The 56,553-nt window shown below is 63.6% G+C and carries 54 protein-coding genes, 1 tRNA gene and 2 pseudogenes (2 of these 57 running past the window's edge); 25 read left to right on the forward strand and 32 right to left on the reverse strand.

Annotation, left to right across the window (positions count from 1 at the left end; translation table 11 throughout):
• Nucleotides 1-568, reverse strand: partial view of a cytochrome P450 gene (locus tag X743_RS157400; protein ID WP_023765401.1) — the beginning only. 632 nt of this gene lie to the left of the window's left edge; the window shows 568 of its 1,200 coding nt (coding positions 1-568); it begins with the start codon at nucleotides 566-568; its stop codon lies off the left edge, out of view.
• 65 nt (nucleotides 569-633) lie between these two features.
• The gene (locus X743_RS157395) at nucleotides 634-2,082 is read right to left on the reverse strand and encodes an APC family permease (RefSeq protein WP_023765402.1); all 1,449 of its coding nucleotides are present in this window, start codon (nucleotides 2,080-2,082) and stop codon (nucleotides 634-636) included.
• A 191-nt stretch (nucleotides 2,083-2,273) separates the two neighbouring features.
• On the opposite strand from X743_RS157395, the gene X743_RS157390 reads away from it, so the two are divergent.
• From X743_RS157390 to X743_RS157365, 6 genes are read left to right on the forward strand one after another with little or no spacing between them, the layout of a single operon-like run.
• Nucleotides 2,274-3,044, forward strand: coding sequence for an IclR family transcriptional regulator (locus X743_RS157390; protein ID WP_023765403.1), 771 nt, complete (start codon nucleotides 2,274-2,276; stop codon nucleotides 3,042-3,044).
• Nucleotides 3,044-4,324 carry a Tm-1-like ATP-binding domain-containing protein gene (locus X743_RS157385; protein WP_023765404.1) on the forward strand — a complete coding sequence of 427 codons (1,281 nt, stop codon included), beginning with the start codon at nucleotides 3,044-3,046 and terminating at the stop codon, nucleotides 4,322-4,324. The genes X743_RS157390 and X743_RS157385 overlap by 1 nt, the downstream gene beginning before the upstream one ends.
• Nucleotides 4,321-4,989, forward strand: a complete 669-nt coding sequence (locus X743_RS157380) for an HAD-IA family hydrolase (RefSeq protein WP_023765405.1) — start codon at nucleotides 4,321-4,323, stop codon at nucleotides 4,987-4,989. The genes X743_RS157385 and X743_RS157380 overlap by 4 nt, the downstream gene beginning before the upstream one ends.
• Nucleotides 4,990-5,010: 21 nt before the next feature.
• Nucleotides 5,011-6,360, forward strand: a complete 1,350-nt coding sequence (locus X743_RS157375; protein WP_023765406.1) for an aminotransferase class III-fold pyridoxal phosphate-dependent enzyme — start codon at nucleotides 5,011-5,013, stop codon at nucleotides 6,358-6,360.
• A gap of 36 nt (nucleotides 6,361-6,396) precedes the next feature.
• The gene (locus X743_RS157370; protein ID WP_023765407.1) at nucleotides 6,397-7,704 is read left to right on the forward strand and encodes an aminotransferase class III-fold pyridoxal phosphate-dependent enzyme; all 1,308 of its coding nucleotides are present in this window, start codon (nucleotides 6,397-6,399) and stop codon (nucleotides 7,702-7,704) included.
• Entirely contained in the window at nucleotides 7,701-8,720 is a 1,020-nt protein-coding gene (locus X743_RS157365) for a phosphotransferase (RefSeq protein WP_023765408.1), read from the forward strand. Before X743_RS157370 ends, X743_RS157365 begins: the two co-directional genes overlap by 4 nt.
• Before the next feature lie 21 nt (nucleotides 8,721-8,741).
• On the opposite strand, the gene hpaH is transcribed toward X743_RS157365, so the two are convergent.
• The 5 genes from hpaH to X743_RS157340 all read right to left on the reverse strand — a co-directional run bounded on the left by hpaH (nucleotide 8,742) and on the right by X743_RS157340 (nucleotide 13,569).
• Nucleotides 8,742-9,548: a 2-oxo-hept-4-ene-1,7-dioate hydratase gene (gene hpaH / locus X743_RS157360; protein WP_023765409.1), complete on the reverse strand. Its 807-nt coding sequence runs from the start codon at nucleotides 9,546-9,548 to the stop codon at nucleotides 8,742-8,744.
• A complete protein-coding gene (locus tag X743_RS157355; RefSeq protein WP_023765410.1) occupies nucleotides 9,545-10,417 on the reverse strand; it encodes a fumarylacetoacetate hydrolase family protein in 873 nt (290 codons plus the stop codon). The genes hpaH and X743_RS157355 overlap by 4 nt, the downstream gene beginning before the upstream one ends.
• Before the next feature lie 242 nt (nucleotides 10,418-10,659).
• Entirely contained in the window at nucleotides 10,660-11,640 is a 981-nt protein-coding gene (gene hpaD, locus X743_RS157350) for a 3,4-dihydroxyphenylacetate 2,3-dioxygenase (RefSeq protein ID WP_023765411.1), read from the reverse strand.
• Nucleotides 11,641-11,653: 13 nt separating this feature from the next.
• The gene (gene hpaE / locus X743_RS157345; protein ID WP_023765412.1) at nucleotides 11,654-13,171 is read right to left on the reverse strand and encodes a 5-carboxymethyl-2-hydroxymuconate semialdehyde dehydrogenase; all 1,518 of its coding nucleotides are present in this window, start codon (nucleotides 13,169-13,171) and stop codon (nucleotides 11,654-11,656) included.
• Nucleotides 13,172-13,182: 11 nt separating this feature from the next.
• Nucleotides 13,183-13,569 carry a 5-carboxymethyl-2-hydroxymuconate Delta-isomerase gene (locus tag X743_RS157340; protein WP_023765413.1) on the reverse strand — a complete coding sequence of 129 codons (387 nt, stop codon included), beginning with the start codon at nucleotides 13,567-13,569 and terminating at the stop codon, nucleotides 13,183-13,185.
• Between the two features lie 219 nt (nucleotides 13,570-13,788).
• Between X743_RS157340 and hpaR the strand changes: the two genes are divergently transcribed.
• Nucleotides 13,789-14,184, forward strand: a complete 396-nt coding sequence (gene hpaR / locus X743_RS157335; RefSeq protein ID WP_224728766.1) for a homoprotocatechuate degradation operon regulator HpaR — start codon at nucleotides 13,789-13,791, stop codon at nucleotides 14,182-14,184.
• Between the two features lie 184 nt (nucleotides 14,185-14,368).
• Here hpaR and X743_RS157330 read toward each other — a convergent pair whose 3' ends face one another.
• Together X743_RS157330 and X743_RS157325 are read right to left on the reverse strand one after the other, a co-directional pair.
• Entirely contained in the window at nucleotides 14,369-14,878 is a 510-nt protein-coding gene (locus X743_RS157330) for a flavin reductase (RefSeq protein WP_013891926.1), read from the reverse strand.
• A gap of 6 nt (nucleotides 14,879-14,884) precedes the next feature.
• The gene (locus X743_RS157325; RefSeq protein WP_023765414.1) at nucleotides 14,885-16,429 is read right to left on the reverse strand and encodes a 4-hydroxyphenylacetate 3-hydroxylase N-terminal domain-containing protein; all 1,545 of its coding nucleotides are present in this window, start codon (nucleotides 16,427-16,429) and stop codon (nucleotides 14,885-14,887) included.
• A 92-nt stretch (nucleotides 16,430-16,521) separates the two neighbouring features.
• On the opposite strand from X743_RS157325, the gene X743_RS157320 reads away from it, so the two are divergent.
• The gene (locus X743_RS157320) at nucleotides 16,522-17,391 is read left to right on the forward strand and encodes a helix-turn-helix domain-containing protein (RefSeq protein ID WP_023765415.1); all 870 of its coding nucleotides are present in this window, start codon (nucleotides 16,522-16,524) and stop codon (nucleotides 17,389-17,391) included.
• A gap of 161 nt (nucleotides 17,392-17,552) precedes the next feature.
• Nucleotides 17,553-18,041, forward strand: coding sequence for a hypothetical protein (locus X743_RS157315; RefSeq protein WP_023765416.1), 489 nt, complete (start codon nucleotides 17,553-17,555; stop codon nucleotides 18,039-18,041).
• Between the two features lie 191 nt (nucleotides 18,042-18,232).
• On the opposite strand, the gene X743_RS157310 is transcribed toward X743_RS157315, so the two are convergent.
• Entirely contained in the window at nucleotides 18,233-18,997 is a 765-nt protein-coding gene (locus tag X743_RS157310; RefSeq protein ID WP_051508533.1) for a response regulator transcription factor, read from the reverse strand.
• A gap of 379 nt (nucleotides 18,998-19,376) precedes the next feature.
• Here X743_RS157310 and X743_RS157305 point away from each other — a divergent pair, with 379 nt between their 5' ends.
• The 6 genes from X743_RS157305 (at nucleotide 19,377) to X743_RS157280 (ending at nucleotide 25,745) form a co-directional block, all read left to right on the forward strand.
• Entirely contained in the window at nucleotides 19,377-20,585 is a 1,209-nt protein-coding gene (locus tag X743_RS157305; protein ID WP_013891914.1) for an ABC transporter substrate-binding protein, read from the forward strand.
• An 11-nt stretch (nucleotides 20,586-20,596) separates the two neighbouring features.
• Nucleotides 20,597-21,376 (forward strand): ABC transporter ATP-binding protein, encoded by a 780-nt coding sequence (locus X743_RS157300; protein ID WP_023765418.1) that lies wholly within the window; start codon nucleotides 20,597-20,599, stop codon nucleotides 21,374-21,376.
• Entirely contained in the window at nucleotides 21,369-22,079 is a 711-nt protein-coding gene (locus X743_RS157295) for an ABC transporter ATP-binding protein (protein ID WP_023765419.1), read from the forward strand. Before X743_RS157300 ends, X743_RS157295 begins: the two co-directional genes overlap by 8 nt.
• 7 nt (nucleotides 22,080-22,086) lie before the next feature.
• Nucleotides 22,087-22,974, forward strand: coding sequence for a branched-chain amino acid ABC transporter permease (locus X743_RS157290; RefSeq protein ID WP_023765420.1), 888 nt, complete (start codon nucleotides 22,087-22,089; stop codon nucleotides 22,972-22,974).
• 21 nt (nucleotides 22,975-22,995) lie between these two features.
• Entirely contained in the window at nucleotides 22,996-23,970 is a 975-nt protein-coding gene (locus tag X743_RS157285) for a branched-chain amino acid ABC transporter permease (RefSeq protein ID WP_023765421.1), read from the forward strand.
• A 203-nt stretch (nucleotides 23,971-24,173) separates the two neighbouring features.
• Entirely contained in the window at nucleotides 24,174-25,745 is a 1,572-nt protein-coding gene (locus X743_RS157280) for a pilus assembly protein (protein ID WP_023765422.1), read from the forward strand.
• A gap of 250 nt (nucleotides 25,746-25,995) precedes the next feature.
• Here X743_RS157280 and X743_RS1000000170530 read toward each other — a convergent pair whose 3' ends face one another.
• The 12 genes from X743_RS1000000170530 to X743_RS157225 form a co-directional block, all read right to left on the reverse strand.
• A complete protein-coding gene (locus X743_RS1000000170530; RefSeq protein ID WP_023765423.1) occupies nucleotides 25,996-26,388 on the reverse strand; it encodes a lysozyme inhibitor LprI family protein in 393 nt (130 codons plus the stop codon).
• A gap of 93 nt (nucleotides 26,389-26,481) precedes the next feature.
• Nucleotides 26,482-27,462 carry a 2-dehydropantoate 2-reductase gene (locus X743_RS157275; RefSeq protein WP_023765424.1) on the reverse strand — a complete coding sequence of 327 codons (981 nt, stop codon included), beginning with the start codon at nucleotides 27,460-27,462 and terminating at the stop codon, nucleotides 26,482-26,484.
• Nucleotides 27,463-27,464: 2 nt separating this feature from the next.
• Entirely contained in the window at nucleotides 27,465-28,985 is a 1,521-nt protein-coding gene (locus X743_RS157270) for an acyl--CoA ligase (protein ID WP_023765425.1), read from the reverse strand.
• A 177-nt stretch (nucleotides 28,986-29,162) separates the two neighbouring features.
• Nucleotides 29,163-30,749 (reverse strand): gamma-glutamyltransferase, encoded by a 1,587-nt coding sequence (ggt, locus tag X743_RS157265; protein ID WP_023765426.1) that lies wholly within the window; start codon nucleotides 30,747-30,749, stop codon nucleotides 29,163-29,165.
• A gap of 130 nt (nucleotides 30,750-30,879) precedes the next feature.
• On the reverse strand, nucleotides 30,880-31,572 hold the full coding sequence (locus X743_RS157260; protein WP_023765427.1) for an ABC transporter permease: 693 nt from the start codon (nucleotides 31,570-31,572) through the stop codon (nucleotides 30,880-30,882).
• Nucleotides 31,569-32,282 (reverse strand): ABC transporter permease subunit, encoded by a 714-nt coding sequence (locus X743_RS157255; protein ID WP_023765428.1) that lies wholly within the window; start codon nucleotides 32,280-32,282, stop codon nucleotides 31,569-31,571. Before X743_RS157255 ends, X743_RS157260 begins: the two co-directional genes overlap by 4 nt.
• A 72-nt stretch (nucleotides 32,283-32,354) precedes the next feature.
• Entirely contained in the window at nucleotides 32,355-33,206 is an 852-nt protein-coding gene (locus X743_RS157250; protein ID WP_023765429.1) for a transporter substrate-binding domain-containing protein, read from the reverse strand.
• 90 nt (nucleotides 33,207-33,296) lie between these two features.
• Entirely contained in the window at nucleotides 33,297-33,938 is a 642-nt protein-coding gene (locus tag X743_RS157245) for a GntR family transcriptional regulator (RefSeq protein ID WP_245264208.1), read from the reverse strand.
• Nucleotides 33,939-34,090: 152 nt separating this feature from the next.
• Entirely contained in the window at nucleotides 34,091-34,276 is a 186-nt protein-coding gene (locus X743_RS1000000172775; RefSeq protein WP_023765431.1) for a hypothetical protein, read from the reverse strand.
• 172 nt (nucleotides 34,277-34,448) lie between these two features.
• Nucleotides 34,449-35,207 (reverse strand): SDR family NAD(P)-dependent oxidoreductase, encoded by a 759-nt coding sequence (locus tag X743_RS157235; RefSeq protein ID WP_023765432.1) that lies wholly within the window; start codon nucleotides 35,205-35,207, stop codon nucleotides 34,449-34,451.
• 121 nt (nucleotides 35,208-35,328) lie between these two features.
• The gene (locus X743_RS157230; RefSeq protein WP_023765433.1) at nucleotides 35,329-35,892 is read right to left on the reverse strand and encodes a cytochrome c; all 564 of its coding nucleotides are present in this window, start codon (nucleotides 35,890-35,892) and stop codon (nucleotides 35,329-35,331) included.
• A complete protein-coding gene (locus tag X743_RS157225) occupies nucleotides 35,889-37,397 on the reverse strand; it encodes a multicopper oxidase family protein (RefSeq protein WP_023765434.1) in 1,509 nt (502 codons plus the stop codon). Before X743_RS157225 ends, X743_RS157230 begins: the two co-directional genes overlap by 4 nt.
• A gap of 200 nt (nucleotides 37,398-37,597) precedes the next feature.
• Between X743_RS157225 and X743_RS157220 the strand changes: the two genes are divergently transcribed.
• The gene (locus X743_RS157220; RefSeq protein WP_023765435.1) at nucleotides 37,598-39,454 is read left to right on the forward strand and encodes a DUF4396 domain-containing protein; all 1,857 of its coding nucleotides are present in this window, start codon (nucleotides 37,598-37,600) and stop codon (nucleotides 39,452-39,454) included.
• 174 nt (nucleotides 39,455-39,628) lie between these two features.
• Here X743_RS157220 and X743_RS157215 read toward each other — a convergent pair whose 3' ends face one another.
• The 5 genes and pseudogenes from X743_RS157215 to X743_RS157205 all read right to left on the reverse strand — a co-directional run bounded on the left by X743_RS157215 (nucleotide 39,629) and on the right by X743_RS157205 (nucleotide 44,080).
• Nucleotides 39,629-40,546, reverse strand: a complete 918-nt coding sequence (locus tag X743_RS157215; RefSeq protein WP_023765436.1) for an NADP-dependent oxidoreductase — start codon at nucleotides 40,544-40,546, stop codon at nucleotides 39,629-39,631.
• A gap of 55 nt (nucleotides 40,547-40,601) precedes the next feature.
• A pseudogene (locus tag X743_RS01000000168880) lies at nucleotides 40,602-40,945 on the reverse strand (nitroreductase family protein); the annotation flags it as partial.
• A gap of 109 nt (nucleotides 40,946-41,054) precedes the next feature.
• A pseudogene (locus tag X743_RS01000000168885) lies at nucleotides 41,055-42,021 on the reverse strand (AraC family transcriptional regulator).
• Nucleotides 42,022-42,241: 220 nt separating this feature from the next.
• Nucleotides 42,242-42,318: transfer RNA gene (locus X743_RS157210), tRNA-Arg, on the reverse strand.
• Between the two features lie 274 nt (nucleotides 42,319-42,592).
• Nucleotides 42,593-44,080 carry a HAMP domain-containing sensor histidine kinase gene (locus X743_RS157205; RefSeq protein ID WP_023765439.1) on the reverse strand — a complete coding sequence of 496 codons (1,488 nt, stop codon included), beginning with the start codon at nucleotides 44,078-44,080 and terminating at the stop codon, nucleotides 42,593-42,595.
• A 279-nt stretch (nucleotides 44,081-44,359) separates the two neighbouring features.
• Here X743_RS157205 and rpmH point away from each other — a divergent pair, with 279 nt between their 5' ends.
• The 6 genes from rpmH to yihA all read left to right on the forward strand — a co-directional run bounded on the left by rpmH (nucleotide 44,360) and on the right by yihA (nucleotide 49,187).
• Nucleotides 44,360-44,494, forward strand: coding sequence for a 50S ribosomal protein L34 (gene rpmH, locus X743_RS157200; RefSeq protein ID WP_023765440.1), 135 nt, complete (start codon nucleotides 44,360-44,362; stop codon nucleotides 44,492-44,494).
• Nucleotides 44,495-44,508: 14 nt separating this feature from the next.
• Nucleotides 44,509-44,862 (forward strand): ribonuclease P protein component, encoded by a 354-nt coding sequence (gene rnpA, locus X743_RS157195; RefSeq protein WP_013891888.1) that lies wholly within the window; start codon nucleotides 44,509-44,511, stop codon nucleotides 44,860-44,862.
• Between the two features lie 14 nt (nucleotides 44,863-44,876).
• Nucleotides 44,877-46,688, forward strand: a complete 1,812-nt coding sequence (gene yidC / locus X743_RS157190; RefSeq protein ID WP_023765441.1) for a membrane protein insertase YidC — start codon at nucleotides 44,877-44,879, stop codon at nucleotides 46,686-46,688.
• 220 nt (nucleotides 46,689-46,908) lie between these two features.
• Nucleotides 46,909-47,469 carry a fasciclin domain-containing protein gene (locus tag X743_RS157185; RefSeq protein ID WP_023765442.1) on the forward strand — a complete coding sequence of 187 codons (561 nt, stop codon included), beginning with the start codon at nucleotides 46,909-46,911 and terminating at the stop codon, nucleotides 47,467-47,469.
• 423 nt (nucleotides 47,470-47,892) lie between these two features.
• Nucleotides 47,893-48,531: a CatB-related O-acetyltransferase gene (locus X743_RS157180; protein ID WP_023765443.1), complete on the forward strand. Its 639-nt coding sequence runs from the start codon at nucleotides 47,893-47,895 to the stop codon at nucleotides 48,529-48,531.
• Nucleotides 48,528-49,187, forward strand: a complete 660-nt coding sequence (gene yihA / locus X743_RS157175) for a ribosome biogenesis GTP-binding protein YihA/YsxC (RefSeq protein WP_013891880.1) — start codon at nucleotides 48,528-48,530, stop codon at nucleotides 49,185-49,187. Before X743_RS157180 ends, yihA begins: the two co-directional genes overlap by 4 nt.
• Before the next feature lie 12 nt (nucleotides 49,188-49,199).
• Here the strand turns inward: yihA and X743_RS157170 are convergent, their stop codons facing one another.
• On the reverse strand, nucleotides 49,200-49,934 hold the full coding sequence (locus X743_RS157170) for a TetR/AcrR family transcriptional regulator (RefSeq protein WP_023765445.1): 735 nt from the start codon (nucleotides 49,932-49,934) through the stop codon (nucleotides 49,200-49,202).
• A 132-nt stretch (nucleotides 49,935-50,066) separates the two neighbouring features.
• Here X743_RS157170 and X743_RS157165 point away from each other — a divergent pair, with 132 nt between their 5' ends.
• Complete coding sequence (locus X743_RS157165; protein WP_023765446.1) at nucleotides 50,067-51,254, forward strand: HlyD family secretion protein; 1,188 nt, start codon at nucleotides 50,067-50,069, stop codon at nucleotides 51,252-51,254.
• Nucleotides 51,255-51,327: 73 nt separating this feature from the next.
• On the forward strand, nucleotides 51,328-52,920 hold the full coding sequence (locus X743_RS157160; RefSeq protein WP_023765447.1) for a DHA2 family efflux MFS transporter permease subunit: 1,593 nt from the start codon (nucleotides 51,328-51,330) through the stop codon (nucleotides 52,918-52,920).
• A gap of 123 nt (nucleotides 52,921-53,043) precedes the next feature.
• On the opposite strand, the gene msrB is transcribed toward X743_RS157160, so the two are convergent.
• The 4 genes from msrB to X743_RS157140 form a co-directional block, all read right to left on the reverse strand.
• A complete protein-coding gene (gene msrB / locus X743_RS157155) occupies nucleotides 53,044-53,547 on the reverse strand; it encodes a peptide-methionine (R)-S-oxide reductase MsrB (protein ID WP_023765448.1) in 504 nt (167 codons plus the stop codon).
• Nucleotides 53,548-53,773: 226 nt separating this feature from the next.
• Nucleotides 53,774-54,331, reverse strand: coding sequence for a fasciclin domain-containing protein (locus X743_RS157150; protein WP_023765449.1), 558 nt, complete (start codon nucleotides 54,329-54,331; stop codon nucleotides 53,774-53,776).
• Nucleotides 54,332-54,551: 220 nt separating this feature from the next.
• A complete protein-coding gene (locus X743_RS157145; protein ID WP_023765450.1) occupies nucleotides 54,552-55,274 on the reverse strand; it encodes an anti-sigma factor in 723 nt (240 codons plus the stop codon).
• A complete protein-coding gene (locus X743_RS157140) occupies nucleotides 55,271-55,810 on the reverse strand; it encodes a sigma-70 family RNA polymerase sigma factor (RefSeq protein ID WP_023765451.1) in 540 nt (179 codons plus the stop codon). Before X743_RS157140 ends, X743_RS157145 begins: the two co-directional genes overlap by 4 nt.
• A gap of 138 nt (nucleotides 55,811-55,948) precedes the next feature.
• Here X743_RS157140 and X743_RS157135 point away from each other — a divergent pair, with 138 nt between their 5' ends.
• Nucleotides 55,949-56,553, forward strand: partial view of an amidase gene (locus tag X743_RS157135; protein WP_023765452.1) — the start only. Its footprint extends 895 nt past the window's final position; the window shows 605 of its 1,500 coding nt (coding positions 1-605); its start codon is at nucleotides 55,949-55,951; its stop codon lies beyond the right edge, outside the window.

Here is a 56,553-nt window from a genome sequence, read left to right on the forward strand (position 1 = left end):
TCACCGCATCGCCGACCTCGGCGCCGATCGCGTCGGCGATTTCCTGCCGCTTAGGATCCTTCTCGAAATTGATGGCGCCTTGGGCAAGGCCATAGAACCAGCGCCGCAGGGTCGGCATGTCGATGTCGGCAAGGCCGAGCGAGCGTGCCAGGCTGAGCGTCGACACCGGCTCGAAATAATCGGCCATCAGTTCGGCCGAACCGCGTTCGGCGATCGCATCGAGACAAGGCTCGGCGATCGAGCGCACGAGATCGCCGGCATAGGAGGCGACGGTGCGTGGCCGGTATTTCGGGTCGACGCCCTGGCGAAGGTGCTTGTGGACCTCGCCGTCGCTGGTCAGGATCGTCGGCTTGCCGAAGGAACGCTCGACCGGCGATACGCCGGCCTTGACGATTGCGGAGAAGATGTCGGGCGACTTCGCCACCAGTTCGACATCCTTCCAGCGGGTGACGAACCAGAGATTGACCGACGGCACGAAGGCGACCGGCGCGCTGCGCCTGAGCTCGGCGTAGATCGGATAGGGATCGGCTTCCAGCGCCTCGACGGTGATGTTTTCGGCAAAGCTCAAGGCCGCCACTCCCTTTGTGGTGGAAGGGGCGGCATCACGCCGCCCCGCTACGTCTCTCGATCCGCTCAATCCTTCAGGGGCAGACCGAGGCTTTCGAAGGCCACCGGATCGCGGCTCTTCAAGGCGCCGGCCAGCAGCAGGCCGACCACCGCGGCGATCAGCACCAGCCCCGGCAGGAACACGCCGAGGAAGCCGCCGGCCCCCGACAGGCTGCCGAAATTGATGACGATCAGATAGATGATGACGACGAAGGCGATGAAGGTCAGCCCGGGCAGGATGGTCGTCTTCACGGCATTTTCCTGCGCCGACGGATTGGCGCGGAAATACATGACCACCGCGAGCGAGGCCACCGCCATCATGACGATGACGCCGAGCGTCGCGACATTGGTCAGCCAGGAAAACAGCGCCAGCACCGGATCGAGGCCGAGCATGGCGAACAGACCGACGACGACGGCCGCCAGAACGCTCTGGATCACCGAGGCGACATGCGGGCTCTGGTGTGCCGAATGCGTCACGCCGATCGACTGCGGCAAAAGCTTCTCACGGCCCGAGACATAGATGTAGCGGGCGACCGCATTGTGGAACGCCAGCACGCCGGCGAACAGGCTCGACACGAACAGGATGCTCATCGCCTGCGACAGCATCGTGCCGGCGTAACGGTCGGACAGGCCGAACAGGAACGTCGTCGGATCCTGCAAGCCCTGCAGTGCCGGCAGCAGCTTGTCGACGCCGGCGCCGACCGCCATCAGCCAGGCGGTCACCATGTAGAAGACGCCGATCAACACCACGGAGATATAGGTGGCGCGCGGTATCGTGACCTTGGGATCGCGTGCCTCCTCGGCATAGATCGTCGTTGCCTCGAAGCCGATGAACGCCGCGAAGCAGAACAGGATGGCGATCGCTGGCGCACCGCTGCTGATCTGGCTCCAGCTGAAGGGTGCGGCCGACAGTCCGCTGTCGCCGCCGGTCTTGAGGATGGCGACGTCGAGGATCAGCACCACGGCGTATTCGCAGAGAACCAGCACCGTCAGGATCTTGGCCGATAGGTCGACCTGGCGGTAACCGAGCACGGCGACGAGCGCGATGGCGATGAAGCTCCACACCCACCAGGGCAGGTTGATGCCCCAGCCGGCGAACAGTCCGGCGGTTGCGGCACCCAAAAGGCCCATGACGCCGATCTGCATGGCGTTGTAGGACAGGATCGCGATCAGCGCCGTGGCGCCGCCGGCGAGGCCGCCGAGCCCGCGCGCGGCGTAGGCATAAAAGGCGCCGGCATTGCCGACATGCCGCGACATGGCGACATAGCCGACCGCGAACAACAGCAGCAGCACCGTCACGATCAGGTAGGTGCCGGCAAAGCCGGCGCCATTGCCCATCAGCATACCGAGCGGCGTGCCGCCGGCCACCGCCGTGAGTGGAGCCGCCGCCGAAATCACCATGAAGGTGATGGCGCCGACGCCGAGACTGTTCTTGCGCAGCCTGTTGGCCGGCGCCTGTTCCAAAACTGCTGTCATTGGTCCCTCCTGTTTGCAAACCAGGTTATCGGTTTGCTGGCCGCATGGCCTGTCCCATAGTGCTCTGGCGGTTGGTTCATTATTTGAACCGTTATTTTGAATATAGACTTGCAAACAAACCGGCTTCCTGTCAAGTTAATTCACACGTTAAATGATTGCCTCTGAATGGATGGCAATGCCGGGAGGTAAATTTGGGTACGGTTGGAAAAGCGATCTCGCTTCTGGAGCTGTTCACCGTGGCGGAGCCCGAACTCGGCCTGTCCGACCTCGCGCGCCGGTCGGGCTTCGACAAGGCGACGACGCGGCGGCTGCTGGTTGCGCTGACCGCCCATGGCTTCGTCGAGCAGGATGGCGGTACGCGGCACTACCGCCTCGGCGCCGGTCTGTCACGGCTGGCGCGCATCCGCGAGGCCCGCTTCCCCTTCCTGCAGACGGCGGTGCCGCTGGTGCGGGATCTGGCAAGTGCCACGGCCGAGACGGTGCATCTGTCGGAATTCGGCATCGACAGGCTGGTCACCGTGCATGTCGAGCATCCCACGCGGGCAAACCGGGTCAACGTCGATATTGGCCAGCTCCTGCCGCTGCATTCGACCGCCTCCGGCATCGTCTATCTGGCCTTCGCCCGGGAGGAGACCGTCAAGGCATGCCTGGCGGGTCGCCTCGAGGCGTTCACCGCGCATACGTTGATCGAGCCGGCCGCCATCTCCCGCTCCCTGGATGAGGCGCGCGGGCGCGGCTATTCGATCTGCGACCAGGGCCTGGAAGAAGGCGTCATATCAGTCGCGGCGGCAATCCTGTCGGCGGACGGCTTCGCGCTCGGCACCATCGCGGTGGCCGCGCCGAAGGCCAGGACGACGGCAGCCGACATCGCGGCACGAGGGCTTGCGGCCGTCGCCGCGGCGCGGGAAATTTCGATGCGTCTCAATGGCGAGAATCTGCAAACCCTGAGGAGGCAGGCCTGATGCCCATGGATCCCGCGCCCCGCATCCTGGTCATCGGCACCGGCGACACCAAGGCCGATGAGCTGCTGTTCATGAAAGCCTGCATCGAGGCATCGGGCGGCTGGGCCGTCATGATGGACGTCAGCGTGCTCGGCGATCCGCCCTACAGCCCCGATCACGACAAGCATGCCGTGGCCCGCGCTGTCGATGTGACGATCGCCGAGATCGTTTCCAGCGGTGACGAAAACACCGCCATGACGCTGATGGCCGGCGGCGCGGTGCAACTGGTGCGCCAACTCCATCAGCGCGGCGAGATCGACGCCTTCATCGCCATCGGCGGTTCGATGGGCACCGACCTGGCGCTCGACGTTGCGCTTTGCCTGCCGCTCGGCGTGCCGAAATTCGTCGTCTCGACCATCGCCTATTCGCACCTCATTCCACCCGAGCGCGTCGCGCCCGACCTGATGATGATCCTCTGGGCGGGAGGGCTCTACGGCCTCAACAACATCTGCAAGCTGGTCCTGTCGCAGGCCTGCGGCGCGGTCGTCGGCGCGGCCAGGATCGTGCTTGCGTCACGCGCGTCGGCGCCTGCTCTCGGGCCGACCATCGGCATGACCTCGCTCGGCGGCAGTTGCCTGCGCTACATGAAGACGCTGAAACCGGCGCTGGAACGGCGCGGCTATGACGTCGCCGTCTTTCACACCACTGGAATGGGCGGCCGTGCCTTCGAATCGATTGCCGGCCAGGGTCATTTCTGCGCGGTGTTCGACTTCAGCCTGCAGGAAATCACCAACCATCTTGCCGGCTCCGTCGTCAGCTCCGGCGCCGACCGGCTGGAGAACGCCGGCGCCCGTGGCATCCCGCAGATCGCGGCACCAGGCGCCGTGGATATGGTCGACCTGCCGACCTGGCAGGATTTGCCGGCAAAGTTTTCGCAGCGGCCGTTTCACGCCCATAACAGGCTGATTGCCTCCGTCACCGTCGATGCCGATGATCGCCGCCAGGTCGCCAGGACCATCGCCGCCAAGCTCGGCGCGTCGAAGGGTCGCTCCGCCTTCATCCTGCCATCCGGCGGCATCCAGGAGTGGGACATGCAGGGCGAACCGCTCTACGAACCCGAGGCCCTTGCCGCCTTCGTCGACGAAATGCGCAAGGCTATACCCGCCGGGGTCGAGTTCCACGAGATCGACGCCCACATCAACAGCGACGCCTTCGTCGGCAAGGCGCTCGAGATCTTCGATCGCTGGGTCGAGGAAGGCATTGTCCCGCGCGGTGCCCCTGCCAAGGGAGAGGCCGCGTGAGCGCTGTCCCGGCCCAGGCGCTTGTCCTTGATTTCGGCGGCGTCGTCACGCGAACGCTGTTCGAAACCCATGCCTTGACCGAGCAGGCGCTCGGCCTGAAGCCCGGAACGCTGCAATGGCGCGGGCCGTTCGATCCGGCGAGTGATCCGCTGTGGCGTACGATGCAGGCCGACGAGATCAGCGAGCGCGATTATTGGCGCACCCGCACCAGCGAGGTCGGCCGGCTCGTCGGCGAGGACTGGCAGGCGATGGAAACTTTCGTCCAGCGCGCCCGCGGCGCCGAGCCGGAAAAGGTGGTGCGGCCCGAGGCCGACAGCGCCATCCGCGCCGTCCATGCGGCCGGCTTCCGCCTGGCGATCCTGTCCAACGAGCTCGATCTGTTCTATGGCGCCGGCTTCCGCCAAAAACTGCCGCTGCTCGGCTTGTTCGATGTGATCGTCGACGCCACCCATACCGGCATCCTCAAGCCCGACCCACGCGCCTATGCCTTCGTCACCGAAGCGCTCGGCCTGCCCGCCGGCGCTTGCGTATTCGTCGACGACCAGCAGCGCAATATCGATGGCGGCCGTGCCGCCGGCATGCGCACGGTTCATTTCGACGTTGCCCGGCCGGCATTTTCCTACGCCGAGGCACTCGGCCATTTCGACCTCGTCCCCGCCGTCTGAGAACCATTTCCGGAGCCTGTCATGCGCGACATCAATTTCCTCACCGAGACGAACGCCAAGCCTATCTGGCATCCGATGGCGCACCCGGCCGAGATGCGGGCCAACCCGCCAAAGGTGATCATGAAGGGCGAGGGCGTCACCGTCACCGACATCGACGGCAACAGCGTGCTCGATGCCGTCGGCGGCCTGTGGAACGTCAACCTCGGCTACAGCTGCGATCCCATCAAGAAGGCGATCGCCGACCAGCTCGGCGCGCTGCCCTACTATTCGGGATTTCGCGGCACCTCGACCGGACCGTCGATCGAGCTCGCCTACGAACTCTCTGAATGGTTCGCGCCGGAAGGCATGGTGCGGACGTTCTTCACCTCGGGCGGTTCGGATTCGGTCGAGACGGCGCTGCGGCTCGCCCGGCAATACTGGAAGATCCGCGGCCAGGGCGACCGGACGAAATTCCTTGCGCTGAAGAAGGGCTATCACGGCACGCATTTCGGTGCCGCCTCGGTCAACGGCAACGCCAATTTCCGCCGCAACTACGAGCCGCTGCTGCCCGGCGTCTTCCACATTCCCGCACCCTGGACCTTCCGCAACCCGTTCGACGAGACCGATCCGGCACGGCTGGCGAAACTATGCGCCAAGGCGCTGGAAGACGAGATCGCTTTCCAGGGTGGCGACACCATCGCCGCTTTCATCATGGAGCCGGTGCTCGGCGCCGGCGGCGTCATCGTTCCGCATGAGAGCTTCATGCCGCTGGTGCGCGAAATCTGCGACCGCCACGAAATCCTGCTGATCGCCGACGAGGTCGTCACCGGCTTCGGCCGCACCGGCGCCTGGGCGGGCTCGCGGCTCTCGGGTGTGAAGCCGGATTTCATGACCATCGCCAAGGCGATCACCTCAGGCTATTTCCCGCTCGGCGCGACGCTGATCGGTGGCAAGGTCGCAGACGTGTTCGAGGCCGACAAGACCAGCTTCGGCGCGATCGGCCACGGCTACACCTATTCCGGCCATCCTGTCGGCTGTGCGGCCGGACTGGCGGCGCTTGCCGAAACCAAACGGCTTCGCCTGAACGAGAACGCGGCAGCGCGCGGCGTCGAACTCGCGGCGGTGCTGGAAGGCCTGAAGGCGAAGCACGAGATCGTTGGCGATGTCAGGTACAAGGGCTTGATGGCAGCGGTCGAGCTGGTCTCGGATCGCGCGACGAAAAAGCCATCCGACAAGAAGACCATGGCCGTGGTCTCGGAGGCGGCCTATGAGGCCGGCGTCATGCTGCGCGTGTCCGGCAACAACATCATCCTGTCGCCGCCGCTGATCATCAGCGCCGCCGACGTCGCCAAAATCGGCGAGGCAATCGACGCAGGCCTGTCGAAGCTCTGACGGACAATTGCATACAACGAGGCTTTGGGACGACAGATGACTCAATCGCAGAAGAAGATCACCGAGGAAACCTTGGTTGGCCGGCGCGGCCGCCTGCTCGGCGCCAAGTCGCAATTGTTCTACGACGAGCCCGTGCACCTCGTGCGCGGCGAAGGCGTCTGGCTCTACGACGCCGACGGCCGCAAATATCTCGATGCCTACAACAATGTCGCCCATGTCGGCCACTGCCACCCGCATGTTGTCGAGGCGCTGTGCCGGCAGGCGAGCGTGCTCAACACCCACACGCGCTATCTGCACACCGCCATCCTCGATTATGTCGAGCGGTTGACGGCGACGTTCGATGCAAGCCTTTCCACCGCCATTCTGACCTGCACCGGCAGCGAGGCCAACGACATCGCGCTGCGCATGGCGCAGGCGGCATCGGGCCAGATGGGCATCATCGCCACCGATGCCACCTACCACGGCAACACCACGGCGGTTTCGCAGCTCTCGACCCGCATGCCGCCGGTCGGCGGCCGCGCCCGTCATGTCAGGCTGGTGCCGGCACCCGACAGCTATCGCCATCCCGATACGATGGCCGACGGCAAGGCCTTTGGCGACGCGGTGCGCGAGGCCATTGCCTCGCTGGCGAAGGACGGCATTGGCCTGTCCGGAATGATCCTGTGTCCGCTGCTCGCCAATGAAGGCTTCCCGACACTGCCCAGCGGCTTCTTCGACGACGCGGTGGCAGCGGTGCGCGACGCCGGCGGCCTGGTCATCGCCGACGAAGTGCAGCCGGGCTTCGGCCGTACCGGCAGCCATTTCTGGGGCCATCAGCGCGCCGGCTTCACCCCCGACATCGTCACCATGGGCAAGCCGATGGGCAACGGCCATCCGGTCGCCGCCGTCGTCGCCACCGGGGAGATCCTGGCGACCTTCCGCAATGCCTTCCGTTACTTCAACACCTTTGGCGGTAACCCGGTTTCCTGCGCCGTGGCGAGCGCGGTGCTCGATGTCATCGAGCAGGAGAACCTCGTCGGCAATGCGCGCGACGTCGGCGCCCATGCACTCGGGCTGCTGCGCCCGCTGGCGGACCGCCACGAATGCATTGGCGAGGTCAGGGGCGCGGGCTTGTTCTTCGGCGCCGAGCTGGTCCATGACCGCGAGACCCGCGAGCCTGCGCCTGACATTGCCGGGCGTGTCATCAACGCGATGCGCCATCGCGGCGTGTTGATGGGCAAGACCGGCATTCATGGCAACGTGCTGAAGATACGCCCGCCAATGCCGTTTTCGCGCGACAATGCCGATCTCTTGATTGGAGCCCTGGACGAAGTGCTTGAAGAAGTCGGCGGGGTTACGGCGTGAGCGCTGTTTTCGCGCAATCGGAGCCCGAGACGGAAGCGGATGTCACCGAGCTTGCCAGGCGTGCGCTCGAACATTGGGGCGTTCGCGACGGTGAACCGGAACTGCTGAAATACCGCGAGAATGCGGTCTTCCGCATTCGCTTGCCCGATGGCCAGCCGGCCGCCATGCGCATCCATAGGCCGGGCTATCACTCGGATGCCGCGCTGTCTTCGGAATTGCAGTGGATGGGCTTCCTGCAATCGGCCGGGGTCGCCACACCGTCCCCGGTGCCGGCGTTGAACGGCGATCTGTTCGTGCCGGTCGGCACCGGCACAGCGGCGCCGCGTCAGGTCGATTGTCTGAGCTGGCTGGAAGGCCGCGCTGTCGGCGCGCGCGGCGTGCCGCTCGGCTATGCGCCCGAACAGGCAAGGCGGGTATTCACGGCCATCGGGCGAACCATCGCCCGCATGCACAATGCCGCCGCCGGCTGGGCGACGCCGCCGGGCTTTGCCCGTCACAGCTGGGATTTCGACGGTTTTTTCGGTCCGACCCCCATATGGGGCCGTTTCGAAACCTGCCCGTTTCTCGACGATACCAGCCGCGAACTGGTGTTTCGTGCCCACGAGAAGGCGGTCGCGGCGCTGTCGCGGCATGAGCGCAGCGCGCGCAATTTCGGCCTGATCCATGCCGATCTGGTACGCGAGAACGTTCTGCTCGACGGCGACGCCACCCAGATCATCGACTTCGACGATTGCGGCCATGGCTGGCACGTCTACGATCTTGCCGTGGCACTCTACCAGAACCGCCAGGAAGCGATCTATCCGCTGATCGAGGCGTCGCTGCTCGACGGCTACCGCCAGGAGCGAGACCTGACGCCAGAGGACATCGCGTCCTTGCCGCTGTTTTCGGCACTGCGGGCCTTCGCTTTCCTCGGCTGGGTGCAGAGTCGCGTCGAGGGTGACGTCAACAGGAATGCCGGCATGCGCATCTCGGCCATCGCCGCCGACGTGGTGGCGGCTTACCTGCGGGGCATGTGAGGACTGCTGGCGACTGCGGCGTCAGCTCTTCGCGAAATGGATGCTGACCGTTCCCGAACTGCCGAAATCGGCAACGATCGTGTCGCCGGGCCGCGCTTCGACCGGCCGCACGAAGGATCCCGACAGCACCACATCGCCAGCCGCGATCGACATGCCGTAGCTGGCGAGCCGGTCCGCCAGCCAGGCGATGCCCATCGCCGGATGGTTGAGCACGCCGGCGCCAAGCCCGGTCTCCTCGACCTCGGCATTGCGCGAGACGATGGCGCCGATCCAGCGCATGTCGGCTTCATCGGGCCGCTGCGGCCGGCCGCCGATGACGATGCCGGCATTGGCGGCATTGTCGGAAATCGTGTCGAAGAAAGTGCGTACCTTCTTGGTCTCGGCATTGACACGCTCGATGCGCGTGTCGAGGATTTCGAGCGCCGGCGTGATGTAGTCGGTGGCGTTGAGTACGTCGAAGAGGGTTACGCCGGGCCCCTTCAGCGGCGCCTTCATGACGAAGGCGATCTCGGCCTCGACGCGCGGCTGGATGAAGCGGCCGGTCGGAACCGTCGCGCCGTCGCTGAAGAACATATCGTCGAACAGCACGCCCGAATCCGGCGTGTCGATGGCCAGCGCATATTGCATCGCCTTGGAGGTCAGGCCGATCTTCCAGCCCTTCGGCTTCAGCCCGGCGCCGATCTTGCGCGCCACGAGCGCCGCTTGGACGCGGTAGGCGTCCTCCATCGTTGCCTCGGGAAAATCGAGGCTGAGCAGCCGGATCTGCCGGCGCGACCGCTCGGCCTCGAACAGCCGCGCCGCGGCGTCTTCGACTTGCTCGGGGGTCATACGCTTGCCTCGTCGACGACACCGTTACGAAGCAGGCCGATACCGTCGGCCTCGACCTCGATCACATCGCCCGGCTTCAGCCAGATCGGCGGATCGAAACGGGCGCCGGCGCCGGTCGGCGTACCGGTGACGATGATATCGCCCGGCACCAGCGTGGTGAAGGTCGAGATGTAGTTGATGATCTTGCGGAAGGGAAAGATCATCCGGCTGGTTCGATCCTGCTGGCGGATCTCGCCATTGACGCGGGTGGAGAGCGCGATATCGGCGATCTGCGCCTCATCCGTGAACGGCACCAGCCATGGGCCGATCGAGCCCGTGCGGTCGAAATTCTTGCCTTGCGTGACGTTGAACTTGGCATGCCGCACCCAGTCGCGGATGGTGCCTTCATTGCACAGCGACAGCGCCGCAATGTGGCCGAGCGCATCGGTCTCGGCGATGCGCCGGCCGCCCTTGCCGATCACGATGACGATCTCGCCCTCATAGTCGAGTTGCGGCGATTCCGGCGGCCGTACCAGTGGCGCGTCATGGCCGACGAAGGAACGCGGAAAGCGGATGAACAGCGAGGGGTTCGAAGGCGCCGCCTGGCCGTCCTTGTACTCCTCGTTGCGGTCCGGATAATTGACGCCGACGCAGATGATCTTCTCCGGCGAGGGGATAGGAATGTCGTAGGCGACGGCATCGAGCGGGAAATCGGCGGCGAACGCTTCGGCCTCTTCCGCCAGCCGCCGCAAGGCGCCAGCCTCGATCACTTCGCGCAATGTCGGCCACTGGCTGTAGCGAGCCGCCAGGTCGACAACGCCCTGGCCGGTGACCGCGCCATAGCGCGTCTTGCCGCCGGCGGTGAAGGTGGCGAGCCGGGGCGGGGTCATGCTGCGGCTCCGGTGGTGGTGATGGATGTCTGCAGGGACAGAGCTCTACGGCGCCCCCCTCTGTCCTGCCGGACATCTCCCCCTCTTGGGGGGAGATTGGATTTTGTCTCTGCTTTCGCCAATTTCCAGCGTTGCAAGGAGGGCGTGGGCCGTGAGGCCAGCCAATCTCCCCCCTTGAGGGGGAGATGTCCGGCAGGACAGAGGGGGGCGACAAGGAATGCTGACATCAACTCAAAACCCGCCTACGGCGCGATGATCGGCGACGCCGTCAGATCCGGCTGGCGTGCCGCCGCGCCGGCGAAGGTGCTACCCTCCTCGAACCAGCTTTTCGGCGCCGGTGCGCCCCACAGCGTCTGGCGCTGCGGATCCTTGAGGTCCCACTTGATTGGCTCAAGATCCGGATCGACCGTCTGGTAGTCCGAGCAGTAGATCTCGATGCGGTGGTTGTCCGGGTCGCGGACATAGAGGAAAAACGCATTGGAAATGCCGTGCCGGCCGGGGCCGCGTTCGATGTTCGGCAGATAACCGGTCGTCGCCATGAGGTCCAGCAGGTCGATGATGTTGAGCGGCGTCGGCACCCAGAAGGCGACATGATGCAGGCGCGGGCCGATGCCATTGGTGAAGGCGATGTCGTGGACGCCGCCCTTGCGGTGCGTCCAGGCCGCCCACAGCTTCCCGGTTGCCGCATCCTCGGTGTATTCGGTGACCCGGAAGCCGAGCTCGTTGTAGAAGGCGACGGACTCGTCGACATTGGGCGAGAAGCAGTTGAAGTGGTCGATGCGCAGCGGCTTGACGCCTTTGTAGAGCGCATATTTCTGGTGGATCGGCGGCAGCCTTTCCATCTGGGCATAGAACTCCAGCGGAATGCCGTGCGGGTCGCGGGTGCGGAAGGTGCGTGACTGGTAGGGCCGCTCGACCCATTCCACCGGCAAGCCCTTGCCCTTGAAGAAATGCACCGCTCTGTCGAGATCCTCGTCCGAAAAAACCTTGAAGCCGAGATCGCGCGCTTCCGGCGTCGTCGCCTTGCGCAGCACGATGCAATGATGGCCACGTTCCTCCATGGCGCGCAGGTAGATGGCGCCCGATGTCTCGTCGGTGACCTGCAGGCCGAGCGTGTCGACATAGAACGCGCGCGATCTGGCGAGGTCGGTGACGGCCAGCTCGACATGGCTGAGGCGCACGATGTTGAAGGCGGGATAGAGGTTGGGCTTGGGCAAGGGCATCTGATTTCCTCCGTCAGCCGCCGAGTTTCTGGATCGCGTGCGCTGAAGTGGCGAAGGCGATGTTCTTCGTCTCCATGTAGAAATCGAAGGAATGGTCGCCGCCGTCGCGGCCGATGCCGGAGTTCTTGACGCCGCCGAACGGCGTCGGCAGATGCCGCACATTCTCCGAATTGACCCAGATCATGCCGGCGTCCAGCGCATCGGTGAAACGGAAGGCGCGGGTCACGTCCGAGGTCCAGAGATAGCCGGTCAGGCCGTACTGCGTGTCGTTGGCCAGCGCCAGCGCTTCCGCTTCGTCCTTGAAGGCGATGGCGGTCAGCACCGGCCCGAAAATCTCCTCCTGGGCGATGCGCATTGTGTTGGTGGCGCCCACAAACAGTGTCGGGCTGACATAGCATCCGCCGCCCGGTCCGGCGAACTTGCGGCCGCCGGCGGCGACCACCGCGCCCTCCGATTTGCCGATCTCGATATAGGACAGCACCTTTTCCTCATGCACCGGATGGATCAGCGGTCCGACAACGGTCTTGGGGTCTAGCGGATGGCCTATTGTGATGCGCTTTGCCTTTTCCGCCACCAGATCGGTGAACTTGTCGTAGACCGAGGCTTCGACCAGCAGCCGCGATGACGAGGTGCAGCGCTCGCCGTTGAGCGAGTAGATCATGAACACCGCCGCATCCGCCGCACGTTCGAGGTCGGCGTCGGCGAACACGATCACCGGGTTCTTGCCGCCAAGTTCGAAATGCACGCGCTTCAGCGTGTCGGCGCCCTGTTTCATGATCATCGAGCCGGTGCGGCTTTCGCCGACGAAGCCGATCGCCTTGATGTCGGGATGCTCGGTCAGCGCCTTGCCGGCATGCTCGCCGAGGCCATTGACCAGGTTCCACACACCCTTCGGCAAGCCTGCCTCCTCGGCGATCTCGACCAGCAGCCGTGCGGTCAGCGGCGAAAACTCAGCCGGCTTATGAACCACCGTACAGCCGGCCGCCAACGCGGGCGCGATCTTCCAGGTCGACAGCATGAACGGCGTGTTCCACGGCGTGATAACGCCGACCGGGCCGATCGGCACGCGCGTGGTGATGTTGACCTGGCCTGTCGTCCGCAGCGTCTCGCCGTCACGCGCTTCCGGCGCACGATCGGCGAAGAAGCGGAAGTTCTCCGCGCCGCGCAACGCCGCCTTGGCCATGAATTTCAGCGCCTGGCCGGTATCCATGCATTCGACGAAGGCGATTTCCTCGGCCCGTGCCTCGATGGCGTCGGCGATTTTATGCAGCAGCTTCTTGCGCGCTTCGCCGGGCATGGCGGCCCAGGCCGGGAACGCCGCCTTAGCCGCCTTGGCGGCGCGGTCGATATCGGCGGCGCCCCCGCGTGCGACCTTGGCCAGCGGCTTCAAATCGACCGGCGACATGGTTTCGAAGGTCGAGCCGTCGGCGGCCGGCACCACCTCGCCGCCGATCTGGTTCAGCACGCCGTCGCGCTTGAAGCGGGCCAGATAGGCCTCGGCCTTTTTCAGATTGCCTTCGAGATCGGACATATCAGCTTCCGTCACTTGCCGCGCAGCCGCGGGTGGATTGCGTTTTTCTTCCAGCTCAGCACTGGGTCGATTTCCCTGATCTCCAGCGACAAGGCGAAATGCGGCGTCTCGAACAGCGCTGCCAGATATTCGCTTACGGCCGCGAAGATGGCTTCTCCTGTCCGTTTCTTGTCCTCGGCGCTGCGGCCGGTGCCGATGCGAAACGACATGTCGAGGAAGGCGTTTTCCGGCTGCCTGTCGGCAATCGCATAGGCGTCGGCGCGAAAGGCCCGCACCCTCACGGCGCCGGTCTCGAACAGCCCGGTGTCCAGCACCGCGCGCAATACCAGCGCGCATAATTCGCCCATATCGACCTTGGCAGCGAGATTGGCCGAATACTCGATGGAGAAGTGAGGCACCGCGTCTCGCTCCCTGGAACATTGCTTTGTTATAATTAACGCGTTAATTACATGCGATCCCACCGAAGTCAAGTCTTGCATCGGGCTTGGCACGACGATACGGGATGACGGTGACGGGCACTGAGGGCCAGCGCTGCTGGGCAAAGCCCGCCACCAATCGCGAGCCAGCGTTGGAGAGAATTTCACTTGCTGCCGGAAAATACTCGTCGCTCCCTGCCGATGGCATTGCTTCACGCCCGTGAAGTGGTGATGGCGCGGTTTCGTCCCATGCTTGCCGCCCATGACGTCACCGAACAGCAATGGCGCGTGCTGCGCGTGCTGAGCGAAGCCGGCCCGGTCGAGGCGACGGAGCTTGCCGACCGCGCGTCGGTGCTGCCGCCCAGCCTGACACGCATCATCAAGGCGCTCGAGGGACGCAAATTCATCACCCGCAACAAGGCCGAAGGCGACGGCCGCCGCGTCGTCCTGACAATCGCCCCGGCGGGTTCCGCCCTGATCGATGCCCTGTCGCCCGAACGCCGCGTCATCTATGACGACATCGAACGCCGCTTTGGCCATGAGCGGCTGGAGCAGCTGCTCGATCTCCTGGAAACCCTGATCGACGGCGAGAGCTGATCTCTGACGGGTCGCCACAGAAGTTTTAACGGTTTGTTGGCGCCGCAACCTTGGAAATTGGCTGCAGTGCCCCTCACTTCGTCATCCTCGGGTCTTCGCGACGGAGCTTCGCTCCTGCTTCGCCCGTGGATGACGACGTTTGGAAGGCTTCGCCTCCATTCCCCGTCAGCGCCATCAATTGTCCTCACCCGCCAAAGCTCCCCAACCGCGTCGGCTGCGTATAATTCCGATCAACGTAGAGCAGCGCCGAGCCGCCGCTGCCGTGCCTGACGTCGATAACGCGGCCGATCATCACATTGTGCGTGCCGACGATATGCACGTCCTCGATCTCGCAATCGAAATTGACGATCGCGTCCGACAGCGCCGGCGTGCCCGACGTCAGCGTCTGCCAGCGCGCCGCCGAATAGCGCGCTTCCATGTCCTTGGTCGCGCCGGCAAACTTTCCCGCCAGATGCATATGGTCATGCGTCAGCACGTTCACGCAGAAGCGCCGGTTGGCGAGGAACATGGCGGCCTGCGCCGAACGTCCGTTCATGCACACCAGCAGCGTCGGCGGCTCGTCGGAGACGCTGCACATGGCGGTGGCCGTGAAGCCGCCGCGCCCCGCCGGGCCATCGGTGGTGACGATGTTGACCGGCGCGCAGACCCTTGCCATGGCGTCGCGGAAATCGGCTTTCGAAATCTGCGTGGCCATCGGCGTTCACCCGGCCGAGGCGGGAAGCGGATTGAGCCAGGTATCGCCCGTCCAGCCGTTCTCGTCATAGTCGGCCATGCAGGTGTCGACCAGTTCCTCCATCGCCTTCAGCCGGCCGCCGCGTTCGGCGCCCTTCAGCACCTGCAGCCGCACCTCTTCCGGCGCACCGGCATAGTTCAACTCATAGAGCGCGTGGCGGCCGCCGAATTCGGTGCCGGTCGCGTCCCACAGCAGCTTCATGATCTTGATGCGCTCGACATGGCCCATGTCATTGGAGCCGCGCACATATTGCGCCAGATATTTGTCGATCTCGGGATTGTTGAAGTCGCGCACCGACGACGGCAGGTAGATCAGCCCGGACGCGATCACCCGGCGCACGGTGTCGATGACGCGCGGATAAGCTTCCGACATGAAGGTACGGTAGGCCAATGCGGCTTCCAGATTGGGCAGCACCGCGCCATTCGCCCACGGGATCGGATTGTAGGCCATGGCGTTGGAAAAGCTCCAGAACATGTGCCGGAGCGCGATAACCTCGCCCAGTGCCGCCTGGTTGCCGCGGAACGCATCGCCGCCGGTGGCGCGCAGCGCCTTGGCCAGCAGGCCGGCGAGGAAGTCGAGCTTGACGGCAAAGCGCGTGCAGCCCTGGAAGCAGTAGCCGTGCATGAAGCCCGACGCCGGATGGAACGACAGGATCTTCTGCGCGTCACGCAGCACCAGAACGTCCTCCCAGGGGATGAAGACATTGTCGAGCACCAGGATCGCGTCGTTCTCGTCGAAGCGCGACGACAGCGGATAGTCGAACGGTGACGCCACCGTGTTGGCCGTCTGCTCATAGGAGACGCGGCAGAACATCTTTATCCCCGGCGCGTTCATCGGCACGATGAACATCACCGACAGCGACGGATCCTCGGTGACCGTCGCTGAGCTTTGCGCCAGGAAATTGTAATGTGTCAGCGCCGAGGACGTTGCCACCACCTTGGCGCCGGAGACGTAGATGCCGGCATCGGTCTCCTTGGTGATGTGGACGAAAACGTCCTTCACCTGCTCCGCCGGCTTGTGGCGGTCGATCGGTGGGTTGACGATGGCATGGTTCATGAACAGCACGGCTTCCTGGGCTCTGCTGTGCCAGGCGAGCGCATTGTTCTTGAACGGTCCGTACCAGTCGGCATTGGCGCCGAGCGTGTTCATCAGCGCCGCCTTGTAGTCTGGCGTGCGTCCCATCCAGCCATAGGACATGCGCGACCACTCGGCGATCGCTGTCTGTTGGGCGACGAGTTCGCCTGAGGATTTGGCGACACGGAAATATTTGTGGGTGTAGCCGCCCGATCCGGTGTCGGTGGCCGAAGTCAGAGTCTCGCGCCGCCTAGAGTCATGCAACGCGTCGTAGAGGCGTGCCAGCGACCGCGCCGAATTGCGCATCGCCGGATGCGTGGTGACGTCGGGGATGCGTTCGCCGTTGATATAGACCTCGCGGCCGTCGCGCAGGCTCTCAAGATATTCGGCGCCCGTGAACGGGCGCGCTCTGTCGGCACGGAAATCTTCTGACCGCATGATGTTCCTCCACTTGGTTCGCGATCCTAGCGTCGGGCCCGAGGATCGGCTATGGACGGAACGGCAAAACCGATTGGACTTTTTCCGGCGTCATGAGCCAGAACTCCATCCCCGATTTCTTCGTCTATGGCGAGCCCGTCCGGCCGCTCGATGTCGGTTTCCTGCATGTCGAGACAGTGCTTGCACGCAGCAACATCCACCTCGGCCAGGTCGCTGCGCACAAGCATCCGCAGATGGGCCAGATCACCTACTGGACCAGCGGCTCCGGCACCTATCACATCGAGGACCAATCCTGGGACTTTTCGGCGCCTGCCGTCAGCTTTGTGCCGAGTAATGTCGTGCATGGCTTCTCGATCGGCCCCGGCACCGACGCGACAGTCGTTTCCGTCGCCGACGATGCGCTCGCGGCGATAGAAGCGCACAGCCTGCTGCCGCTGGACAGGCCGGTCTTCGCCGATGCTCTCCCGCAGCACGCCGCCTGGAAACGGCTGACGGCGGTGCTGGACATGATTGCCGCCGAATACACTGAAGCGCAGGCCGGCAACGACAAGACCTTGCCGTCGCTGATCGCCGTCGCGCTCTCCCACATCGCGCGTCTCGGCCCCGAGGTGATGGACGCCGCAGGCTCATCCGAAGCCTCGCTGGCGCAGGGCTTGCGCCGTCTCGTCGATGCGCATTTCCGTGACGACTGGCCGGTTGGCCGCTACGTCGAAGCGCTGGCCACGACGCCGCATCTTCTCGACAAGGCCAGCCGCGCGGTGCTGGGCAGCGGCGTCAAGCGCGTCGTCGGCGAGCGGCGGCTGCTGGAGGCCAAGCGGCTGCTTTTGTTCACCGTCCGCACCGTCGAGGACATCGCCTACGAGATCGGCTTCGACGATCCGGCCTACTTCTCACGCTTCTTTCGCGAACGGGTCGGCGAAGCACCCGCCGCCTGGCGCCGCAGGCAGCTGCAGGGGCATTGATTTGGTGTGGTACCACGTCTCGTGACGCGCAAACCTTGACGTTGCAGCCTCGGCCACTTTTTCGTGAAGCTGCACGGGTTGATCCGCTCGCCTGCTTGCCTAGGTAGAGGGAGCGGCGGGCGCCACGCAAATCCGACAATAGGGCAAATCCGAAAATCGGTATGACATTTTCCTGTATTAGAAAGCTTGCCCTTGCTGTTCTTGTCGTCGGCGTCCAGTCCTCCTGCGTCATTCCCGACGATACATCGCGCATCGCCAAGGTTGACCCCACGACGGCGGCGGCTCGCAAGGAAATGGTCGGCCTCAGCGAAGCCGATGTTCGAATGTGCGCGGGCTTTCCGACCGCCACCGCGGACGCTGGCGGGTCTGGCCAGATCTGGACCTACAAGCGCGTCGTTCAGCGCGGCAATCTCAGCATTGTCGTCCCAACCCTGGCGCTAGGTGCGATCCCGACGGTCGGCGGCTCCGTCAATGTCGCTCCCGGCGGCTATTGCGACACGCAAATACGCATGGTCGACGGCCGCGTCGCCGAAGTCGCCTATGCCGGCGACAACAATTTGCCGAACAGTCGCGACGCGCTCTGTGTCAGCACGGTGGACGCCTGTGTGTCCTATGCCCGCCAACACAGTCAAAGAGCGACAGCCAGATAGCCGTCACGGCTGATTGGCGAGCCGTGGCGTTGCGTGTCGCGCCGGTAAGGGCTCGACTGACCCGCCGGACGGAATACGCTAAGGCGAAATACCGGCCCTGATCGCCGGGCGGCAACATGCCTCGTATGCCTCGCCCTTCCGGGCGCAGGCTGTGGGGCATTGTCATTTCTGGGGTCCTGTTTCGTCGCCGGTCAATTCTTGATGAGGCCCTCATAAGGCGGCGTATTCAGGATGTAGGCCACCTCGGTCCGGTTCCGGGCGCGAAGTTTTTTCATGATATTGCGAACATGCACCTTGACCGTGCTCTCGCACATGTTGAGTTCATAGGCGATGATCTTGTTCGCTTTCCCGCGACGCAGCGCTTCTATGACCGAAATCTGGCGCGACGTGAAAAGATTGTCTTCTTGCGCCTGCGATTTGGTGGCCTGGTGGCCATCCCTGGCGTTTTGCGCCGATTGGAAAAGCACACTCGGCGGGATGAAAATTCCCCCTGCCGCGACGAGATGAATCGCCTTGGCTGCGATTTGCAGGCTGACGCTCGTTGGAACATAGCCGCATGCGCCATTGTCGATCGCTTTGTGAACATCGTCGAAATTTTCGATATCGGCGAGGATGATGGTGCTCACCCAGGGTCTGGTCGCCTTGAGGTGGGCGATCCGGGCGAGATGGTGGTCTGCCTCGGAGTTTGACCACACGGCGCACATCAGCACAGTCGAGATCCTTTGGGTCTCCTCCAGGTCTGCCGCGTCGAAGGTTTCGATGCTCGAGAAATGCTGGAAACGAAATGCCGGTTCGATTTCCGCGAGGCCTCTTGCCAGGCAGTCGCACATCAGCGATCGATCATCGATAATCGCGATCTCGATATCCGCCGCAACGAAGGCGGGTGGGCTATCGGGATCGATATCAAAAGCACACAGGCTTGCCTGGGCCGCCTCAAATGTTTGAATTGCTGTCATAGCTGCTCCTCTTGCCCCTCGCTCGCATCTGGGGCGTGGCTACTGCTCCACGGTTCTCAACTCCCCTCAGTAATCCGTGGATTCGAGCCAGATGTATGTGAAGCACAGCACATGACGAGCGAAGCCGATCGGCAACGACCCCATGGCCGACCGGGGCTCCGGCAACTCGGCACGACCGGTGTCCCGCCAGGCGGTTCACACCGTTGTGTTCGATCCTGGATCGCTCACGGCTGGCATAATGCCGCCCAAGTGCCCCGCTTCGGACGTGAAATCGGCAACCGCCCCTTGCCGATCATTCCCATCTTGCTCATGTTCATTATTGCTTTGAAGATGATCGATCGTAGGGGGCGGCCGGATTCATCGAATGGGAGGAAGTACCATGAAGGCATGCTATTTCGTTTCTGCAGCGTTTCTCGCCGCATCCGCGATCCCCGCCTCGGCCGCCGAAATTTCCGATGGCAAGGTCAAGATCGGCATCCTCAACGACCAGTCCGGCGTCTATGCCGATTTCGGCGGCAAGTGGTCGGTCGAGGCCGCCAAGATGGCGGTCGAGGATTTCGGCGGCAAGGTGCAGGGCGCGCCGATCGAGATCATCAGCGCCGATCACCAGAACAAGCCGGACATCGCCTCCAACATCGCGCGGCAGTGGTACGACACCGAACAGGTCGATGCCATCATGGAGCTGACGACCTCCTCGGTCGCGCTCGCCGTCCAGGGCATTTCCAAGGAAAAGAAGAAGATCGACATCGTCACCGGCGCGGCGACCACCGAACTCACCGGCAAGCAGTGCTCGCCCTACGGTTTCCATTGGGCCTACGACACCCATTCGCAGGCGGTGGGAACCGGCGGCTCTCTGGTGCAGCAGGGCGGCGACAGCTGGTTCTTCGTCACCGTCGATTATGCCTTCGGCTATTCGCTCAAGGAGCAGACCGCCAAGTTCGTCGAAGCCCATGGCGGCAAGGTGTTGGGCGAAGTGCGTTATCCCCTGGGGGCGACCGACTATTCATCCTTCCTGCTCCAGGCGCAGTCCTCGGGCGCCAAGGTCATCGGGCTGGCGAATGCCGGCCTCGACACCTCCAATTCCATCAAGCAGGCGGCCGAATTCGGCATCGTCCAGGGTGGCCAGCGCCTTGCGGCGCTTCTGTTCACGCTGGCCGAGGTGCATGGGCTGGGCCTTCAGGCGGCGCAAGGCGTCGTGCTGACCGAGGGCTACTACTGGGATCGCGACGACAAGAGCCGCGCGTTCGGGCAGCGTTTCTTCAAGCGCACCAACCGCATGCCGAACATGATCCAGGCCGCGACCTATTCGGCGGTGACGCAGTATCTGAAGGCGATCGACAAGGCCGGCACCGACGAGACCGAGGCCGTCGCCAAGCAATTGCATTCGCTGCCGGTGGACGACGCCGTGATGACCAATGGCAAGGTGCAGGCGGACGGCAACATGGTCCATGACATGTATCTCTACCAGGTCAAGGCGCCCAGCGAGAGCAGCAAGGACTGGGACTATTACAAATACCTCGCCACCATCCCCGGCAAGGAGGCCTTCCTGAGCGAGAAGGAAAGCGGCTGTCCAACGGCGGCCCAGTGATCGGCGCGGCCATGGCGCCGCCCGCCCTCAATGGAAACGAGCCGAGGGTCGTGCTGTCCGCCCGCGGGTTGCGGCGTGATTTCGCCGGCTTCGTCGCCGTCAAGAACGTCGATTTCGATGTCCGCCATGGCAACATCCACGCCCTGATCGGACCCAACGGCGCCGGCAAGACCACCGTTTTCAACCTGCTGACCAAGTTCCTGGCGCCGACCAGCGGCAGGATCGAACTGCTCGGCCACGACATCACCCGCACCTCGCCGGCGAGAGTGGCGCGGATGGGGCTGGTGCGCTCGTTCCAGATATCGGCGATCTTTCCGCACCTCAGCGTGCTCGACAATGTGCGCGTCGCGCTGCAGCGACCGGGTGGGCTTGGCGTCCAGTTCTGGCGCTCGCTGGCGGCACTCGACCGGTTGACGCCGCGTGCGATGGAGCTGTTGCGCTCCGTCGGTCTCGACGATGCCAGGAACAGGCTGGCCGGCGATCTCTCCTATGGCAGGAAACGCGTGCTCGAGATTGCCACGACGCTGGCGCTCGATCCGAAAGTGCTGCTGCTGGACGAGCCGATGGCCGGCATGGGGCATGAAGATGTAGCCACGGTTTCCGACCTCATCCGTTCGGTGGCGCGCGACCGCGCTGTGCTGATGGTCGAGCACAATCTCACGGTCGTCGCCGATCTCTGCGACTGGATAACCGTCATGCAGCGCGGCGAGGTGCTTGCGGCCGGCGACTACGCCACCGTCAGCCGCGACGAGCGGGTGAAGGTCGCCTATATGGGCACTGCCGATGACTAGTGCAGCACCCCTGCTTGCGGTCCGCGGCCTCAACGCCTGGTACGGCGAGGGCCATGCGCTGCACGGCGTCGATCTGGAAGTGTTTGCCGGCGAGACGGTGACGCTGCTCGGCCGCAACGGCGTCGGCAAGACGACGACGCTGCGCGCCATCATGGGGCTGATCCGCAAGCGAACCGGCAAGGTCGTTTTCGACGGCGCGGACCTGATGCGGCTGCCGCTCCACAAGACCACGCATCAGGGCATCGGCTTCGTGCCGGAGGAGCGTGGCATCTTCGCCACGCTGACGGTCGACGAGAACCTGGTGCTGCCGCCGGTCGTTGCCAAGGGCGGCATGAGCGTCGAAGAGATATTCGATCTCTTCCCCAATCTGAAGGAGCGGCGCAACAGCCCCGGCACCAGGCTGTCGGGCGGTGAACAGCAGATGCTGGCGATCGCGCGCATGCTGCGAACCGGCGTGAAGATGCTGCTTCTCGACGAGCCGACCGAGGGCCTCGCCCCCGTCATCGTTCAGCGCATCGGCGAGCTGCTGGCGACGTTGAAAAAGCGCGGCATGACGATCCTGCTGGTCGAGCAGAATTTCCGCTTCGCCAGCCGTGTCGCCGATCGTTTCTACCTGATGGAGCACGGCAAGGTCGTCGCCGGGTTCCCGACCGGCGAGCTGGCGGACCGCATGAGCCTGCTCCACGACGTTCTGGGTGTATGAGGACGCCATGACGATGATCTTCGGAATCCCCGTCCAGGCATTCCTCGGCCAATTGCTGGTCGGGCTGATCAACGGCTCCTTCTACGCCATGCTGAGCCTGGGGCTGGCTGTCATTTTCGGCCTGCTGCGCGTCATCAATTTCGCCCATGGCGCCCAGTACATGCTGGGCGCCTTCGTCGGCTATCTGTTGCTCGCCTATCTCGGCATCGGCTACTGGCCGGCGCTGGTCCTTGCACCGCTGATCGTCGGCGTCTTCGGCGTCGTCGTCGAACGCCTGGCGCTGTCTCGGCTTTACGACGCCGATCCGCTCTACGGCCTGCTCTTCACCTTCGGCCTCGCGCTCGTGCTCGAAGGCATATTCCGCTACTATTACGGCGTGTCGGGAAATGCCTACGCCGTGCCGCCGCTGCTTTCGGGAGGCACCAATCTCGGCTTCATGTTCCTGCCCAACTATCGCGGCTGGGTGGTCGTCGCCTCGCTGATCGTCTGTTTCGGAACCTGGGCGCTGATCGAGAAGACCAGGCTCGGTTCCTACCTGCGCGCGGCAACCGAGAACCCCCGCCTCGTCCAGGCCTTCGGCGTCAACGTGCCGCTGCTGCTGACCCTGACCTACGGCCTCGGCTCCGCCCTTGCCGGGCTTGCCGGAATTCTGGCGGCGCCGATCTATCAGGTGAGCCCGCTGATGGGGTCGGACCTCATCATCGTCGTCTTCGCTGTGGTCGTGGTCGGCGGCATGGGATCGATCCTCGGCGCGATCGTCACCGGCTACATGCTTGGCCTTGCCGAAGGGCTGACCAAGGTCTTCTACCCCGAGGCCTCCAACCTCGTGGTCTTCGTCATCATGGCGATCGTGCTTCTGGTCCGGCCGGCCGGCCTGTTCGGAAAGGACGCCTGACATGCGGAAGGGACATCCGAGATGGCCGAACTGACGCTTCGCGAGACATCGGCCGGAAAAACCCCGGCATGGCTCGAATGGACGCTGGTCGGGCTCGGCATACTGGGGCTGCTGGTGGCGCCCTTCCTCATCTACCCGGTCTTCCTGATGAAGATGCTCTGCTTCGCGCTGTTTGCCTGCGCGTTCAATCTGCTGCTCGGCTACACCGGCCTGCTGTCGTTCGGCCACGCCACCTTCTTTGGCGGCGCCGCCTACTTCACCGCCCACGCCGTCAAGGTTTGGGGCTGGCCGCCGGAGGCGGGCATCCTGCTCGGCATGGCAGGCGCGGCGCTGCTTGGCCTCGTCATGGGGTTCTTCGCCATTCGAAGGCAAGGCATCTATTTCGCCATGATCACGCTGGCGCTGTCGCAGATGTTTTTCTTCTTCTGCGTGCAGGCGCCCTTCACCCAAGGCGAGGACGGCATTCAGGGCGTGCCGCGCGGCACGCTGCTCGGCGTCCTCGACCTGAACGTCTCGCTGAACATGTATTACTTCGTGCTGGCGGTGTTCCTGATCGGCGTCTTCGCCGTCTGGCGCATCGTCAACTCGCCCTTCGGCATGATCCTGCGCTCGATCCGCGAAAACGAGGGCCGCGCCATTTCGCTGGGCTATTCCGTCGCCAGCTACAAACTCGCCGCCTTCGTCATGTCGGCGGCGCTGGCCGGGCTGGCGGGCTCCCTCAAGGCCATCGTCTTCCAGTTCGCCACGCTCACCGACGTCACCTGGCAGATGTCGGGCGAGGTGATCCTGATGACGCTTCTGGGCGGCATCGGCACCATGGTCGGCCCGGTCATCGGCGCCAGCCTTGTGGTCGGACTGGAAAACACGCTTGCCACCTCCGGCTTCCCGGTGACCATCGCCACCGGCCTAATCTTCATGGTCTGCGTGCTGATCTTCCGCCGCGGTATTGTGGGAGAACTCTATGCGCGGGTGCTCGAGCGGACCGGGAAGGGCTGAAGGGCACCAGATCGACCGCGCGCGATCGAACGGTCCGTGCAGCCGCGCTGGCCACGGCACATCCGTCGGTTCAGCGTCGAAAAGACGCTTGGTCTCCTCAGAACTTAATTTACCAAGTTTGTCGTCACATGCGCGAGTGCTGATAAATCAACCGCCCGTAAACCAACACTCGGTCATATGCCGTATCAGTCGAGGGGCGGGTCATGGTCATCAATAAATTCTGGCGGTCGGAAGGCGGCAATTTCGCGCTACTGTTTGCGTTGGCTGCGCCAGCAATCCTGGCGGCCGTCGGCTTTGCAGCAGACGTATCCAGCGTCATGCGAGCCAAGGTCAACCTGCAGAACGCTTTGGACGCCGCGACCCTATCCTCGTCGCACCTGTCGGACGACGAAGCGGCCCGCAGACTTGCATTTGATGGCTATTTCCAGGCCAACGTCGCAAATCACCCGGAACTCACCAACGCGAAATTGATCCTGTCGGTCGACAAGGGCTTCAACTACGTCAAGACCAAGGCCATCGCTTCCGCGGACGTGAACCTCTATTTTGCTTTCCTGTTCGGCGACAACCAGCACATCGAAGTGGATGCCGGGGGTGTAGAAGCGACGAACAACCTCGAAGTCGTGCTCGTGCTGGACAACACGGGCTCGATGGCCGGTGCCAAAATCAAGGCTCTCAGGGACGCTACCAAGGTACTTCTTGATAATCTGGATGGAGCAAAGTCACCCGATCGGAAGGTGACCGCCGCGATTGTGCCCTTCGTCACCGCTGTCAACGTAAATGGCGATAAATTTGACCCTTCATGGATAGACATGGCAGGCAAATCGCCGAACAACGGCGCGAACTTTCCCCTGCTGCCCGATGGCAAGCGCGTAAACCACATGGACCTGTTCAGGGACCTGGCACAGGGAACCGGTTGGCAAGGGACGGGATGGAAGGGCTGCGTCGAGGCGCGTCCCGGAAGCGCTGCCATTTCCGACGTAGCGCCGGACCAAGCTGACGCCAACACCTTGTTCGTGCCCTATTTCGCTCCAGATGACCCCGGTGATGCAACCAGTCCATCCGCGAGCTATGGCAACGACGCCAAGGTCTATAACAACTCCTATCTTTCCGATGACGTTCAGGACGGCACGGACACGAAGGGAACAGATAAAAAGATCGCCAAGTATGAAAACCCCAAGGCGAAAAAGATCAACGACAGATATGCGCCTCTGACAGTCGGCCCCAACCGAGCCTGCCCGACTCCGGTCGTGCCGTTGACCACTGACTTGGACAAGTTGCGGACGGCTGCTGCCCAGATGCAAGAGTGGAACGGATCCGGCACCAATGTCTCCGAGGGGCTCTCTTGGGGCATGCGGGTGCTTTCACCGGCCCCGCCGTACACCGACGGCGCGCCCTGGAAGACTCCGAATACGAGCAAAATCGTCGTTCTGCTTACCGACGGCGAGAATGTCGTTTACGGCGCGAGCGCCGAACCGGAAAAGTCGGACTACACTTCCTATGGCTACCTTTCGTCTGGCCGGTTCGGGACGAGTAACCAGACAGACGCCGCACGCTCCGTGGATCGATGGACGCTCGACGTTTGCGATAAATTGAAGGCGCAGCAGGTTCAGATCTACACCATTACCCTGCAATCCGACACGGCCGCGAACCGGACACTTTACGGCAAATGCGCGACAAATCCGGCTGACTACTACGCTGTCAACGATCCCAGCAAATTGCCGAATGTATTCCAAACCATCGCTGGAAAGTTCACGACACTCCAGCTGGTTAATTAGAGCAGTTCACCGTTTCACAGAAACGGCAAGCCGCTCTGCCCGCTCCCCCATGACGCCCGCGCTCCACAGCCAGCGATGCCTTCTGATGAGGCCGGCGCGCCGGCATCGGCGGTTGCGAAGAGCCGCATCGGTCATGCCGCTGGTGAAATAAAGAACCGCGCTGACAATCAAGGCACCCACGACGGCGGCAGGTCCGTGGATCAAACCGCCATGATCGGGACCCCATGGAGGAGCAATCCTGGTTGGATGGCTATGGGTTTTTCTGGACTCGTTTTTCGAGTTCGACTGTTCGTGCGCTCAAATCGTCCAGTTCAAACCCTTGAGATGTGAGGAAAGCAGCCGATCCATTGTCCGGATCGGTGGCAAGACGGTGTGTTTCTTGCAGATGATGTTTTAGCCAGGCGCGCTGTTCGCGCTGCAATCGTGCACGTTCAGGACCATGTTCCCGACGCATCAGAGTATTGTAAGCTGCGTTCAACCTGGCATCGAACTTGTCGATCTCGACTTTCCCGCAATCCAGCATTTCCGACGTGACGCCGCCGGACCGACCAACGCACGCTTTCATGTCGGCATCGCTCTGCGCCATCGCAGGATGAGCCATTGTGATGGCTAAAATTCCGAGAAGGCAGGCATGTCGGAGCATGCAGGCGGTTCCTTGATCGCAAAGGCTGAATGTTGGGAACGATACATTGGGCAGCCTGCGGGCGCGTCAAGACTTGCCCCGTCATGCCTCGCCTCACCCATAACACCCGCGCGCCACCGCCAGCCGCCGCACCAACGCCAGCACCGCGTCGATGGTCGGTGTCGGCTTGTTCGTTAGCCGGCCAAGCTCCTGCACCGCGCTCACCAGCGCGTCGATCTCCATCGGGCGGCCACGCTCCAGATCCTGCAGCATCGAGGTTTTGTGCTCGCCGACATCGCCCGCACCCTTGATGCGCCTGTCGACCCCGATCGGAAAGCGCACGCCGAGGCTTTCGCCGATCGCCTGCGCCTCCAGCATCATGGTGCGGGCAAGCGTGCGGGTGCCCTCGTCGGCGACGATCGCGGCCAGCGTGCTGCCGGTCAGCGCCGAGATCGGGTTGAAGGAAAGATTGCCCCACAGCTTCACCCAGATTTCGCTGCGGATGTCCTCGCGCACCGGCGCCTGCAGCCCGGCCTTGACCATCTCCTCCGCCAGCCGGGTGACGCGTTCGCTGCGCTCGCCGGAGGGCTCGCCGAGCGAGAAGCGCTTGCCCTCGACATGGCGGATGAGACCGGGCGCGTCGACCTCGACGGCAGGATAGACGACCGCGCCGATGACGCGCTGCGGCCCGATCCGCTGCCAGATCGCACCGCCGGGATCGACCGCGTTCAGCCTGATGCCCTCGAGCGGCCCCCTCACCCCATGGAAGTACCACCACGGCACGCCGTTCTGCATGGTGACGACTGATGTTTCCGGCCCAAGCAGCGGCGCGATCTGGTCCAGGGCAGGGGTCAGCGAATGGGCTTTCAAGGCCAGCACCACAGTATCCTGCACGCCGAGCTCCTCGGCCTTGGCGGCGGCCCGGACAGGCGCTACCGTTTCTTGGCCATCCTCGATCAGGCGCAGGCCATCTGCCTTGATCGCTTCGAGATGGGCGCCGCGCGCGACGATCGACAGCTCGGTGCGGCCGGCGATCGCCAGCTTGGCGGCGAGATAGCCGCCGATCGCGCCGGCGCCAAAGATGGTGATCTTCATCGTCAAAGCCCGAGCTTGGCGGCGAGGCCGATGCGCTGCAGCTTGCCGGTCGCGCCCTTGGGGATCTCGTCCAGGATCACGACCTTGCGCGGCACCTTGAAGTCGGCGAGCCGTGTCGCGGCATAGGTGCGGATCTCGTTTTCGGTGGCGCTCGAGCCTTCGCGCAGCACGACCGCGGCCGCCACTTCCTCGCCCAGTCTGTCATGTGGCATGGCGAAGGTGACCACTTGCGCCACCGCCGGATGATCCATCAGCACGTCATCGACCTCGAGCGGCGAGATTTTCTCGCCGCCGCGGTTGATGATCTCTTTGAGCCGGCCGGTGACCCTGAGATAACCGTCTCCATCGAGCACGCCCTGGTCGCCGGTGTGAAACCAGCCATGCGCGAAGGCCGTGGCATTGGCGTCTGGGTTCTTCTCATAGCCCGCCGTCACATTGGGTCCGCGAATGACGATCTCGCCAGTCTCGCCGGCCTTGAGCAGCCGGCCGTCCGGCGCCATCACCGCTACTTCCGGACCGGCGCCGGCGCCGACGCTGCCCGGCTTGCGCAGGCCCGGCGGCAGCCGGTTCGATGCCATCTGGTGGGCGGCCTCGGTCATCCCGTAGGATTCAATCACCGGACAGCCGAAGGTCGCTTCCAGTTCGGCCATCACTTGCGCCGGCAGCGATGCCGAGGACGAACGGATGAAGCGCAGGCGCGCGGCCGCCAATGCCTCTGTGTTGCGCGCCGCCCGGGCCAGGATCGCCTGGTGCATGGTCGGCACCGCCGTGTACCAGCTTGGCCGCGCCTCGCCCAGCCACTGGAAGAAGCGCAGCGCGTTGAAGCCCGGCGTGCAGTAGATGCTGCCGCCCGATGCCAGCGACGACAGCACGGCCGCGATCAGCCCATGGATGTGGAACAGCGGCATGATGTTGAGGCAGCGGTCATCGGCCGTCAGGCCAAGCGTCGCCCCGATATGGGCTGCCGAGGCGGCGATGTTGGCATGGCTGAGCGGCACCAGTTTTGGACGCGATGTCGTGCCCGACGTGTGCAGCAGAAGCGCGATGTCGCCATCCCCCGCCATGTCAGGCGTCGCCTGCGGACCGATAGCCGCGCCCTCGATGGTGAAACTTCCGGCAGCCGGCGAAACGACAAGCCTGAGCACGCCGATGCCGAGCCGCTCGGCCACCGCAACCGCAGGGCCGGCCTCGTTTTCGGCAACAAGGATCGCCTTGGCGCCGATGTCGGTGAGATAAAAATCGAGCTCGTCCGCGCGATAGGCGGGATTGAGCGGCGCCGTCGAGGCGGCGGCGGCCACCGCGACGAAGGCTGTGGCCATCTCCGGCCCGTTAGGCAGCACGATCGCCACCCGGTCGCCGCGACCGATGCCGAGCGCATGCAGCCGCTCGGCTGTGGCCTTGATCAGGCTGCGCAGCTCGCCATGGGTGAGCGTCGCCCTGTCCGGCGCCAGGATTGCCGGCGCGTCTTCGGCGCCGGCGACGAGGCGGCGGGAAAGGTCGGGGTAGGTTTCAGTCTGGGTCATGATCACCGACTATGTTTCGAAAGGACTGCTTATGAAAGTCCAGCGCCAGCGCCGCCCCTTCTTTTCAACGTTGGCGATTGGCGAAACCATCGACGACAGCGCCCCTCTCCCGTCACTATACGGGGAGAGGATGCCGGCAGGCAGGCAGCGCCAACTCTTGGAATGTGATTCTCCACCTCAATATCCAAGCGCCATCCCGTCCTTACGCGGATCGGAGGCGCCGGTGAGCGTGCCTTTCTCCCAGTCGATCAGCACCGCCTGTCCGCCGCCAAGCGGATGCTGCGGCTCGGCTAAGCGATGGCCGCGCCGGCGCAGCCCTTCGAGCGCCTCGGCCGGAACGTTGCGTTCAGCCTCCACCATGCCGTCATTATAGAACACCCTTGGCGCGTCGAGCGCCTGCTGCGGGTCCATGCCGAAATCGATCATGTTGGTCAAAAGATGCACATGCCCGAATGGCTGGTAGCCGCCGCCCATGACGCCGAACGGCATCACCACGCGGCCGTTCCTGGTCGCCATGCCGGGCATGATCGTGTGCATCGGCCGCTTGCCGGGCGCGATGGCGTTCGGATGCGCCGGGTCGAGGCGGAAGCTCGAGCCACGGTTCTGCAGCACGACCCCGCTCTTCGGACCGACGACGCCGCTGCCGAACGAATAATAGGTCGAGTTGATGAAGGAGACCGCGTTGCGGTCGCGGTCGACGATCGAGATGTAGACCGTATCGCTGCCCGGCAGGTCGAGGCGCGGCAGATGCGTCATGGCGCGGTCCCGGTCGATCTCGGCGCGCAGCCGGTCGGCATAGGCGGCGGAAAGGAGCTGTTTTGTGGGCACATGAACCTGGTCTTGGTCGCCGAGGTAACGGTCGCGATCCTGGTAGGCGAGGCGCCCGGCCTCGATTTCCAGATGCAGCCGCTCGGCGCCATTGGGGTCGAGCCCGCCGAGCTTGAAGCCCGACAGCACGTTCAGCATCAAAAGCGCCGTCAGCCCCTGATTGTTCGGCGGCATCTGGTGGATATCGTAGCCGCCATAGGTGGTGCTGACCGGCGCCACATAGTCGCCCTTGGTCGCCGCGAAATCCTCGTGCGAATGCAGCCCGCCCAGCTCATTGAGCCGGCGCACCATGTCGTCGGCGACCGCGCCTTCGTAGAAGCCGGCGCGGCCCTGTTTGGCGATTGTCCGCAAGGTGGCGGCGAGTTCCGGCTGGCGGTGGATGTCGCCGGCCCTCGGCGCCTTGCCGCCCGGCAGGAAGATGCGCGCGGCATGCTCGTCCGCCGACAGGTCGATCTCCGGCTCGGCCCAGTCGAAGGCGACGCGATCATGCACGACATAGCCGTTTTCGGCATAGTGGATGGCCGGCGCCAGCGCCTCGGCCAGGCTTTTGCGGCCATGGTCTTCCACGAGCCGGCTCCAGGCATCGACGGCGCCCGGCACGGTCACCGCGTGTGGTCCCTGCTTCGGAAGCTCGTCGAAGCCCTTGTCGAGATACCAGTCGACGGTGGCGCCCGCAGGTGCACGGCCCGAACCGTTGAAGGCCAGCACGTCGCCTTGTCCCTTCGGGCAGTAGAGCACAAAGCAATCGCCGCCAATGCCGGTCGACTGCGGCTCGACCACGCCCTGCACGGCGGCGGCGCAAACGGCGGCGTCCATGGCATTGCCGCCGGCGCGCAGCATGTCGATCGCGGCAAGGCTCGCAAGCGGATGCGAGGTCGCGGCAATCGCTTGGGTGGCACGAACCGGCGAGCGGCCGGGAAACTGGAAATCACGCATTCTGTCTTTGTATCCCTTGGTCTGATGGACGCGACGCTGCCGCCATGGCGTAACACGACACCGCAACGGATCGCTTCGGCTTCTCGACACTGCGCATTTCGCCAATTCTCCTCGTTGCGCCAGACGCGTATCAGGCTCGGACCCGATAAGGCGTGAGCCAAGTTTCCAGCGCGTTCAGTGCCGAGATGATCGTGAAATTGATAGTCAGATAGATCGCGCCCGCGGCCACGAAAACCTCCACGGCGCGATAGGTCTGCGAAATAAGCCCCTGGGCGATGCCGGTTACTTCCATCAGGGTGACGATCGATGCAAGCGACGTACCCTTCACCATGAGGATGATCTCGTTGCTGTAGCTCGGTATGGCTTGGCGCAGCGCCAAGGGCAGAACGACGAGGCGCAGGGTCTGGAGCCGTGTCATGCCGAAGGCAGAGGCCGCCTCGACAAGGCCGCGCGGCACACCCTGTATCGCACCCCGCAGGATTTCGCTGCCATAGGCCGCGGTATTGAGGCTGAGCGCGATGATGGCGCACCAATAGGGCTCGCGAAACAGCCACCAGAGCCCAACTGCCTGAAGTGTGGGGCGGAACTGGCCGAGGCCGTAATAGATGAGGAATATCTGGACGAGCAATGGCGTGCCGCGAAAGACGGCAACGAAGGAGCGTATGGGCCAGACCAGCATCCGATGGTTTCCCTGCTGCGCCAGTGCGAGCAACAGGGCCAAGGCAAAGCCTATTCCGATCGACAACCCCGCAAGTTGCAAGGTCAACGGCAAGCCGGAGAGAAGGGTGGGAATGATCTCTATAAAGAAGGCGAAGTCGATCATGCGTGGACCATGCCTCGCCACGCCCGTGCCTCGCCGTAGCGGAAGACCGATCCGGTCACGGCAGCGATGAGGAAATACAGCGTCGCGGCTGCTACGTAGAAGACGAAGGGCTCTCGCATCGATCCCGCGCCGATCTGAGATTGCCGCATCAATTCCACCAAGCCGATCACGGAGATCAAGGCCGAATCCTTGAGCACAAGCTGCCAGACATTTCCGAGACCCGGCAGGGCGTGCCGCATCAGTTGAGGCACGATGACGAGACGCAGCGATTGGAACCGGGACAGGCCGAGCGCCTTGCTAGCCTCGAACTGGCCGAGATCGACGGCAAGATACGCTCCGCGATAGACCTCGGCTTGATAGGCGCCCGAAATGATGCCGATCGCCAGGACGCCGGTCGCAAATGTCGGCAGCCCGACGAAGCCCGCGCTGCCGAAGAATTTGCCGATCTCAGTCAATGCTATGCTGCCGCCGTAGTAGAGCAGGTAGATCGTCAACAGATCGGGCACACCCCTGAACACCGTGCCATAGCCCTTGGCGACCCATGACGGCAAAGCTCTCGTGGAGAGCCGGCCTCCTGCTGCAACCGCGCCGAAGAGAGCGCCGAGCAGGAACCCGAGGACTGACAGCGAAAATGTCACGCCGGCTGCCAGCAGCAAGGCTTCGCCCCAGCCGCCCTTGCCCAGGGAAAGGATATGGAGTGTGTCCGTCATGTGAAACCTGATCGTTCAGCACGGCATCCGGCCGATCGGTTGATGCCAACCGGCCGGACAGAATACACGTGGCTACTTGACCGGCGTCACGTCCGTTTTCACCCATTTTTCCGAGATGCGTTTAATGGTCCCGTCGGCAATGGCGGCGCTGATCGCGTCGTTTAGCATTTCCTTGAGCTTGGCGTCCTCCTTCCTGAGTCCCGCACCCGTTCCGGCGCCGAACAAGCCGCCGACAAAGCCCGGACCTGCAACCGTGAAGCCCGAGAATTCGGGTTTTGCGAGCGTCGCGGCGAGCGCTGTCTTCTGAGCGAATATTGCATCGATGCGGCCCGCGGCCAGATCGAGATCGTGCTGCTCGGTCGTCTTGTACTCGCGGATCTCCACCGTGTCGCCGAAGTATTTCTTGACGAATTCGAGCATGGCCGTGGCCGCCTGGACACCGACCACCTTGCCCTTCAGCAGGGGCTTCAACTTGTCGACCGCAGCCTGGGAAGCAGCCTCATCGTCCAGTTTGAATTTCTCGGTCAAAGCGCCGAGCTTCCCCAGATCGCTATCCTTGGCGGCTGCGAACCCGCCCGGGTCGATCGCATAGGGCTGGGTGAAGTCGATGGTCTCGAGGCGTTTCGGCGTGATGAACATGCTGGCCATGATCACATCGAACTTGCCGACCTTCAGCGAAGGAATAAGTCCGTCCCAGTCCTGAGCGATGATGGTGCATTTGACCTTCATCCGCTCGCAAAGATTGTTGGCGAGTTCGATCTCCAGTCCGTCGAGCTTGCCGTCCGCGTTGGTGAAGTTCCACGGAGCGTAGGCACCCTCCGTGGCGATGGTTATGGCCTTGGGCGCGTCCTCGGCCAATGCGGTGTGCATGAAGCCGAACATGCTGAGTGCGGCCGCAACTGCGGCCAAACGACAAACTTTCATGTGGTTCCCCTTTTTTGATAGGATGATCGAGCTGTTCCTACGTCCGGCCGCATTGCCGGTTCGAGGCCATTCCTGTCCGGCCGGCGTTCGTCACCGGCTCGGTCTCACGAACTCGGCCAGCATCGGTGCCGTGCTGAGAATGTGATCCTGCATCACCTTTTCCGCTTGAAGTTCGTCGCCTGAACGCAGAGCCGCGATCACGGCGGCATGCTCCTCGCGTGCAGAATGCGGCTTGTCACAATCGTCGAACCAGATGCGCATGTAGGGCTCTATCACCACATGCAGCGCCGCTATCTGGTGGATAAGCTTGGGTCTCCGGCTTAGCGCACAGATACGGCCATGGAATTCCTGGTGGCGGACCACCCAGTCGCTGCTGCCGCTCTGGCCCGCGCGTTCCATGCGCTCGAGCAGGCGTTCGAGTTCCTCGAACTCCTCCTCATCGATCCGGGGCATCGCCAGCCTTACGGCCAGTCCCTCCAGAACCGAGCGAATTTCGAAAATCTCGTAAAGCTCATCGACCGTCAGGCCTGCGACCACGCATCCCCGATTGGGCCGCAGAACCACCAGCCCGTCGGAGGCCAGGCGCCGAAAGGCCTCGCGCACCGGCATGCGACTCATGCCGATCTCGGCGGCAATCTCCTCCGGAATAAGCCTGTCGCCCGGTTTGTAGCGGCCGAAGCGAAGGGCTCTCTGGACGTGCCTGTACGCCTCTTCCTCCGCAGTGGCGGGCATCTGTGGCTCTGCCGAAAAGGCTGCTGGCATGGGGGGCACCTAAAAAGTATTTTTGTATCCACGTATCATCAAATCCGCATTTTATTGCATCGTCAATACCTCGGGGACGACGTTCAGAAGCCGATAACGGTGCGGTGCACCACCGGCACGATCTATTTCGGCGAGTCTTTGGGATGGTGATTGCCGAAATCAGCGGCAATGCCATGCTGCACGGCATGCTGTGCGACATCGACAAGTGTCAGCACTATGGCTGAACAGAGCTCTTGTGGCATGCCGAGATCGTCGAGGCGATCTGCGCCGGCGACGCCGGCAGCGCCGGCAGGCTGGCCCGCTCCCATGTCCGAGGCTCGCGCAACAACGTGCTGCGCCTGCTGCAGGCGAAGTCCGACTATCAGAGTTTTCTGGCCAGGCGTCCTGAGCGGCCGGTCGCCCTGAAATATCCGATCGGCGGATTGGCGATCTGCTGTTGTTGCCTGGCTGTCTATCTCAGGCCGATGCCGTTGGACGGCTTCAGCCCTTGCGTTCCTGCAAGCTGTTGCCGCCGTCGACCACCAGCAGGACGCCGTTGACATAGCTGGCCCCTTCCGAGGCCAGGAACGCGACCGCCGCGGCAACCTCGTCGGGCCTTCCGGCCCGCGCCGGCGGCGTTTGCAGAGCCGCCATCCGCTCCATTTCGCTCGACGCGCCGGTTTCGATCCAGCCGGGAGCCACGGCATTGACCGTGATGCCGCTTCGGGCCACTTCGAGCGCCAGCGTGCGCGTGAGGCCAACCATGCCGGCCTTGGCGGCGGAATAGGCAGATGTGCCCTCGAACGACACCAGCGGTCCGGTGACCGACGCAACATTGACGATGCGCCCATGGCCGGCCTCAACCATCGCCGGCAGAAACGCGCGGGTGACCAGGAACGCCGTCTTCAGGCTGACGTCGATGCCTCGGTCCCAGTCCGCTTCGGTCATGGCGAGAAACGCCTTGTCGACCGACGGCGATGCCAAGGAGCCCATGCCGGCATTGTTGACCAGGATGTCGACCGCGCCGGCGGCTGCCCGCAGCCGCTCGACCTCCGCTGCGCTGGTGAGATCGGCGACCGCCGCATTGGCATCGATGCCCTCGGTGCGGAGCTCCGCCGCGCGATCGAGCACGCGTGCACTGGCGCCGGTCAGGAAAACGGCATGACCCGCATTGCCGAGCTTCCGGGCAATGGCAAAGCCGATGCCGTCGGCGGCTCCGGCGCCGGTGATTAAAGCGCGCTTGATGCTGGTGGACGTCATGGCTCAATCAGCTCCGCTGGGTTTCGTCGCGCACAGCCGGACAGCGGTGGTCGCGATCGCCGAACCATATAGTCCATGGAAAAAGATTTGACGCCCCGAGCGGTGAGGATCGAGCCAACTCTCATTTCTTCTGCCGGAATTTCGAATGGCAAGCCGAACAATCCTGCAGGATGAGATGCAATAGATGTTCCGCCGGCAGCGTGGCCGGATCGGCCTGCGCGGTGTCTGGCCGCTTGCCGAGCAGGCTGCCGCCATCCATCGGCAGACCCGCTCCCATCCGCATGTCATCACTGATTTCGGCCGGGGCTTTGTCGGCCTTCGCGACGAGTGCCGAGGCGAGCTTGCCGATGTGGCGGGCGAGCGCTTCGAACTCTGGCCTCGCCTGGTCGATCTCCACCCTGGCGCCAGACGGCGCGCCCAGTGTGCCGGCCGGGAATTCGGCGAGCAGGGCAGGGCTGGTGTGGGCGCTGAGCGCATCGGCCGCCGCCTTGAACCCGCCGGCATCATACTCACGCTTGCCGTCGAACATCTCGGCGATGGTTCTTGCCGCCGCCGCCATCGCCTTCATGGAGTTTTGGCGGGCGGCCACGATCGCATCGCTCGAGGCCGGCGCCATGGATGAGCAGAGAACCATCCAGCCGGCAAGCGCCAGCGTCGCCGCTCCGGGCGCTATGCCGGCCCTCATGCCCGCACGTCGAGCACGCCCATCATGCCGAGTTGCTCGTGCTCCAGGATGTGGCAGTGATACATGCGCCGGCCGGGCTGCTCCTGGCGCAACAGAAGCCGCACCGTCTCGCCACGCGCCACGTTGACGGTGTCCTTCCACGCAACGAAAGGTGGCTTGGAGACCTTGCCGTCGCGCTCATGCTCGATCACCTGGAACTGCGTGCCGTGGACATGGAACGGATGGTCCATATCGGCCTGGTTGACGATTTCCCACAGCTCCGTCTCTTCGGCTCTTGAGACGATATCGATACGCGCCATGTCGAAGGCCTTGCCGTTGATCAGGAAGCCCATCTCCATGCCGGTTGCGTTCATCGCCATGATTTCGGCGAAGACGAGACGCCGGCTGACAGCAGGGGCGGAGAGCGGAGCGATCGGCCGCAATCGCGTGGGCAGCGGCGGCATCGCTGCTCCCGGCGTTTCCGAGACATCGACCGTCAGCAACGTCAGACCAGCATCGGCCGGGCGGCCCGCGCCCATCCAGCCGCGATCATAGTCCAGCGTGCCCAGGGTAGCGGGACCGGGCCTATCGAAGGCGACGACGAGCTCTATCCGCTCGCCCGGGCTGAGCAGGATCTCGTCCGCCGCCACCGGCGCCTCGATGAGTCCGCCATCCGTTCCCACGATTGTCATCGCCGCGCCTTCGAAGGCGAGCTTCAGGAAGCGCGCATTGGTGGCGTTGTAGAAGCGCAGGCGCCGCCTGTCGCCCTTTGCAACGGCAAGCCTCGGGTTCCTCTGGCCATTGACCAGCACCTGGTCGCCGACGCGGCCGTTCATCAGGTCGGTCATGGTGTTGCCGGCTATCGAGCCGTCGGCGGCCAGCCGCAGATCGGTCAACATCAGCACCATGTCGCCATATTCGGCCGGAACAGGGTCGGCTTTCGATTTGACCACGAAGGCGCCGGCCAGTCCGCGATAGACCTGTTCGGCCGTCCTGCCATGCGGATGGGGGTGATACCAGTAGGAGCCGGCGCTGCCTTCCGGCAGGTCGAAGGCGTAGACGCGATCGGCGCCCGCAGCCACCGGGTCCATCGGATTGCCGTCCTGGTCGGCCGGCACCGGCATGCCATGCCAGTGGATAGTGCTTGCCTCGCTGTTGATTCGGTTGGCGAAGGTGATCTCGACCCGATCGCCCTCGAAGGCCTCGATCAGCGGCCCCGGGCTCGACCCGTTATATGCAAGGATGGGCGTTTCCAGCCCCTCGGCGAAGCGCGCGATAGCTGCCTCCGCCGTCAGCTTCGCCTTGAACATGCTGGGCCGGGCGGCCTCGTTTGCAAGCAACGGCAGCGCACGCAACGCCTCGCCCTCTGGCAGCATGATGGCGCCTTGCGTTATGGCGTCCATATCGTGGCCGCTCATCTCCATGTCGGGCATGGTGGACATGTCATCCATTTTTTTCTGCGCGAGCGCGCGCGGGCTCGCCAGGACCGTTGCCAGGCCTGCCGCCAGAAAACCGCGTCGATGCATTTTTCGCTCCTCTATGTCGAGGCAAAGGGCCTCACCATACGACTTGCCGACGCTAAACGTTCCAGTGGCGGGAAGGTCAAGCGCGATCGACGGTTCGGCGTTTGGAATTTCCAGCCGATGGATCGCAATGGCTTCGGCCGCGTTCACCCCAATGGCTGGTACAACCTGCCGTTTCATCGACAAGCGCGAGAAGCCCGACCATGCTCATCCAACCGATCGACTATTTTCTTGTCGCCTGGTTCACGCTCGCCCTGGCCTCGACCCTCTATGTCGGCTTCGACCAGTACCGCAACAATCCCGAGCCGGTGGTGATGAAATGGGGCTTCATCCTGGTGACGCTCTATATGGGTCCGCTCGGCCTGCTGCTTTATGTGCTGGCCGACAAGGAGCCGCGACCCGGCGAGCACGAGGCCTTCACCCGCACGCTTTGGAAGCAGGGTGTCGGCTCGACCATCCATTGCGTCGCCGGCGATGCGACCGGCATCATTCTGGCCGCCGTCATCACGGCGGCACTCGGCCTGCCGATGTGGCTCGATCTCATCGTCGAATATCTCGCCGGCTTTGCCTTCGGCCTGTTCATCTTCCAGTCGCTGTTCATGAAGTCGATGATGGGCGGCAGCTATTGGGAGAATGTGAGGAAGAGCTTCCTGCCGGAATTCATCTCGATGAATTTCATGATGGCCGGCATGGCACCGGTCATGAGCTTCCTCATGATGGGCCGTGACATGCGCGCCATGGAGCCGACGGAGCTGCTGTTTTGGGGCGTGATGTCGATCGGCGTCATCGCCGGCTTCGCGCTTGCCTATCCCGCCAATGTCTGGCTGGTCGCGCGCGGCCTGAAGCATGGCCTGATGACCGAGCGCCCGGATCAGGGCGCGGCTGGCGGGCACGAGCATCACCAGAAGGGACACAAATCGGCTTCCGGCAAGGGCAGCGCCGGCCATGGCATGCGCTCGGACGCCACCACTCCGCAGATTGCCGCGCTCGGCGTGGTGTCGGCGATTGCGTTGGCGCTTGGCATGGCCGCGCCGGCGAACTGGCTGAACCTGACACTATCGGCCCGCGATGTCGGCGGTGTGATCATGCCGCAAGGCATGATCATGGATCGCGACACGCCGGCGGACGCCATGCGCGATATGGCGGCGACCTCGCCGCGGCTCGTCACCGCCTCCTACGGACTGGCGGCAAAAGGCGACCAGGATCTGCCGTTCCGCATGGAAAACGGCGTCAAAGTGTTCGAACTCAGGCCATCGGTGGTGCGCTGGCAGATCCTGCCGGACGTCGCGGTCGACGCCTATGCCTATAACGGTCAGATCCCGGGGCCGCGCATCCATATTCGCCAGGGTGACCGCGTCCGCATCAACCTCACCAACGGCCTGCCGGAGGAAACCACGGTGCATTGGCACGGGCTGATCCTGCCCAACCAGATGGACGGGCCGGCCGAGATCACGCAAAAGCCGATCGAGCCCGGACAGAGCTATTCCTACGAGTTCACGGCCACCCAGCATGGCACCTACTTCTACCATCCGCATGCCAAGCCCGACCGGACCCAGGCGCTCGGCCTTTATGGCGCGCTGATCATCGATCCCGCCAACCCCACCGACGAAGTGGCGGCGGACCACGACTATGTCATCGAGCTCCAAGAGTGGCTGGTGCGGGAGGGGCTGACCTATCCGTCGATGCCGATGGATGGCGGCATGCCCAATTTCTTCACCATCAACGGCAAGGCCTATCCTGCGACCGACACGATCCGCATGAAGGTCGGCGAGACGCTCAAGGTGCGTTTCATCGGCACCAACAACGGCTTCATCCACCCGATGCACATCCATGGCGGGCCGTTCGAGGTGGTCGCCCGCGACGGCGAGACTATCCCTGCCGCCGCACGCTTCCTTGCCGACACCATCAATGTCGGGCCTGGCCAGCGCTATGACGTGGTCTGGAAGGCACAGCGCCCCGGCAAGTGGCTGATCCATTGCCATATCCCGCACCACACGACGAACAACAATGTCGAGGACAAGGGCGGCGGCGGACTGATGACTGTCATCGAGGTAGGCTGACGGGGGCTAACCGCAAGTCACAGATCGCTTCACCGATGCCGCGATTTTTGGCGCCGCTCGAAAGGACCTTCGATGGGCCAGTCGTAGCCGCGTCGTCACATCGCTCAGCGCGGCCCGTTGAGATGAGCAGACCATAGTCGAGGAGAGAGGGGCCGCCCTCTCTCCCCAAAGTTCCTAGGGACGAACGCGGATAACCGTCTTTCCCGCACGCCGCTCGGTCGAGTTGAAGGTGGCGACGGCGTCATCCAGGCTCGAGACCTTGCCGATATTCGTCCGCAGTCGTCCGTTCCGGATGCGCTGAACGATCTCCCAAAGCTGGCCGCGATCAGCCTCGACGACGAAGTCAACCGTCAGGCCATCTGCAGGTCGAATATCCGTCGGTCCGACGACCGTCACAAGCGTTCCTCCGGCCCGGATCAGGGCTGCGGACCGCTTCTGGATATCGCCGCCGATGACGTCGAACACCAGATCGACGCCGCCAACCTCCTCTAGTTTGTCGTTGTCGAGATCGACGAATTCATTCGCGCCGAAGTCGAGCGCCTTCTGGCGGTCGGCGGCGCGTCCGGTGCCGATGACATGGGCTCCGGCCTCCCTTGCAAGCTGCGTCACCATCGAACCGACGGCACCGGCCGCGCCGTGCGCGAGCACGCTTTGCCCCGCCTGAAGGCGGCCATGTTGGAACAGCCCCTGCCACGCGGTCAGGCCGGAGATCGGCAGGCTCGCACCCACCGTGAAGTCGACGTCGCCGGGCAGCGGCGCGAGATTGCGTGCCTCCATGGCGACATACTCGGCGAGCGTGCCGTCGCGATGCCAGTCGGCGAGGCCGAACACTCGCTGACCGATTGACAGTCCCGTGGTGCCGTAGCCGAGCGCAGTGACCACACCGGCTAGCTCATGGCCGAGGATCGATGGCGTCCGGTCACGGAAGGCTCGATCGGCCCAGGTCGAAGGCCACTCCAGTTCGGTGTTGACGAATCCCGCCGCATGAACCTCAACCACGACATCGTTTATTGCCGCCTGCGGCTCGGGCCGCTGCACCAGCTTCATGCCGGCCGTTCCTGCAGCCTGATCCGTTGCTACGATCGCTTTCATGGGAATTGTCTCCTCAGTGATTTGTTGGTTCGGGGTAATTTATCGCTCTGGTTCCGGCCAGCCTACCGGTGATGATGAAGGTCACGGCCGCGTCGGTGATCGCGGACTGATTCCAGGCGATCGGACGCAGCCGTGCCTTGGCTTCCGGCGAGCGTACGTCGACGAAGCGCCAGTTCTGCAGGTGGAAGGATGTCGGCGCGGACGTGCCGATGCGCACCAGATCGCGGATTTGAACGGTCAGCATTGCAGTGGGGTCGTAGTACTTCGCGGCACTGCGGCTCAGGATGTTTCGATGACGACGTTCGTCGCGAAAGTGTTTTCGCTCTTCCCGGTCTCCCGGAAGATTTCGGCGGCTACACGGGTCGCTGGTCCGGTGGTGGCGCGGCTGATGCAGTTCATTGGATGGCTCCCTTATCAAGTGATTGCGGAGCCTAATCTACGGGGGCGAGTGAGAATTTCGAGACTGAATTAGCTCAGTATGATGCGCAAAAGGATCATGATGGGCTTTTCAGATCCCAGGTCGCGCGTCTTGCTCGCCATTGTGCGCCAGTCGCCGCCATTCCCCCGGTGTCATCCCCATCCTCTCGGCAAACACACGCCGAAATGCCGAAACGGATTGATACCCGACCGTCTCGGCCACGGCCTCGGTGCTGATCGCTGGCTTCTTCAACTCGTTGGCGGCCAGACTCATACGGAGATCGGTCAACAAATCGAGGGCGGAGCAACCTAGCCTGTCCCGAAAGTGCCTCATGAATGTGGCCCGCGACATGCCGCACATGCCCGCTAAATCAGGCAGTTTCCAAGACCGCGCTGGGTCAGCGAACATCGCCGCAATTGCTGGTGCCAACCGCGGATGACCGGCCAGGGCCAACAAGCCTTCGGGCGCTTTCTCGGCTTCGCTCGCCGAGCGCAGTACCAAGGTGAATAGGGCCGAAGAAAGTGCGTCGAGAATAGCCCGTCCTCCCGCTCTGTCACCGGCGGACTCCATTCGCATCAGCCTCACCAGGCTGGCCAGTTGGTTGGAAGCGGAGCCGATGCTCTCGTCCCCATGGCCGTCCATAGAACGCGTCACAAGATTCGTGGGCAGGTAGTTACGGATCAATCGATCATGGGGTGGCGCGACGAAAAACCGCCCACACAGCAGATCGAGTTGCTCACCCTGGCCATCGTTCTCGCTCAACATCCATCCGGCAGAGCCTACGCTTTCGTGTGTACGGATGGGCGTCTGGCCGCTGCCATCATGCAGCACATGCGCCGCACCGTGCGGCAGCAGAACGATGTCTCCGCTCTGCAGCTCCCTTGCTGTTCTCGTCTCCGGATCCTCTAAAATGGCCCTGCCCTTGACGATGACGTGGTAAGGGATCTCGTTCGCCGCTGCCCGGCCCCAGGTAACACGCCAAGGCGCAGCGGACCTCGAGCTGGCCGGTAACGGTGATCATTTGCAAGAGATGGCTGAGCCAGTCCACTTCAGACATTGGACCTCGAAAACCGGAAATGGTGAAACATCCTATCGCAATTGTGCATCGGTTCTACTTGTCGACCACGTTTCCAAACCTGGCTTTCATACCGTGCTTAGATCGTGAGCGAGCCACCGAGCGCCCCATGACCGGAACAAGGGGCCTGTATCCCGTCGCGCAAAACCGTTTCAGATTGCCGATTTGAAACGGCGCAATTTGGTTAAGTCCTTGAGATAAATGGCGCGCCCGAAGAGATTCGAACTCCTGACCCCCAGATTCGTAGTCTGGTGCTCTATCCAGCTGAGCTACGGGCGCGCATCAGGCCGTGTTTTCAACGACCCAGCGATCCGATCCTGAGGACCGGCCGCGAATGTGTGCAGTTCCCTAGCGACTGAATTTGCGAAAAGCAAGTCGATCCGGCAAAAGTTTTGTCGCAGGCATGTCATCTGGCGATGGCGGCTCGGATCCCGACGCTCGAGGCAGCCGCGAAGCCGGCGCGATTCCAGGCTGGACGGAAAGTCTCGGGGAAGATCAGGGAAAGTGTCGGGCTCGAAAGGCAAGCGCCCCCGGGAAAGCAGTGCGGAAGACCTCAGGCCGGGCGACGCAGGCTGCCGCGGGCCTGGTCGAGCCGCACCGGCTGGTCGGGGATGGTGACCGAGAATGTCGTGCGTCCGCCGATCGACTCCACCAGTTCCACCGTGCCGCCATGCGCGCGGATCAGTTCGTGCGCGATGGCCAGGCCAAGCCCGGTGCCGCCGCTGCGCGCCGAGCCGCGGAACGCCGCGAACAGGTTCTCGCGCGCCTTCGCCGGCAGGCCGGGACCGGTGTCGGTGACGACGATGCGGCTGACGCTGCCCATGCGTTCGGCCGAGACCGCCAGCCGGCGCACCACCGCGCTCTCGGTGTCCGCCGCCATCGCCTGCACCGAATTGCGGCAAAGATTGGTGAGCACCCGGAACAACTGGTCGGAATCGGCATCCACTTCGAACGCCGCCTCGACGGCGTTGATGAACTCGATGCCTTGTCCGATGTCGAGCAGGCCGTGCACGTCCTCGACCAGCTGGTACAGCCGCACCCGGCGGCGCGAAGGCGGCGGCTCTTGCGTGCGGCCATAGGCCAGCACGCCTTCGGAATAGGAGACGGCACGGTCGAGCGCGCGCAAAAGCTTCGGCGCGAAGGCCTGCACGGTTGGGTCCCTGACCTGGCGCAGGCGATCCGACATCAACTGCGCCGAAGCCAGGATGTTGCGCATGTCATGGTTGATCTTCGACACGGCAAGGCCGAGGTCGGCAAGGTGCTTCTGCTCGGAGAGCATCTTTTGCAGCCGCTCCTGCATCTGCGACAGTTCGCGTTCGGCAACGCCGATCTCATCGGCGCGGGCGGCGGGGCGGATGATGCGCCCGGGATCGTCCGGAGCCTCGGAGAAGGACAGCATCGAGCGCGTCATGGTGCGGATCGGCCCGATCATGATCAGGTCGATGGCGGCATAGACCAGCATGGCCGTGAACAGCGAGATCAGCAGCGAGACGAAGGCGACATTACGCGAATATCTCAGCATCGCATGTCGCAGGCTGTAGTCCGGCATGATCAGCTCGAATTCCTTGTCGCTGTCGCCGACCGGTCCGAAAACGCGAAGCATCCGGTCGCCGCCGAAGAACAGCGTGTCCAGCGCGCCGGTCATACCCTTGACCATGCCGACGCTGGCGAGGTCGATGTGCTCGTCCACCTGCGGCGGCATGTCGGCCACCACCAGGAGCCGCGAGACGCCGCCATCGCGCACCGCGATCGCCTTGGCGCCGATCGCCATCAGAACGTCGTTCTGGGCCGTGCGCGACAGCGAGGTCGACTCGCCCTGCACCAGCACGATCGAGACGGCGGCGGCCGTACTCAGCCGCTCCTTGAGCCAGCTCAGCCGGTAGCTGGCGATCCAGGGCAGGAAGATGAGCACTTCGGCCAGCAGCACGAAAACAATGGTCAAAAGCAGCAGTTTCGTCGACAGGCCGCGCGACAAAGGCACCGTGCGGACGGCGGCTGGCGCTGTTCCGGTGCCTTCTCCCGCTTGCGTGGCTTCGCTCATGTAACCCTGTCTTCACAATCACTTGATCAGCCAAGATTAGGCGATCAAGGCTTTTTTGCCAATTTATCCTTTGGCCGGAACATTAAATTGCCGTCATAAAACCTACGTCCTTGGCGCGACGACCCCGGATTGACTTCCAAAACCCTTCTTTCTATAAGCCCGCTCACGCTCGGGCCATTCGTCCCGGCGCGGTTTCGATCGCGCCAAAGCCGGCCCGGCAAAGCTCCTGTTACAGAGTGACAGAATCAAGAAGGGCCGCACCCCGCGGTATTAAAACAAATGAAGCGTACCTACCAACCGTCCAAACTCGTCCGCAAACGTCGGCACGGCTTTCGTGCCCGCATGGCCACCAAGGGTGGTCGTGGCGTCGTCACAGCTCGCCGCAACCGCGGCCGCAAGCGGCTCAGCGCCTAAGCGAGACGAGATCGTTGCCCGCAACCGGCAAGCCAGTGGGGGTCAATCCCAAGCGGCTTCTGAAACGCGCGGAATTCCTGGCCGTCCGCCGTGGTGAAAAGCGCCGCGGGCGGTTTTTCCTCGTCGAGGTCCTCGACCGCGGCGACGGCGGCGTGCCGCGTGTCGGCTTCACCGTCACCAAGAAGGTCGGCAACGCCGTTGTGCGCAACCGCGTCAGGCGGCGGCTGAAAGAAGCCGTCCGCGTCCATGCCGCAGATGACATGATGCCCGGCAATGACTATGTCATCGTCGGGCGCGACGATGCACTGCGCGCCCCGTTCGGCCAGTTGAAGGCCGAACTCTCCCGCCGACTTCGCGGAACACGATAGGCCAAGGGCTCTCGATGGAAAACAACCGGAACTTCTTCATCACCATCGCGCTGTCGGTGCTGATCCTGACTTTGTGGCAGGTTTTCTACATGAACCCGCGCGTCGAGCAGCAGCGCGAGGCCGCCAAGATCGAGCAGCAGCGCGTCGAGGAGCAGAAGAAGGCGGCCGAGGCCGCCAATCCAGGCGCTGCGACACCGGCGCCGGCGCCGGGCACCATTCCCAACGCGCCCGGCGGAGACGCCGTCACCGCGGCCGGCCGCGATCAGGCGTTGGCTGCTTCGAAGCGCGTCAAGATCGACACGCCGAGCCTCGAAGGCTCGATCAACCTGACCGGCGCGCGCCTCGACGACCTCAAGCTCAAGCACTACACCGAGACCGTCGACAAGAATTCGCCCGAGATCGAACTGCTCAACCCGCAGGCGCTGCCGACCGGCTATTTCGCCGAGATCGGCTTCGTCGGCAACGACAAGACCGGCGCGGTGCCGGGTTCGGACACGGTATGGAGCGTGGAAGGCAATCCGACGCTGAGCCCGTCGACGCCGGTGACGCTTACCTACACCAACGACAAGGGCCTGACCTTCAAGCGCGTCTTCTCGGTCGACGCCAACTACATGTTCACGGTCACGGACACGGTGCAGAATTCTGGCGCCAGCGCGGTTTCGCTGTTCAATTACGGCCGCGTCACGCGCTACGACAAGCCGGCCGTCGCCAGCACCTATGTGCTGCATGAAGGCCTCATCGGCGTTACCGGCACCGAGGGCCTGGCCGAATACAAATACGCCAAGATCGAATCCGAAAAGCAGGTCACTCCGGGCAAGTCGACCGATGGCTGGCTCGGCATCACCGACAAATACTGGGCCGTCACCCTGGTGCCGACCGAGAAGCAGCCGTTCCAGCCGCGCTATGCCTTTTTCGAGGATGGCCGGCACCGCTACCAGTCCGACTTCCTCACCGATGCGATCAATGTCGATGCCGGCAAGTCCGCGACGGTCGAGACGGAGATCTTCGCCGGCGCCAAGGAAGTGGCCAAGATCAACGCCTACGAGGCGGACCGTCATATTCGCCAGTTCAACCTGGTGATCGACTGGGGGTATTTCTATTTCATCACCAAGCCGATGTTCTGGCTGATCGACACGCTCTACAAATTCTTCGGCAATTTCGGCCTGGCGATCCTCGCCACCACCGTCATCGTCAAGGCGCTGTTCTTCCCGCTCGCCAACAAGTCCTACGCATCGATGGCGAACATGAAGAAGGTGCAGCCCAAGATGCTCGAGATCCGCGAGAAATACGCGGACGACAAGATGAAGCAGCAGCAGGCGATGATGGAGCTGTACAAGACCGAAAAGATCAATCCGCTCGCCGGCTGCTGGCCGGTGGCGCTGCAGATCCCGGTCTTCTTCTCGCTCTACAAGGTGCTCTACATCACCATCGAGATGCGCCACGCGCCGTTCTTCGGCTGGATCCAGGATCTGGCCGCGCCCGATCCGACCTCGATCTTCAACCTGTTCGGCCTCGTTCCGGTCACCTTGCCGCACATGCTGATGATCGGCGTCTGGCCGCTGATCATGGGTGTCACCATGTTCCTGCAGATGCGCATGAACCCGACGCCGCCGGACCCGACGCAGGCCGCGATCTTCACCTGGATGCCTGTCATCTTCACCTTCATGATGGCGGGTTTCCCGGCCGGCCTGGTCATCTACTGGGCCTGGAACAACACGCTGTCGATCCTCCAGCAGGGCCTGATCATGAAGCGCCAGGGTGCCAAGATCGAGCTGTGGGACAATCTGGTCGCGCTGTTCCGGAAGAAACCGTCCCCGGCTGAGTAGCCGGCCTTCTTCCTACAAAAGGCGGAGTAGCCGGCCTCCAAAAAAGCCGAAGAGAAGATCCCTCTTCTCGAAAAGCCCGGTTCGCCCGGGCTTTTTCTTTGGGCAAATATCTGTTCACGTTCCCGTGATCGGCGAAACTGCAAGCGGTCGCGGGGCGTGACTGCGTGTGCATTTCCAAAGGCTATCAATTCCGATCAGCCCTCACCCGGAGGAAGACCACATGCGCTTGCCGTCATTCAGGATCATCGCCCTTTCCGCACTCGTCGCGGGCGCGGCGATTGCCGCCCCGGCCTATGCCAAGAACCCGACAGTCGGCGGCGCGCCGATGTACGCCACCAAGAACATCGTCGAGAACGCCGTCAACTCGAAGGACCACACGACGCTGGTCGCCGCCGTCAAGGCGGCTGGCCTTGTCGACACGCTGCAGGGCGCCGGCCCGTTCACCGTCTTCGCGCCCACCAACGAAGCCTTCGCCGCGTTGCCGGCCGGCACCGTCGAAACGCTGCTCAAGCCCGAGAACAAGGACCAGCTCACCAAGGTGCTGACCGCGCATGTCGTGGCCGGCAAGATCTCCGGCAAGGACATGATGGCCAAGGCCAAGGCGATGGGCGGCAAATATGAGATGAAGACCGTCTCGGGCGACACGCTCACCGCCGAGGTCAGGAAGGGCAAGCTCTACATCATCGACGAGTCCGGCGGCGAGGCCAAGGTGACGATCGCCGACGTCAACCAGTCGAACGGCGTCATTGATGTCGTCAACAAGGTGCTGTTGCCGAAGTAACGGCTTCCGGCGAAGGGGATCAGGCAGGTCCGTGGGGCTTTCTCGGGCCTGCCGCCCCACCTCATGACGAGGTCCATATTTCCTGGGAAGCCGTATCGGCAATGGACCGGAGTCCAGCAGTCCCACGCAGGGCTCCGGTTTTTTGGATATGTGAAGGCGACCGGGTTTCAGCTGTCGAGCAACCGCTCCCGGCACGTCACTCCATGTGACGGCGCTATGGTCGACCTTGGCCGGTATCAGGGCAGCGGCTTCGACAGCGCGCTGTCCAATCCGATCGTGATTTGCCGCGGCAACAAATGAGCTCCATGACAAGGAAAGCTCGCTCTCGGCCCATTGATGCTATAGGGCGGATCACGTTATTTTGACCAGGCGCACCCCGCAGTCCGGATGCGCCGACCAATCACTTCCTCGACGGATATCGACATGGACGGACCCAACCCCGGCATCAAGCACCCGATCCCGATGCATACGCGCGTCGGCTTCCTGAAGCCGCTGGTGAGTGCGCCGAACATCGAGATCGGCGACTTCACCTACTACGACGACCCTGACGGGCCGGACAAATTCGCCGACAAATGCGTGCTGCACCACTATCCCTTCATTGGCGACAAGCTGATCATCGGCAAGTTCTGCGCCATTGCCGAAGGCGCGCGCTTCATCATGAACGGCGCCAACCATGCCATGTCCGGCTTTTCGACCTATCCGTTCAACATCTTCGGCCATGGCTGGGAAAACGGTTTTGATCCGGCGACATGGTCGAAGGAAGTGCGCGGCGACACCGTGGTCGGCAGCGACGTCTGGATCGGCATGGAGGCGGTGATCCTGCCGGGTGTGCAAGTCGGCCATGGCGCCATCATTGCGGCGAAGTCCGTGGTGACGCACGATGTGCCGCCCTACGCCATCGTCGCCGGCAACGCGGCCAAGATGGTGAAGATGCGTTTCGACGACAGGACGATCCGGCGGTTGCTGGCGGTGGCATGGTGGGACTGGCCGGTCGACAAGATCGGCCGCAACCTCGACGCCATCAGGGGCGCCGATATTTCTCTTCTGGAGGCAGCAGCTTGAACGCTTTGAACAGCACCACGATCGGCACCGACCTTTTCACGCGCGGCTGGATCTTCATCCGCGGCGTGCCGGCCATGAAATTCCTGCCGCCGGAAGGGCCGCCGGAAATCGCCTTTGCCGGTCGCTCCAACGTCGGCAAGTCGTCGCTGATCAACGCGCTGGTCAACCAGAAGGGGCTGGCCCGCACCTCCAACACGCCGGGGCGCACGCAGGAACTCAACTATTTCGTGCCGGATGGTTTTTCGGGCGAGGGCGCCGACCTGCCGCCAATGGCGCTGGTCGACATGCCGGGCTACGGCTACGCCACCGCGCCCAAGGAGAAGGTCGACGAGTGGACCAAGCTGGTCTTCGACTATCTCAAGGGCCGCGTCACGCTGAAGCGCGTCTATGTGCTGATCGACGCCCGCCACGGCATCAAGGCCAAGGACGACGAAGTGCTGTCGCTGCTCGACAAGGCGGCGGTGTCCTATCAGATCGTTCTGACCAAGACCGACAAGATCAAGGTCGCTGGCGTGCCGCGGCTGATCGAGGAGACGCTGGCCAAGATCAAGAAGCGGCCGGCGGCGTTTCCGTTCGTGCTGGCGACGTCATCGGAAAAGGGTGAGGGTCTCGAGGAATTGCAGGCCGCCATCGTGCTTGCCGCCAATGGCGGGTGACGCGGTTTCCCGTCAGGACTTTGCCTCGAGGGCAATCATCTGGTGGCGTTCTTCCTCGGCCAGGCTTGCGGTGCCGTAGGCCTTCAGGAACATATCGACGCCTGACCGGACGATGTGCTCGATCTCCTCCTGGCTCGGCGCCTTGACGCGGTAGGCGAAGATGCACTGCCGGAAAAGACCGGCAAGGCAAAGATCGGTGAACTGATAGGCGGCAAGGTCGACATCGTCGATGCGCAGCAGGCCGCGCTCGATGGCGGCGTTCAGGAAGGTCACCATCCTGTCATGGCCGCGTTTGGGGCCGCGCTCGTAAAACCGCGCGCCCATGTCGGGTATCCTGTCGGAGGCGCCGATCACGGTGCGCTGCGCCTGGATGACCCTGGCCGAGGTGATCTTCATCGACAGCACCTTGCCGAACTTCACCAGCGTCTGGCGCAGATCGTCGGAACGATCGAGCAAGTCGTACATGTTCTTGAATATGCTGCCGCGCTCTTCCTCGATCAGCGCCTCGAACAGCTCTTCCTTGTTGGCGAAGTAGACATAGATGGTGCCCTTCGACACGCCGGCCTCGCGCGTGATGTCGTTCATCGAGGCGGCCTCGAAGCCCTTGTCGATGAAGACACGGCGGGCGCCGTCGATGATCTGGCTGCGCTTGACCGGATCCTGTCCGGCGGCGGGGCGGCCGCGGCGCAGGCTGTCCAGCAGATCCTCGCATTTGTCGTTTTCGGCGTCGGGCGTTGTCTCGGCCATAAAAGTCACACCTCGAAAATAATTCGAACCAAGCGGTTCGATTGTCCCTTGATATGGTCCTCTTTACGCGCTATGTCAACGTCCATCGAACCGAACGGTTCAGTCTATTATAATCTTTCCTAGAGAGATGTCATGTCCTCAAACGCGCCATCCACCGCCGAAGTCCGTCCGTTCCCCAGCGCCAAGGTTGCGCCGGCGACGGAAGCACCGGGAATTCCTGTCCAGCCGGCCGCCGCGCCGCCGCCGGCGGAAGCCCCCGCAAAGAAGAAGCGTTCGGTGCGCTCCTTCCTGCTGCCGATCATCGGCGTTGCCCTGCTCGGCGCCGGCGCCTGGTATGGCTATGACTATTGGACGACCGGCCGTTTCATGATCTCGACCGACGACGCTTACGTCCAGGCCGACATGGCGTTCGTCTCGCCGAAGATTTCCGGCTATGTCGATCAGGTCAAGGTGAGCGAGAACCAGCTGGTCAAGGCCGGCGACCCGCTGCTGACGATCGATGACGGCGACTACAAAATAGCTGTCGCCCAGGCCGACGCCCAGATCGCCACGTTGTCGAAGACGCTCGACCGTATCCACGCGCAGACCAAGGCCGCGCAGGCTTCCCTGCAGCAGGCGCAGGCGCAGAAGGTCGCCGATCAGGCCGCGGCCGGCAATGCCGCCCGTGCCCAGCAGCGCGCCGCGCAGCTGGTCAAGACGCATGTCGGTACGCAGGCGCAGCTGGACGATGCCCAGACCGCGCTCGACCAGGCCAATGCCGCTCTGGTCGGCGCCGACGCGCAGATCGCCGCGGCACAGGCCAATATCGGTGTGCTCGAGGCGCAGCGCGCCGAGTCGGCGAGCACGCTCGCCTCCTTGCAGCTCAGCCGCGACAAGGCCGCGCGCGACCTTTCTTTCACCGTGCTCAAGGCTCCGTATGACGGCGTCGTCGGCAACCGGTCGGTCGAGCAGGGCGACCTCGTCAGCCCCGGCCAGAAGCTCGCCGTCGTCGTGCCGCTGGACAAGCTCTATATCGTCGCCAACTTCAAGGAGACCCAGCTTGCCCGCCTGGTTCCCGGCGAAAAGGTCAACATCTCGGTCGACGCCATCGACGGCCAGCCCATCCAGGGAACCGTTTCGTCGCTCGCTCCGGCTTCAGGCGCGGTCTTCTCGCTGTTGCCGCCGGAAAATGCCACCGGCAACTTCACCAAGGTGGTGCAGCGCGTCCCGGTCCGCATCGACGTCCCGGCCGATGCCCTGAAGACAGGCAAGTTGCGCGCTGGCTTGAGCGTTGTCGTCAACGTCGACAGCCGCACCGCACCTGCCGCGAGCACCAACTAAGCGCTTTTCGGAGGGCGGCTCGGGGGCTGATCAAGCACTGAGCCGCCCGGCCTGCCTCAAGGAGGCCCATGCAATGGCAACAGCAACAATCACCGCAGGATCGCCGCCGGCACGGCCGGCCGTCCCTGACACTATTTCCACACGCCGCATCATTGCCTTCCTGGCAATGGTGTTCGGCATGTTCATGGCCATCCTGGACATCCAGATCGTCTCCGCCTCACTGTCCGAGATCCAGGCGGGCTTGAGCGCCAGCTCCGATGAGATTCCGTGGGTGCAGACGGCCTATCTGATCGCCGAGGTGGTCATGATCCCGCTGTCGGGCTTCCTCAGCCGCATGCTGTCGACGCGCGTGCTGTTCACCATCGCGGCAGCCGGCTTCACCGCCGCCAGCGCGCTCGCCGCGACCGCCACCAACATCGACCAGATGATCGTCTACCGCGCCGTGCAGGGTTTCATCGGCGGCGGCATGATCCCGAGTGTCTTCGCGGCCGCCTTCACCATCTTCCCGCCCTCGCGCCGCGCCATCGTCTCGCCGATGATCGGCCTGGTGGCGACGCTGGCGCCGACCATCGGCCCGACCGTCGGCGGTTACATCAGCCATGCCTTTTCATGGCACTGGCTGTTCCTCGTCAATGTCGTGCCCGGCATTCTGGTGGCGACCGCGGCCTGGTCGCTGATCGACTTCGACAAGCCCAATCTCAAGCTGTTCAGCAAGTTCGACTGGTGGGGCCTCGCCGGCATGGCGGCGTTCCTCGGCTGCATGGAATATGTGCTCGAGGAAGGTCCGAACAATGACTGGCTGCAGGATCATGCCGTGTTCATCTGCGCCATAATCATGACCATCGGTGCAGTGATCTTCTTCTGGCGTGTCTTCACCGCCGAGGAGCCGATCGTCGATCTGCGGGCCTTCAGCAACATCAACTTCGCCTTCGGTTCGCTGTTTTCCTTCGTCATCGGCATCGGCCTCTACGGGCTGACCTATCTCTATCCGGTCTTCCTTGGCCGCATCCGCGGTTACGATTCGATGATGATCGGTGAGGCTCTGTTCGTCAGCGGCCTGGCCATGTTCGTCACCGCGCCGATCTCCGGTATTCTGTCGAGCAAGATGGATCTGCGGCTGATGATGATGATCGGCTTCTTCGGCTTCGCCACCGGCACGTGGTGGATGACGCACCTGACCGCCGACTGGGATTTCTATGAACTGCTGATCCCGCAGATCCTGCGCGGCTGTTCGATGATGCTGTGCATGGTGCCGATCAACAACATCGCGCTCGGCACCTTGCCGCCCGACCGGCTGAAGAATGCGTCCGGCCTGTTCAACCTGACGCGCAACCTCGGTGGTGCCGTCGGCCTTGCCCTGATCAACACCGTGCTGATCGATCGCAATGCTTTCCACTACGCCCGGCTGTCGGAGCACGTGCAGTGGGGCAGTGCGGCGGCCCAGCAGAAGCTGCAGAACATGACGCTCAATTTCGAGCAGACCACGGGCCTCGATGCCGCCAGCGCGGCGATCTCCAAGCTGTCGGGCATGGTCCAGCAGCAGGCGGCGCTGCTGTCCTTCATGGACGTGTTCTACATGCTGACGGTGCTGTTCGCGACGCTTGGCCTGTTCACCATGCTGATCAACAAGCCGGCCGCGCCCGGTGGCGGCGGAGGCGGCCACTAAACAAAAATACCACACGTGGGCAGCGGTTTCGGGAAGCTCCTCCAGTCCACGCCCGAAAAGCTCTGACCGCGCAAAAAACTCCGGGCCGCAAAGCCCGGAGTTTTTCGTTTGAAGCAGAATCTGTCAGGCCGTGGCGGGCTTGAAGCTCAGCGCCACGCCGTTGATGCAATGGCGCAGGCCGGTCGGCGCCGGGCCGTCGTCGAAGACATGGCCGAGATGGCCGCCGCAGCGGCGGCAATGCACCTCGGTGCGGGTCATGCCCAGCGACCGGTCCTCGGTCTTGCCGATGCCATTGGCGATCTCCTGCCAGAAGCTCGGCCAGCCGGTGCCGGAATCGAATTTCGTCTCCGAGGGATAGACCGGCAGGTCGCAGCCGGCACAGGCGAAAATGCCCTTGCGGTGCTCGTTGAGCAGCGGGCTGGTGCCGGGATATTCGGTGCCTTCCTTGCGCAGCACGTCAAAGGCGGCCGGCGACAGGATGGCCTTCCATTCGTCGTCGGTCTTGGTGATCTCGAATTTCTCGGCGGCTTGAGCCGGCTGCGGGCCGCCCATGCGCAGCAAGGTAGCGGCGGCCCCGACGGCGCCAACGGCAGCGACGCCGCTCAAAAGAAAGTCGCGACGGTTCATGACCAGTTCCTCCGATTGTCTATTTTGCCAAACTATGCCGCCACGCGAAAGTCAAAAGCCGGTGACGGTTGCCCTCGCACGCACTCCGCGCCGTTCCACGGTTCGGCCGTGGGCGGCGCGGAACTCGCGTGTCGCTTGCAGGTCGCGGGAGCGAGACGATGCAATCGACGGAGGGCTCTTGCAGCAGGTTCGCCACGCCAAGCCCTTTGTTACATCTTCAGCCCGATCACATCTTCGGGAGCAGAACCTTGTCGATGACGTGGATGACGCCGTTGGACTGCTCGACATCGGCGATCGTCACATTGGCGACATTGCCGTTTTCGTCGGTGACGGTGACCTTGCCGCCATCGGCCTTGAGCGACAGCTCGCAGCCTCCGGCGGTCTTGACCTTGTGGGTGCCGCCGTCGGCCTTGGCCATCGCGGCGACGTCGGCGCCCATCGCCTTGGCGCCGATGACGTGGCAGGTCAGGATCTTGACGAGCTTGTCCTTGTTCTCGGGCTTGAGTAGCGTGTCGACCGTGCCGGCCGGCAGGGCGGCAAAGGCTTCGTTGGTCGGCGCGAACACGGTGAACGGACCGGCGCCCTGCAGGGTTTCGACCAGGCCGGCAGCCTTGACGGCCGCGACCAGCGTCGTGTGGTCCTTCGAATTGACGGCGTTCTCGACGATGGTCTTGTTGGCAAACATGGCGGCGCCGCCGACCATCGGGTTTTCGGCATAGGCGGCGGTGGCAAGCGCGGACACGGCCATCGTACCGGCAAGCAAAAGGGTGGCGAACTTGCGCATTTTGTTGAACTCCTCGGGTTTCTCTTCCCATTTTTGGGGACGCGAGGAGATACGGGACACAAACGCGAGAGTTTCAGATTTTTTTATTTTGAACTTTTCTGAGCGCGGAAAGAAATTTTCCAGGCTCGGTAGTTTGCCGGCTTGGTGGAACTTTAGAAGTGCGGAATTAAAGATAGACTTGCTATAGCCTAAATCATGGTCACAAGCGCGAACGGTCGGGCTAGATGCTCTTCAAATCGCCCGCGGCAACTACCGGTCCGGTCGGCTGCCCGGTTGGCGAACCGCCTGGCGGTTCGAGGCTGACGGCAAGCACCGCGCCTTGCGCCAGCTTCTGCTGCGCCGCCGGCGAGACGACGATATGAGCCGTCGCTCCGCTCGGGATGACGCCCATCGAGACCGGCGCGTTCTTGCCTTCGATCATCCAAAGTTCGAAGTCCTTGCCGGACGCGCGCTCGCCGGAAACATGCGACAGGCTGACTTCATGGTGCGCGGCATCGTAGACGGCGAGGTATTTGACGTCGCTGCCGTCGGCGGCCAGCGAGGCGACTAGCCGCGTCTGCGGCTGGACGGCCGGCGGATTGACGTAGGGCACGGCAATGTAGAGCGCGAGCGCGGCAACCGCCGCTGCCGCGAGGCCGCGCCAGAAGGCGAGGCTGGACCACAGGCCTGCACGGGGTTCGGCGGGTGCGGCCGGGGTCGATGCAAACAGGCGTCGATCGACAGCCGCCTTCACCGATGCCGGCGGCTCGATTTCCGGATAGGCGTCAGCCAGTGGCGAGAGGCGAACCTCCCAGCCGTCGACAAGCCGCGCGAAATCGGTCTCGGAATCGATGCGCCTGGACGCGATCTGCCGCTCGTCCGCCGGCAGCACGCCGAGAACGTATTCGGCGGCGAACATGTCGTCGCCCCCACGTTCCGGTCCATTGTCCTCTGCGAGCGTCATCTCTCCAGGCATTCTCTGAGTTTCATCAGGCTGCGGCGCAGCCAGGTACGCATCGTGTTCAACGGCACGCCGTGGCGTTCCGCCAGTTCGGCATAGCTTTCGCCCTTGAGATAAGCGCCCCGGACGGCCGCCGCCCGGTCCTTCTCCAGTTCGTCGAGGCAATGGTGGACGCGTTCGGTCTCGTCACCCGCCACCGCCATCGCTTCAGGTCCCGGCGCCGGATCGGCCACGTCGAGCGCGGCATCGATATCGGTGGCTGGCTTGCGCCGCGCCCTGATGCGATCGATCGCATGATTGCGCGCGATCGCCACCAGCCAGGAGATCGGGCTCAGATCGGAGACAGCAAAACGGTCCGCCTTCGTCCATATCTTGACGAAGACTTCCTGCAGCGCTTCTTCAGCATCTCCCCGGTCGTTCAATACACGAAGGCATACGCCGAAAAGTTTCGCGCTGGTCTGCCGGTAGAGCAGATCGAACGCAGCCCGATCCTTCATCGAAGTCCGGACGATCAGCTTGGTGATGTCCTGCGGCGTCATGCCGAGCCAAATTAGGCAATTGCGTTGTATTTGCAACGACTGAAATATTCCATGCACCTAAAGTTCCGGCGTCCGGACGCAGGCTTCGATTGCCAAGGGAATCGCCGCTGGCTAGCTTGGCGGCAATGGGGAACGCACATGTCGGTCGAACGGATCCTGTGGGAAGAAGACGCAACCGGCCTTGCCGGCCTGGTGCGCAAGGGCGAGCTGTCCGCGATCGAGCTGACCGAGGCGGCGATCGCACGCGCTGAGGCCACAAGGCCTGAAATCAATGCCACGGCCGAGCCGCTCTATGAGGCCGCTCGAACCCGGGCGAGAACCATGGACCGTTCGCTGCCGCTGGCCGGCGTTCCCTTTGCCATCAAAGATCTAGGCATCGCCATCAAGGGCGTGCCGTCGCATGGCGGCAGCCGCATCCCGGCATGGCAGCCCGATGTCAATTCGGTGATGACCGAGCGCTATCTCGCCGCCGGGCTGGTCCCGATCGTCACCTCGACATCGCCGGAACATGGGCTGCGGCTGATGACCGAATCCAAGGCCTTCGGCATCACCCGCAATCCCTGGAACACCGGCCACACCAGCGGCGGCTCGTCCGGCGGTTCGGCAGCCCTGGTCGCAGCCGGCGTCGTGCCGGTGGCGCATGCCTCGGATGGCGGCGGCTCGATCCGCGTGCCTTCGGCCTGCACCGGACTTGTCGGGCTCAAGACCTCGCGCGGCCGCATCCCGCTGACGCCGCTGGTGAG

This window comes from Mesorhizobium sp. LNHC232B00 (assembly GCF_000502435.1).
In the GTDB taxonomy this organism is placed as follows: Bacteria; Pseudomonadota; Alphaproteobacteria; order Rhizobiales; family Rhizobiaceae; genus Mesorhizobium; species Mesorhizobium opportunistum.

Coding starts and splice junctions, on each gene's coding strand:
- X743_RS157160 (WP_023765447.1), top strand. CDS start 51,328: ATGGCAACAGCAACAATCACCGCAGGATCGCCGCCGGCACGGCCGGCC.
- X743_RS157220 (WP_023765435.1), top strand. CDS start 37,598: ATGCTCATCCAACCGATCGACTATTTTCTTGTCGCCTGGTTCACGCTC.
- X743_RS157275 (WP_023765424.1), bottom strand. CDS start 27,462: ATGAAGATCACCATCTTTGGCGCCGGCGCGATCGGCGGCTATCTCGCC.
- rpmH (WP_023765440.1), top strand. CDS start 44,360: ATGAAGCGTACCTACCAACCGTCCAAACTCGTCCGCAAACGTCGGCAC.
- msrB (WP_023765448.1), bottom strand. CDS start 53,547: ATGAACCGTCGCGACTTTCTTTTGAGCGGCGTCGCTGCCGTTGGCGCC.
- X743_RS1000000170530 (WP_023765423.1), bottom strand. CDS start 26,388: ATGCTCCGACATGCCTGCCTTCTCGGAATTTTAGCCATCACAATGGCT.
- X743_RS157385 (WP_023765404.1), top strand. CDS start 3,044: ATGCCCATGGATCCCGCGCCCCGCATCCTGGTCATCGGCACCGGCGAC.
- X743_RS157165 (WP_023765446.1), top strand. CDS start 50,067: ATGTCCTCAAACGCGCCATCCACCGCCGAAGTCCGTCCGTTCCCCAGC.
- X743_RS157250 (WP_023765429.1), bottom strand. CDS start 33,206: ATGAAAGTTTGTCGTTTGGCCGCAGTTGCGGCCGCACTCAGCATGTTC.
- hpaE (WP_023765412.1), bottom strand. CDS start 13,171: ATGTCCGATCTCGAAGGCAATCTGAAAAAGGCCGAGGCCTATCTGGCC.
- X743_RS157280 (WP_023765422.1), top strand. CDS start 24,174: ATGGTCATCAATAAATTCTGGCGGTCGGAAGGCGGCAATTTCGCGCTA.
- X743_RS157395 (WP_023765402.1), bottom strand. CDS start 2,082: ATGACAGCAGTTTTGGAACAGGCGCCGGCCAACAGGCTGCGCAAGAAC.
- X743_RS157230 (WP_023765433.1), bottom strand. CDS start 35,892: ATGAGGGCCGGCATAGCGCCCGGAGCGGCGACGCTGGCGCTTGCCGGC.
- X743_RS157315 (WP_023765416.1), top strand. CDS start 17,553: ATGACATTTTCCTGTATTAGAAAGCTTGCCCTTGCTGTTCTTGTCGTC.
- X743_RS157150 (WP_023765449.1), bottom strand. CDS start 54,331: ATGCGCAAGTTCGCCACCCTTTTGCTTGCCGGTACGATGGCCGTGTCC.
- ggt (WP_023765426.1), bottom strand. CDS start 30,749: ATGCGTGATTTCCAGTTTCCCGGCCGCTCGCCGGTTCGTGCCACCCAA.
- X743_RS157245 (WP_245264208.1), bottom strand. CDS start 33,938: ATGCCCGCCACTGCGGAGGAAGAGGCGTACAGGCACGTCCAGAGAGCC.
- X743_RS157290 (WP_023765420.1), top strand. CDS start 22,087: ATGACGATGATCTTCGGAATCCCCGTCCAGGCATTCCTCGGCCAATTG.
- X743_RS157235 (WP_023765432.1), bottom strand. CDS start 35,207: ATGACGTCCACCAGCATCAAGCGCGCTTTAATCACCGGCGCCGGAGCC.
- X743_RS157310 (WP_051508533.1), bottom strand. CDS start 18,997: ATGACAGCAATTCAAACATTTGAGGCGGCCCAGGCAAGCCTGTGTGCT.
- X743_RS157295 (WP_023765419.1), top strand. CDS start 21,369: ATGACTAGTGCAGCACCCCTGCTTGCGGTCCGCGGCCTCAACGCCTGG.
- X743_RS157215 (WP_023765436.1), bottom strand. CDS start 40,546: ATGAAAGCGATCGTAGCAACGGATCAGGCTGCAGGAACGGCCGGCATG.
- X743_RS157180 (WP_023765443.1), top strand. CDS start 47,893: ATGGACGGACCCAACCCCGGCATCAAGCACCCGATCCCGATGCATACG.
- X743_RS157285 (WP_023765421.1), top strand. CDS start 22,996: ATGGCCGAACTGACGCTTCGCGAGACATCGGCCGGAAAAACCCCGGCA.
- X743_RS157185 (WP_023765442.1), top strand. CDS start 46,909: ATGCGCTTGCCGTCATTCAGGATCATCGCCCTTTCCGCACTCGTCGCG.
- X743_RS157170 (WP_023765445.1), bottom strand. CDS start 49,934: ATGGCCGAGACAACGCCCGACGCCGAAAACGACAAATGCGAGGATCTG.
- X743_RS157205 (WP_023765439.1), bottom strand. CDS start 44,080: ATGAGCGAAGCCACGCAAGCGGGAGAAGGCACCGGAACAGCGCCAGCC.
- X743_RS157320 (WP_023765415.1), top strand. CDS start 16,522: ATGAGCCAGAACTCCATCCCCGATTTCTTCGTCTATGGCGAGCCCGTC.
- X743_RS157305 (WP_013891914.1), top strand. CDS start 19,377: ATGAAGGCATGCTATTTCGTTTCTGCAGCGTTTCTCGCCGCATCCGCG.
- X743_RS157300 (WP_023765418.1), top strand. CDS start 20,597: ATGGCGCCGCCCGCCCTCAATGGAAACGAGCCGAGGGTCGTGCTGTCC.
- X743_RS157325 (WP_023765414.1), bottom strand. CDS start 16,429: ATGCGGTCAGAAGATTTCCGTGCCGACAGAGCGCGCCCGTTCACGGGC.
- X743_RS157140 (WP_023765451.1), bottom strand. CDS start 55,810: ATGACGCCGCAGGACATCACCAAGCTGATCGTCCGGACTTCGATGAAG.
- X743_RS157255 (WP_023765428.1), bottom strand. CDS start 32,282: ATGACGGACACACTCCATATCCTTTCCCTGGGCAAGGGCGGCTGGGGC.
- hpaD (WP_023765411.1), bottom strand. CDS start 11,640: ATGCCCTTGCCCAAGCCCAACCTCTATCCCGCCTTCAACATCGTGCGC.
- X743_RS157270 (WP_023765425.1), bottom strand. CDS start 28,985: ATGACCCAGACTGAAACCTACCCCGACCTTTCCCGCCGCCTCGTCGCC.
- X743_RS157370 (WP_023765407.1), top strand. CDS start 6,397: ATGACTCAATCGCAGAAGAAGATCACCGAGGAAACCTTGGTTGGCCGG.
- X743_RS157355 (WP_023765410.1), bottom strand. CDS start 10,417: ATGACCCCGCCCCGGCTCGCCACCTTCACCGCCGGCGGCAAGACGCGC.
- yidC (WP_023765441.1), top strand. CDS start 44,877: ATGGAAAACAACCGGAACTTCTTCATCACCATCGCGCTGTCGGTGCTG.
- X743_RS1000000172775 (WP_023765431.1), bottom strand. CDS start 34,276: ATGGGAGCGGGCCAGCCTGCCGGCGCTGCCGGCGTCGCCGGCGCAGAT.
- X743_RS157330 (WP_013891926.1), bottom strand. CDS start 14,878: ATGGCCACGCAGATTTCGAAAGCCGATTTCCGCGACGCCATGGCAAGG.
- X743_RS157225 (WP_023765434.1), bottom strand. CDS start 37,397: ATGCATCGACGCGGTTTTCTGGCGGCAGGCCTGGCAACGGTCCTGGCG.
- hpaR (WP_224728766.1), top strand. CDS start 13,789: ATGGCATTGCTTCACGCCCGTGAAGTGGTGATGGCGCGGTTTCGTCCC.
- hpaH (WP_023765409.1), bottom strand. CDS start 9,548: ATGACCCCCGAGCAAGTCGAAGACGCCGCGGCGCGGCTGTTCGAGGCC.
- X743_RS157145 (WP_023765450.1), bottom strand. CDS start 55,274: ATGACGCTCGCAGAGGACAATGGACCGGAACGTGGGGGCGACGACATG.
- X743_RS157375 (WP_023765406.1), top strand. CDS start 5,011: ATGCGCGACATCAATTTCCTCACCGAGACGAACGCCAAGCCTATCTGG.
- X743_RS157260 (WP_023765427.1), bottom strand. CDS start 31,572: ATGATCGACTTCGCCTTCTTTATAGAGATCATTCCCACCCTTCTCTCC.